This window comes from Streptomyces sp. TG1A-8 (genome assembly GCF_030499535.1).
GTDB lineage: Bacteria > Actinomycetota > Actinomycetes > Streptomycetales > Streptomycetaceae > Streptomyces.
On sequence record NZ_JASTLB010000001.1, the window covers coordinates 6,074,533 to 6,132,203 of the forward strand.

40 protein-coding genes and 7 pseudogenes (2 of these 47 only partly in view) are annotated in these 57,671 nt (G+C 73.7%); 23 read left to right on the forward strand and 24 right to left on the reverse strand.

All coding sequences use genetic code 11. From position 1 onward, the window contains the following. The 5 genes from QQY24_RS26845 to QQY24_RS26865 all read right to left on the reverse strand — a co-directional run. Positions 1-7,628: the 5' portion of a non-ribosomal peptide synthetase gene (locus QQY24_RS26845; RefSeq protein ID WP_301975288.1), read on the reverse strand. The gene continues 241 nt to the left of window position 1, outside the view; only the first 7,628 of its 7,869 coding nucleotides appear in the window; it begins with the start codon at positions 7,626-7,628; its stop codon lies off the left edge, out of view. A 55-nt stretch (positions 7,629-7,683) separates the two neighbouring features. Next, positions 7,684-14,430 (reverse strand): non-ribosomal peptide synthetase, encoded by a 6,747-nt coding sequence (locus QQY24_RS26850; protein ID WP_301975289.1) that lies wholly within the window; start codon positions 14,428-14,430, stop codon positions 7,684-7,686. 297 nt (positions 14,431-14,727) lie between these two features. Beyond that, positions 14,728-16,116 (reverse strand): MFS transporter, encoded by a 1,389-nt coding sequence (locus QQY24_RS26855; RefSeq protein WP_301975290.1) that lies wholly within the window; start codon positions 16,114-16,116, stop codon positions 14,728-14,730. Between the two features lie 5 nt (positions 16,117-16,121). Beyond that, on the reverse strand, positions 16,122-16,736 hold the full coding sequence (locus QQY24_RS26860; RefSeq protein ID WP_301975291.1) for a transcriptional regulator: 615 nt from the start codon (positions 16,734-16,736) through the stop codon (positions 16,122-16,124). Between the two features lie 196 nt (positions 16,737-16,932). After that, positions 16,933-18,291: a beta-1,3-glucanase family protein gene (locus tag QQY24_RS26865; RefSeq protein WP_301975292.1), complete on the reverse strand. Its 1,359-nt coding sequence runs from the start codon at positions 18,289-18,291 to the stop codon at positions 16,933-16,935. Positions 18,292-18,818: 527 nt separating this feature from the next. Between QQY24_RS26865 and QQY24_RS26870 the strand changes: the two genes are divergently transcribed. Beyond that, complete coding sequence (locus tag QQY24_RS26870) at positions 18,819-19,568, forward strand: SDR family oxidoreductase (protein WP_301975293.1); 750 nt, start codon at positions 18,819-18,821, stop codon at positions 19,566-19,568. Between the two features lie 88 nt (positions 19,569-19,656). Next, the gene (locus QQY24_RS26875; protein ID WP_301975294.1) at positions 19,657-20,121 is read left to right on the forward strand and encodes a MarR family winged helix-turn-helix transcriptional regulator; all 465 of its coding nucleotides are present in this window, start codon (positions 19,657-19,659) and stop codon (positions 20,119-20,121) included. Positions 20,122-20,180: 59 nt separating this feature from the next. Here QQY24_RS26875 and QQY24_RS26880 read toward each other — a convergent pair. Continuing rightward, positions 20,181-20,445: pseudogene (locus QQY24_RS26880) on the reverse strand (SDR family oxidoreductase); the annotation flags it as partial. Positions 20,446-20,628: 183 nt separating this feature from the next. Further along, positions 20,629-21,894, reverse strand: coding sequence for a helix-turn-helix domain-containing protein (locus QQY24_RS26885; protein WP_301975295.1), 1,266 nt, complete (start codon positions 21,892-21,894; stop codon positions 20,629-20,631). 357 nt (positions 21,895-22,251) lie between these two features. Between QQY24_RS26885 and QQY24_RS26890 the strand changes: the two genes are divergently transcribed. Then, a complete protein-coding gene (locus QQY24_RS26890) occupies positions 22,252-22,464 on the forward strand; it encodes a hypothetical protein (protein WP_301975296.1) in 213 nt (70 codons plus the stop codon). Positions 22,465-22,617: 153 nt separating this feature from the next. Next, entirely contained in the window at positions 22,618-24,177 is a 1,560-nt protein-coding gene (locus QQY24_RS26895) for an AfsR/SARP family transcriptional regulator (RefSeq protein WP_301975297.1), read from the forward strand. A gap of 112 nt (positions 24,178-24,289) precedes the next feature. Here the strand turns inward: QQY24_RS26895 and QQY24_RS26900 are convergent. After that, a pseudogene (locus tag QQY24_RS26900) lies at positions 24,290-24,815 on the reverse strand (NUDIX domain-containing protein). 247 nt (positions 24,816-25,062) lie between these two features. Here QQY24_RS26900 and QQY24_RS26905 point away from each other — a divergent pair. The 13 genes from QQY24_RS26905 (at position 25,063) to QQY24_RS26965 (ending at position 38,569) form a co-directional block, all read left to right on the forward strand. Continuing rightward, positions 25,063-26,286, forward strand: coding sequence for an MFS transporter (locus QQY24_RS26905; RefSeq protein ID WP_301975298.1), 1,224 nt, complete (start codon positions 25,063-25,065; stop codon positions 26,284-26,286). Between the two features lie 25 nt (positions 26,287-26,311). After that, positions 26,312-27,265: a TauD/TfdA family dioxygenase gene (locus QQY24_RS26910; RefSeq protein WP_301975299.1), complete on the forward strand. Its 954-nt coding sequence runs from the start codon at positions 26,312-26,314 to the stop codon at positions 27,263-27,265. Positions 27,266-27,314: 49 nt separating this feature from the next. Next, positions 27,315-28,886 carry a pyridoxal phosphate-dependent aminotransferase gene (locus QQY24_RS26915; RefSeq protein ID WP_301975300.1) on the forward strand — a complete coding sequence of 524 codons (1,572 nt, stop codon included), beginning with the start codon at positions 27,315-27,317 and terminating at the stop codon, positions 28,884-28,886. Positions 28,887-28,911: 25 nt separating this feature from the next. Further along, positions 28,912-29,718 carry a BtpA/SgcQ family protein gene (locus tag QQY24_RS26920; RefSeq protein WP_301975301.1) on the forward strand — a complete coding sequence of 269 codons (807 nt, stop codon included), beginning with the start codon at positions 28,912-28,914 and terminating at the stop codon, positions 29,716-29,718. Beyond that, positions 29,718-30,872 carry an SIS domain-containing protein gene (locus QQY24_RS26925; protein ID WP_301975302.1) on the forward strand — a complete coding sequence of 385 codons (1,155 nt, stop codon included), beginning with the start codon at positions 29,718-29,720 and terminating at the stop codon, positions 30,870-30,872. The genes QQY24_RS26920 and QQY24_RS26925 overlap by 1 nt, the downstream gene beginning before the upstream one ends. 100 nt (positions 30,873-30,972) lie before the next feature. Continuing rightward, positions 30,973-31,683, forward strand: coding sequence for a cupin domain-containing protein (locus QQY24_RS26930; RefSeq protein WP_301971585.1), 711 nt, complete (start codon positions 30,973-30,975; stop codon positions 31,681-31,683). Between the two features lie 6 nt (positions 31,684-31,689). Beyond that, positions 31,690-33,330: a class I adenylate-forming enzyme family protein gene (locus QQY24_RS26935; protein WP_301975303.1), complete on the forward strand. Its 1,641-nt coding sequence runs from the start codon at positions 31,690-31,692 to the stop codon at positions 33,328-33,330. 103 nt (positions 33,331-33,433) lie between these two features. Next, positions 33,434-34,798: an aldehyde dehydrogenase gene (locus tag QQY24_RS26940; protein WP_301975304.1), complete on the forward strand. Its 1,365-nt coding sequence runs from the start codon at positions 33,434-33,436 to the stop codon at positions 34,796-34,798. A 14-nt stretch (positions 34,799-34,812) separates the two neighbouring features. Further along, entirely contained in the window at positions 34,813-35,373 is a 561-nt protein-coding gene (locus QQY24_RS26945) for a hypothetical protein (RefSeq protein WP_301975305.1), read from the forward strand. A 5-nt stretch (positions 35,374-35,378) separates the two neighbouring features. Further along, the gene (locus QQY24_RS26950; protein ID WP_301975306.1) at positions 35,379-36,383 is read left to right on the forward strand and encodes an aldose epimerase family protein; all 1,005 of its coding nucleotides are present in this window, start codon (positions 35,379-35,381) and stop codon (positions 36,381-36,383) included. A 45-nt stretch (positions 36,384-36,428) separates the two neighbouring features. Further along, positions 36,429-36,713 carry a phosphopantetheine-binding protein gene (locus QQY24_RS26955; protein ID WP_301975307.1) on the forward strand — a complete coding sequence of 95 codons (285 nt, stop codon included), beginning with the start codon at positions 36,429-36,431 and terminating at the stop codon, positions 36,711-36,713. 27 nt (positions 36,714-36,740) lie between these two features. Further along, positions 36,741-37,706 carry a TIGR03560 family F420-dependent LLM class oxidoreductase gene (locus QQY24_RS26960; protein ID WP_301975308.1) on the forward strand — a complete coding sequence of 322 codons (966 nt, stop codon included), beginning with the start codon at positions 36,741-36,743 and terminating at the stop codon, positions 37,704-37,706. A gap of 83 nt (positions 37,707-37,789) precedes the next feature. After that, positions 37,790-38,569 (forward strand): class I SAM-dependent methyltransferase, encoded by a 780-nt coding sequence (locus QQY24_RS26965; RefSeq protein WP_301975309.1) that lies wholly within the window; start codon positions 37,790-37,792, stop codon positions 38,567-38,569. Between the two features lie 347 nt (positions 38,570-38,916). Here QQY24_RS26965 and QQY24_RS26970 read toward each other — a convergent pair. Then, a pseudogene (locus QQY24_RS26970) lies at positions 38,917-39,108 on the reverse strand (hypothetical protein); the annotation flags it as partial. Between the two features lie 149 nt (positions 39,109-39,257). On the opposite strand from QQY24_RS26970, the pseudogene QQY24_RS26975 reads away from it, so the two are divergent. Together QQY24_RS26975 and QQY24_RS26980 are read left to right on the forward strand one after the other, a co-directional pair. Then, positions 39,258-39,852 (forward strand): annotated as a pseudogene (locus QQY24_RS26975) (ArsR/SmtB family transcription factor). Then, the gene (locus tag QQY24_RS26980) at positions 39,849-41,162 is read left to right on the forward strand and encodes an MFS transporter (RefSeq protein ID WP_301975311.1); all 1,314 of its coding nucleotides are present in this window, start codon (positions 39,849-39,851) and stop codon (positions 41,160-41,162) included. The pseudogene QQY24_RS26975 and the gene QQY24_RS26980 overlap by 4 nt, the downstream one beginning before the upstream one ends. A 103-nt stretch (positions 41,163-41,265) precedes the next feature. Here the strand turns inward: QQY24_RS26980 and QQY24_RS26985 are convergent. Both QQY24_RS26985 and QQY24_RS26990 read right to left on the reverse strand, forming a co-directional pair. Continuing rightward, positions 41,266-42,490, reverse strand: a pseudogene (locus tag QQY24_RS26985) (IS3 family transposase). Between the two features lie 109 nt (positions 42,491-42,599). After that, a complete protein-coding gene (locus QQY24_RS26990) occupies positions 42,600-43,403 on the reverse strand; it encodes an SDR family oxidoreductase (protein ID WP_301975312.1) in 804 nt (267 codons plus the stop codon). Between the two features lie 82 nt (positions 43,404-43,485). Between QQY24_RS26990 and QQY24_RS26995 the strand changes: the two genes are divergently transcribed. Next, a complete protein-coding gene (locus tag QQY24_RS26995) occupies positions 43,486-44,070 on the forward strand; it encodes a TetR/AcrR family transcriptional regulator (protein ID WP_301975313.1) in 585 nt (194 codons plus the stop codon). Positions 44,071-44,271: 201 nt separating this feature from the next. Next, a pseudogene (locus tag QQY24_RS27000) lies at positions 44,272-45,154 on the forward strand (IS982 family transposase). Positions 45,155-45,198: 44 nt separating this feature from the next. Here QQY24_RS27000 and QQY24_RS27005 read toward each other — a convergent pair. Next, positions 45,199-45,441: pseudogene (locus QQY24_RS27005) on the reverse strand (transposase); the annotation flags it as partial. Between QQY24_RS27005 and QQY24_RS34845 the strand changes: the two are divergent. Further along, entirely contained in the window at positions 45,358-45,765 is a 408-nt protein-coding gene (locus QQY24_RS34845; RefSeq protein ID WP_367658061.1) for a hypothetical protein, read from the forward strand. The pseudogene QQY24_RS27005 and the gene QQY24_RS34845 overlap by 84 nt on opposite strands. Beyond that, complete coding sequence (locus tag QQY24_RS34850) at positions 45,729-46,040, forward strand: hypothetical protein (RefSeq protein ID WP_367658020.1); 312 nt, start codon at positions 45,729-45,731, stop codon at positions 46,038-46,040. The genes QQY24_RS34845 and QQY24_RS34850 overlap by 37 nt, the downstream gene beginning before the upstream one ends. Before the next feature lie 80 nt (positions 46,041-46,120). Here the strand turns inward: QQY24_RS34850 and QQY24_RS27015 are convergent, their stop codons facing one another. Further along, positions 46,121-46,843 carry a zinc ribbon domain-containing protein gene (locus QQY24_RS27015; RefSeq protein WP_301975314.1) on the reverse strand — a complete coding sequence of 241 codons (723 nt, stop codon included), beginning with the start codon at positions 46,841-46,843 and terminating at the stop codon, positions 46,121-46,123. A gap of 748 nt (positions 46,844-47,591) precedes the next feature. Beyond that, a complete protein-coding gene (locus QQY24_RS27020; RefSeq protein ID WP_301975315.1) occupies positions 47,592-48,155 on the reverse strand; it encodes a phage tail protein in 564 nt (187 codons plus the stop codon). Next, a complete protein-coding gene (locus QQY24_RS27025) occupies positions 48,152-50,110 on the reverse strand; it encodes a putative baseplate assembly protein (protein ID WP_301975316.1) in 1,959 nt (652 codons plus the stop codon). Before QQY24_RS27025 ends, QQY24_RS27020 begins: the two co-directional genes overlap by 4 nt. Further along, a complete protein-coding gene (locus tag QQY24_RS27030; RefSeq protein WP_301975317.1) occupies positions 50,110-50,532 on the reverse strand; it encodes a GPW/gp25 family protein in 423 nt (140 codons plus the stop codon). Before QQY24_RS27030 ends, QQY24_RS27025 begins: the two co-directional genes overlap by 1 nt. After that, on the reverse strand, positions 50,529-50,843 hold the full coding sequence (locus QQY24_RS27035) for a PAAR domain-containing protein (protein ID WP_301975318.1): 315 nt from the start codon (positions 50,841-50,843) through the stop codon (positions 50,529-50,531). Before QQY24_RS27035 ends, QQY24_RS27030 begins: the two co-directional genes overlap by 4 nt. A gap of 103 nt (positions 50,844-50,946) precedes the next feature. Further along, complete coding sequence (locus QQY24_RS27040) at positions 50,947-52,773, reverse strand: VgrG-related protein (protein WP_301975319.1); 1,827 nt, start codon at positions 52,771-52,773, stop codon at positions 50,947-50,949. Then, complete coding sequence (locus tag QQY24_RS27045; RefSeq protein WP_301975320.1) at positions 52,770-53,492, reverse strand: LysM peptidoglycan-binding domain-containing protein; 723 nt, start codon at positions 53,490-53,492, stop codon at positions 52,770-52,772. Before QQY24_RS27045 ends, QQY24_RS27040 begins: the two co-directional genes overlap by 4 nt. A 70-nt stretch (positions 53,493-53,562) precedes the next feature. Next, positions 53,563-53,988 carry a phage tail protein gene (locus QQY24_RS27050; RefSeq protein ID WP_301975321.1) on the reverse strand — a complete coding sequence of 142 codons (426 nt, stop codon included), beginning with the start codon at positions 53,986-53,988 and terminating at the stop codon, positions 53,563-53,565. 24 nt (positions 53,989-54,012) lie between these two features. Beyond that, positions 54,013-54,477, reverse strand: coding sequence for a hypothetical protein (locus tag QQY24_RS27055; protein ID WP_301975322.1), 465 nt, complete (start codon positions 54,475-54,477; stop codon positions 54,013-54,015). Between the two features lie 2,547 nt (positions 54,478-57,024). Next, complete coding sequence (locus QQY24_RS27060) at positions 57,025-57,183, reverse strand: DUF6760 family protein (protein ID WP_301975323.1); 159 nt, start codon at positions 57,181-57,183, stop codon at positions 57,025-57,027. Next, positions 57,180-57,671 (reverse strand): hypothetical protein, encoded by a 492-nt coding sequence (locus QQY24_RS27065; protein ID WP_301975324.1) that lies wholly within the window; start codon positions 57,669-57,671, stop codon positions 57,180-57,182. The genes QQY24_RS27060 and QQY24_RS27065 overlap by 4 nt, the downstream gene beginning before the upstream one ends. After that, a protein-coding gene (locus QQY24_RS27070) for a phage tail protein (protein ID WP_301975325.1) crosses the window boundary here: on the reverse strand, positions 57,668-57,671 show its 3' portion. Its footprint extends 437 nt past the window's final position; only the last 4 of its 441 coding nucleotides appear in the window; the start codon falls outside the window, past its right edge; it ends in the stop codon at positions 57,668-57,670. Before QQY24_RS27070 ends, QQY24_RS27065 begins: the two co-directional genes overlap by 4 nt.

Below are 57,671 nucleotides of genomic sequence, written 5' to 3' on the forward strand. Positions count from 1 at the left end.
ACGTTCCAGCGCATGCCGTCGGGGCTGATCGAGTGGCCCTTGGGCTCGCCGGGGGCGGCGTACCGTCCGATGCCCGGCAGGTCCCGGACGAACTGTCCCAGGTAGTTGAAGTTGACTTCGGGGGTGGGCTGTCCGCCGAGGACGGACGCCACGTCCGGGGTGCCGAGGTGACGCAGGATGCCGTAGCCGACGCCCTTGCTGGGGACCCGCGCCAGCTGTTCCCTGACGGAGCCGAGCGACTCCACGGGGCCGGCGCCCGGAGCCAGCCGCAGCGCGACGGGGAACACGGAGGTGAACCAGCCGACGGTCCGCGACAGGTCCACGTCGGGGAACAGGTCCTCGCGGCCGTGCCCCTCCAGACCGATCAGGGTCTCGTCGACACCCGTCCAGTCCCGCAGCGCGTGCGCCAGCGCGGTCAGCAGCGCGTCGTTGATCTGCGTGCTGAAGGCGCGCGGGACGTCCCGCAGCAGGGCGCGCGTCTCCTCCGCGGTGAGCGTCGCCATGACGCTGGACGCCGAACCCAGGTCGTTGCGTCCGTTCCGGTCGCGCGGCACCCGGCCGGCGGGCTTCGCCTCCGCCCAGTACGCGAACTCGGCGCGCGCCCCGTCCGACACGGCGAACCCGCGCAGCCGCTCCGCCCATGCCCTGAACGACGTCGTCTTCGCCGGCAGCCGCGGCGCCCGTCCCCCGGCACGCTGCTCGTAGCAACTGCCGAGGTCCTCCAGGAGGATCCGCCAGGACACCCCGTCGACCGCCAGGTGGTGCACGGCGATGAGCAGCCGCTGTCCCCGCGCCGCTCCCAGGTTCAGCAGGGCGCACCGCATCAGCGGGCCCTTGGCCAGGTCGAGGCTGCGCTGCGTCTCCTCCGCGATGCCCAGCGACACCGGGGCCAGGTCGTCGTCGGCGACACCGGACAGGTCGTGGACGTCGAGGACGCCGGTGTCCACGGTGTCGTCCAGGTACTGCCGCCATCCGTCGGCACCGTGGACGCACCGCAGCCGCAACGCGTCGTGGTGCTCGATCAGATCGGAGAGCGCCTGCCGCAGCACCTCCGGGTCGAGACCGTCGGTGGCGAGCAGTTCGGCCTGGTTGAAGTGGTCGAACGCCGGCAGGTCCTTCTCGAAGAACCAGTGCTGGATCGGTGTCAGGGGGACCTCGCCCACCACCCGTCCCTGCTCGGCGTCGACCAGCGTGGTCGCGCCGGCGTGCACCGCGATCTCGGCGATCGTCTGGTGCTTGAAGATCATGCGCGGCGTGAGGTGCACGCCGAACTTCTTGGCCTTCGCGATCATCTGGATGCTGATGATCGAGTCGCCGCCCAGCTCGAAGAAGTTGTCGTGGACGCCGACCGTGTCGATGCCCAGGATGTCCCCCCACACCGAGGCGAGGGTGCGTTCGGTGTCGGTGCGGGGTGCGGTGTAGGTGGTGTCGAGGTGGGGGCGGTGGTGGTCGGGTGCGGGCAGGGCCTTGGTGTCGATCTTGCCGTTGGGGGTCAGCGGCAGTCGGTCGAGGGTCACGAAGGCCGTCGGGACCATGTAGTCCGGCAGGTTCCGTTGCAGGTGGGCGCGGAGGGAGCCGGTGTCGACCGGAGCGTCGGTCACGAGGTATGCGGTGAGTCGTTTGTCGCCGGGGGTGTCTTCGCGTGCGGTGACGGTGGTGGTGTGGATGTGGGGGTGGGTGAGGAGGGCGGCTTCGATTTCGCCGAGTTCGATGCGGTAGCCGCGGAGTTTGATCTGGTTGTCGATGCGGCCGATGAATTCGAGGGTGCCGTCGGGGCGCCATTTGACGAGGTCGCCGGTGTGGTAGGTGCGGGGATCGGGGTGGGGTGGGGTGAGGGGGTTGGGGGTGAAGCGGGTGGTGGTGAGGTCGGGTCGGTGGTGGTAGCCGCGGGCGAGGCAGATGCCGCCGAGGAGGGCGTGTCCGGGGATGCCGATGGGGGCGGGTTGGTTGTGGTGGTCCAGGACGTAGGCGGTGGTGTTGGTGATGGGGCGGCCGAGGGTGGTGGTGTCGCCGTGGGGGTCGGGTGTGGTGGTGAGGCTCATGACGTTGGCGACGGAGCCTTCGGTGGCGCCGTATTCGTTGCTGATGGTGGTGTGGGTGGTGCTGTGGTTGAGGAGGCGGGTGACGAGGTGGGGGGTGAGGTTTTCGCCGCCGGCGACGATGGTGGTGATGTGGTGGTGGGTGTGGCGTGTTTCGAGGTGGGCGGCGAGGACTTCGAGGTGGGAGGGGGTGGCTTTGAGGAAGCTGATGGGGGTGTTGGTGCAGATGAGGTCGATGGCGGCGTCGAAGGCGCTCTGGCCGTCTTGGGGGTGGGGGATGGCGAGTTGTTGGCCTTGGATGAGGGGGAGGAAGAGGGCGGTGATGGTGAGGTCGAAGGTGACGGAGGAGTAGAGGATGGTGCCGATGCCGCCGGGGGTGTGGGCGGGGTAGTTCTGGTCGCACCAGTGGAGGTAGTTGACGACTCCGCGGTGTTCGAGGGCGACGCCTTTGGGCTTGCCGGTGGAGCCTGAGGTGTAGATGACGTAGGCGAGGTGGTCGGGTGTGGCCAGGGGGGTGGGGTTGTGGGTGGGTGTGTGGGGCCATTGGGTGTCGACGAGGAGGTGTGGGGTGTGGGTGGGGAGGCGGTTGCTGAGGTTGCTGTGGGTGATGGTGAGGGTGGCGCGGGAGTCTTCGACCATGTGGGTGATGCGGTCGGTGGGGTAGTCGGGGTCGAGGGGGACGAAGGCGGCGCCGGCTTTGAGGATGCCGAGGATGGTGGTGATCAGGTCGGGGGTGCGGTCGAGGCAGACGGCGATGAGGGTGTCGGGGGTGGTGCCGGTGGTGCGCAGGTGGTGGGCGAGTTGGTTGGCGCGGGCGTTGAGTTGTGCGTAGGTCCACTGCTGGGTGCCGTGGGTGAGGGCGATGGCGTCGGGGCTGGTGGTGACGCGGTCCTCGATGAGCTGGTGGATGGTGGCGGTGTCGGGGTAGGGGCCGGTGGTGCCGTTCCAGTCGACCAGGACCTGCCGCCGCTCCCGCTCGGTGAGCATGTTCAACTCGGAGAGGCGGGCTCGCGGAGTGGCCGCGGCGGAGGCGGCGAGGGTGGCGAAGTGACCGGCCATCCGCTCCACCGTCGCCCGCTCGAACAGATCCGTCCGGTACTCGAGCGCCGCCAGTAGCTCACCGTCCGCCTCCGCCGCTGTCAGCTGGAGGTCGAACTTGGCGTCCTGGCCCCGTACGCCGACCTGTTCGACCGCCAGGCCCGGCAGGCCCCAGGCGTCGCCGTCCGGCGTGTTCTGGAACACGAACAGGGTCTGGAACAGCGGGTTGCGGGACAGGTTGCGCTCGGGAGTCAGCTCGTCCACCAGGCGTTCGAAGGGCAGGTCCTGGTGGTCGTAGGCGCCCAGCGCGGTGTCCTTGACGCGGTCGAGGAGCTCGGTGAACGTCGGGTCGCCGGACAGGTCGGTGCGCATGACGAGGGTGTTGACGAAGAAGCCGATCAGGTCCTCGGTCTCGGCGCGGTTGCGGCCCGCGATCGGGCTGCCGACGGCGATGTCGTCCTGCCGGCAGTAACGGGCGAGGACGATCTGGAACAGGGACAACAACGCCATGAACATGCTCGCGCCGTGCCGGGCCGCCGTCGTACGCAGCCCGTCCGCCACCTCGGCCGGCACCGAGAAGTGCACGGTGTCGCCTTCGGCGCTCACGCGTTCGGCCGGGCGCCCGTGATCCGTGGGAAGCTCCAGGACCGGCACCCCCGTGAGGCGGTCGCGCCAGTACGCCAACTGACGCTCCAGGAAGTCACCGCTGAGCCGCTCGCGCTGCCAGACGGCGAAGTCGGCGTACTGCACCGGCAGTTCGGGCAGTGACGAGGTGCGCGCGTCGAGGGCCGCCGCGTACAGCTCGCGCAGCTCCCGCGCCAGGACGCCGGACGACCAGCCGTCCGACACGATGTGGTGAACCGTCAACAGCAGGTACTGGTCGTCGTCCGCCACGCGTATCACGTCCACGCGCAGCAACCGCCCCCCGTCCAGCGCGAACGGCCGGCGCGCCTCGGCCGCCATGATTTCCAGCGCGGCCCGCTCCCTGTCCTCGGCGTCGCAGACGGTGCGGACGTCGTGCACCGTGGGAGTGACCGACCACGCGGCCTCCACGAACTGCGCGGGCCGACCGGAGTCGTCGGTGACGAACCGCGTGCGCAGGATCTCGTGCCTGTCCACCAGGCCGGTGAAGGCCGCTCCCAGCGCGCCGAGGTCGAGTTCGCCCCGCAGCCGCAGGCCGAACGGCACCAGGTACTCGGCGCTGCCGGGCGTCAACTGGTCCAGGAACCAGAGGCGCTGCTGCGCGAACGACAGCGGCAGCGGGTCCCCGTCGCGGCCGACCGGCACCAGCGGGGCTTCTTGGGCGGTCTCCAGCTCGTGCACGGCCGCGGCCAGCGTGGCCGGGGTCGGCGAGGTGAACAGGCTGCGGACCGGGACGTCGACGCCGAGCCTCTGCCGCAGACGTGACGTCACCCGGGTCGCGAGCAGCGAATGCCCGCCGAGCGTGAAGAAGTTGTCGTGGACGCCTACGGTCTCGACGCCCAGGACATCGGCCCAGATGGCGGTGATGGTGCGTTCGGTGTCGGTGCGGGGTGCGGTGTAGGTGGTGTCGAGGTGGGGGCGGTGGTGGTCGGGTGCGGGCAGGGCCTTGGTGTCGATCTTGCCGTTGGGGGTCAGTGGCAGTCGGTCGAGGGTCACGAAGGCCGTCGGGACCATGTAGTCCGGCAGGTTCCGTTGCAGGTGGGCGCGGAGGGAGCCGGTGTCGACCGGAGCGTCGGTCACGAGGTATGCGGTGAGTCGTTTGTCGCCGGGGGTGTCTTCGCGTGCGGTGACGGTGGTGGTGTGGATGTGGGGGTGGGTGAGGAGGGCGGCTTCGATTTCGCCGAGTTCGATGCGGTAGCCGCGGAGTTTGATCTGGTTGTCGATGCGGCCGATGAATTCGAGGGTGCCGTCGGGGCGCCATTTGACGAGGTCGCCGGTGTGGTAGGTGCGGGGGTCGGGGTGGGGTGGGGTGAGGGGGTTGGGGGTGAAGCGGGTGGTGGTGAGGTCGGGTCGGTGGTGGTAGCCGCGGGCGAGGCAGATGCCGCCGAGGAGGGCGTGTCCGGGGATGCCGATGGGGGCGGGTTGGTTGTGGTGGTCCAGGACGTAGGCGGTGGTGTTGGTGATGGGGCGGCCGAGGGTGGTGGTGTCGCCGTGGGGGTCGGGTGTGGTGGTGAGGCTCATGACGTTGGCGACGGAGCCTTCGGTGGCGCCGTATTCGTTGCTGATGGTGGTGTGGGTGGTGCTGTGGTTGAGGAGGCGGGTGACGAGGTGGGGGGTGAGGTTTTCGCCGCCGGCGACGATGGTGGTGATGTGGTGGTGGGTGTGGCGTGTTTCGAGGTGGGCGGCGAGGACTTCGAGGTGGGAGGGGGTGGCTTTGAGGAAGCTGATGGGGGTGTTGGTGCAGATGAGGTCGATGGCGGCGTCGAAGGCGCTCTGGCCGTCTTGGGGGTGGGGGATGGCGAGTTGTTGGCCTTGGATGAGGGGGAGGAAGAGGGCGGTGATGGTGAGGTCGAAGGTGACGGAGGAGTAGAGGATGGTGCCGATGCCGCCGGGGGTGTGGGCGGGGTAGTTCTGGTCGCACCAGTGGAGGTAGTTGACGACTCCGCGGTGTTCGAGGGCGACGCCTTTGGGCTTGCCGGTGGAGCCTGAGGTGTAGATGACGTAGGCGAGGTGGTCGGGTGTGGCCAGGGGGGTGGGGTTGTGGGTGGGTGTGTGGGGCCATTGGGTGTCGACGAGGAGGTGTGGGGTGTGGGTGGGGAGGCGGTTGCTGAGGTTGCTGTGGGTGATGGTGAGGGTGGCGCGGGAGTCTTCGACCATGTGGGTGATGCGGTCGGTGGGGTAGTCGGGGTCGAGGGGGACGAAGGCGGCGCCGGCTTTGAGGATGCCGAGGATGGTGGTGATCAGGTCGGGGGTGCGGTCGAGGCAGACGGCGATGAGGGTGTCGGGGGTGGTGCCGGTGGTGCGCAGGTGGTGGGCGAGTTGGTTGGCGCGGGCGTTGAGTTGTGCGTAGGTCCACTGCTGGGTGCCGTGGGTGAGGGCGATGGCGTCGGGGCTGGTGGTGACGCGGTCCTCGATGAGCTGGTGGATGGTGGCGGTGTCGGGGTAGGGGCCGGTGGTGCCGTTCCAGTCGACCAGGACCTGCCGCCGCTCCCGCTCGGTGAGCATGTTCAACTCGGAGAGGCGGGCTCGCGGAGTGGCCGCGGCGGAGGCGGCGAGGGTGGCGAAGTGACCGGCCATCCGCTCCACCGTCGCCCGCTCGAACAGATCCGTCCGGTACTCGAGGACGGCACGCAGGCCGTCCGACGACTCGACCGCGGTCAGCGTCAGGTCGAACTTGGCCACTCCCCGCTCGATCTCGACCGGCTCGATGTCCGTTCCCGCCAGCTCCCACGCCTGTCCGTCCGCGCTCCCGGGAGCCTGGAGGACGAACATGGTCTGGAACAGCGGGTTGCGGGACGGGTCGCGGTCGGGGGCGAGCTCCTCGACGAGCCGTTCGAAGGGCAGGTCCTGGTGGTCGTAGGCGCCCAGCGCGGTGTCCTTGACGCGGTCGAGGAGCTCGGTGAACGTCGGGTCGCCGGACAGGTCGGTGCGCATGACGAGGGTGTTGACGAAGAAGCCGATCAGGTCCTCGGTCTCGGCGCGGTTGCGGCCCGCGATCGGGCTGCCGACGGCGATGTCGTCCTGCCGGCAGTAACGGGCGAGGACGATCTGGAACAGGGACAACAACGTCATGAACATGCTCGCACCGTGCCGGGCCGCCGTCGTACGCAGCCCGTCCGCCACCTCGGCCGGCACCGAGAAGGTGACCACGTCGCCACTGCCGCTCGGGCGGGCGGGACGCTGGTGGTCCGTGGGAAGTTCCAGCGGGGTGGTGCCGGCCAGGCGGTCACGCCAGTAGGCGAGTTGGCGCTCCAGCGCCGGACCGGTGAGCTGCTCGCGCTGCCAGAGGGCGAAGTCGGCGTACTGCACCGGCAGTTCGGGCAGTGACGAGGTGCGCGCGTCGAGGGCCGCCGCGTACAGCTCGCGCAGCTCCCGCGCCAGGACGCCGGACGACCAGCCGTCCGACACGATGTGGTGAACCGTCAGCAGCAGGTACTGGTCGTCGTCCGCGAGCCGTACCAGATCGGCCCGCAGGAGCCGTCCCGAACCGAGGTCGAACGGCCGGGTCGCCCCGGCCCGCAGCACCTCCCGGGCCCGCGCGTCGGCGTCCGGGACCCGGCGCAGGTCGTGCTCGGTGACGTCCACCGGCCACGGGGCCGTGACGACCTGCCGCGGCGTGCCGTCCTCGTCCGCCGGGAACGCCGTCCGCAGTACCTCGTGCCGGGCCACCAGGCCCGACAGGGCCGTGCCCAGCGCCGCCACGTCCAGCGCGCCGCGCACCCGCAGGGCCGTCGGCACCAGGTACTCGGCGCTGCCGGGGTTCAGGCGGTCCAGGAACCACAGCCGTTGCTGTGCGAACGACAGCGGCAACGCACCGGCGGCGTCCCTGTCGCCGGGTACGATCCGGGCCGCTTCCGCACGCCGTCGCATGCGGGCCAGCAGCCGCGCCTCAACCGAATTCTCGCCCATGATGTTCCGTCCTCTTCTCTTCGCGCTCAATTCGCGTGGGCACCGGGCCGCTGGTTCAGGAAGCCTGTTCCTGCGTGTCGAACAATTCGAGGAGCTGTCGCTTGATACCGGCGACCGTCGGCGCCTGGAAAAGCCGGCGCAGGCCGATACGGACTCCGGTCGCCGCCTCGATACGATTGACGAGCTGGATGGCGAGCAGGGAATGACCGCCGAGTTCGAAGAAACCGTCGTGGACGCCGACCCTTTCGGTGCCGAGCACGTCGGCCATCACGTGCGCGATCTCGGCCTCCACGTCGTCGCGCGGCGCGACGAATCCGGCGGTGGCGTCGCCGTCGCCCCCGGGTGCCGGCAGCGCCGCGTGGTCGACCTTGCCGTTCCGGTTGAGCGGGAGTTCCGGCAGGATCACGAACGCGGACGGCATCATGGCGCGCGGCAGCCGCTCGGCCGCCCAGCCGCGCAGCGCGCCGACGTCCACCGTGCCGCCGGGTGCGGGCACGCAGTAGGCGGCGAGCCGCTTGTCGCCGGGGGCGTCCTCGCGGACGACCACCGCGCACACGCCCACCGCGCCGTGCGTGAGCAGCACCGCCTCGACCTCGCCGAGTTCGACGCGGACGCCGCGCAGCTTCACCTGGCGGTCGATGCGGCCCAGCAGGTCGAGCTCACCGTCGGAGGTGAAACGGCCGAGGTCGCCGGTGCGGTACATGCGGCCGCCGGTGAACGGGTCGGGCACGAAGCGCTGTGCCGTCAGCTCGGGCCGCTCGTGGTAGCCGCGTCCGACGCTCGCGCCGCCCAGGTACACCTCGCCCAGCACGCCCGCGGGCACCGGACGGCGGTCCGGGTCGAGGACGTACACGGTCTGGTTCGCCATGGGCCGGCCCGCGAGGACCGGGCCCTGCGGGTCCGTGCGCGACGCCCGCCAGTACGTGGTGTCGACGGAGACCTCGGTCGCGCCGTACAGGTTGACCAGGTCGCCGGGGAAGCGGTCGACGTAGCGGCCCACCAGCGTCGGCTGCAGCGGCTCGCCGCTGGCGAAGGCGTAGCGCAGGTGGGCGCAGTCCTCCGGCCGCACCCGGGAGACGAACAGGTCCAGCAGACTGGGCACGAAGTGCAGGCCGACCACGCGGTGCGCCCGCATCAGGCGCGACACCCCGGCCATGTCCAGCCGGTCGGAACCGGGCACCAGGACGACGGTCGCGCCCTGCCACAGCGGCCAGAAGATCTCGTACGCCGACACGTCGAAGGACAGCGGCGTGGCCTGGAGGAAGCCCTCGCCCGGGGCGAGCGGGAAGGCGTGCTGCATGCCGGCGAGGTAGTTCACCACGCCGCGGTGTTCGACGCGGACGCCCTTCGGCCGGCCCGTCGACCCGCTGGTGTAGATCAGGTAGCACAGGTCACCGGGGCCCGCGACGGGCTCCGGGGCGGTGGCCGGCAGCGTGTCCGGCAGGTCCGCGGCCCGGTCGACGGCCAGCAGGTCCAGGCCCGCCGGCAGCAGAGCGGCGTGCGCGGTGTCGGTGACGACCAGCGGTGCGCCGGAGTCCTCCACCAGGTACGCCAGGCGCTCCGCCGGGTGCTCCGGGTCGAGCGGGACGTAGGCCGCACCGGCCTTCAGGATGCCCAGCAGTGTCCACACCATGGCGGGGGAGCGCTCCAGGCACACACCCACCGGCACGTCCGGTCCGATGCCCGGTACGGCGCGCAGCCGGTGGGCCAGCCGGTTGGCGTGCTCGTCCAGCTCCCGGAAGGTGAGCGTGTCCGTGCCGCAGACGACGGCGACCGCGTCCGGGTCCAGTGCCGCGCGCTCCTCGAAGAGCCGGTGCAGCGTGGCCGCCGCCGGGACCGGTGCCGCGGTGTCGTTCCACTCGGTCAGGATGCGGTGCCGTTCGTCCGCGCCCAGCATCTCCAGCTCGGACAGGGCGCTGTGCGGACGGGCCGTGGCCGCCGCCAGCAGGTTCTGGAAGTGGCCGGCCAGGCGGCGCGCGGTGGCCTCGGTGAACAGGTCGTCCGCGTAGACGACCGCGCCGTCCAGGGTGCCGTCGGCGGCCTCCGCGAGGTACAGCGACAGGTCGAACTTGGCGTCGCGGACGGGCATCTCGACGGGTTCCGCGGACAGGCCCGGCAGGTTCCAGGCGTCCGCGCCGGGCGTGTTCTGCAGCGTGAACAGGGTCTGGAACAGCGGGTTGCGCGACAGGTCGCGGTCGGGGGCGAGTTCCTCCACCAGGCGTTCGAAGGGGAGGTCCTGGTGGTCGTAGGCGCCCAGCGCGGTGTCCTTGACGCGGTCGAGGAGCTCGGTGAAGGCCGGGTCGCCGGACAGGTCGGTGCGCATGACGAGGGTGTTGACGAAGAAGCCGATCAGGTCCTCGGTCTCGGCGCGGTTGCGGCCCGCGATCGGGGTGCCCACCGCGATGTCCCGCTGTCCGCTGTAGCGGGCGAGCAGCAGCTGGAAGACCGACAGCAGCGTCATGAACAGGCTCACGCCGCTGTCGGCGGACACCGTCCTGGCGCGTGCGGCGATCGCGGCGGGCACCGAGAACCGGACGACCTCGCCCTTGCCGGTGCGCTCCGCCGGCCGTGGGTGGTCCGTCGGCAGTTCCAGTGGCTCCAGGGCGTCCAGCCGGTCCCGCCAGTAGGCCAGTTGGCGCTCCAGCGTCCCGCCCGACAGCCAGCCGCGCTGCCACAGCGCGTAGTCGGCGTACTGCACCGGCGGCGGCGCGAGGTCCGGTGCGGCGGGCCGCGCGCCGAGGGCCGCCGCGTACAGCGCGGACAGCTCGCGCACCAGCACGCCCACCGACCAGCCGTCGAAGGCGATGTGGTGCACGGTGACCGCCAGGACGTTCTCCTCCTCGGCCAGCCGCACCAGCAGCGCGCGCAGCACCGGGCCGGCACCGAGGTCCACCGGGCGCAGCCCGTCCTCGCGCAGGACCGCCGCGAGGGCGTCCTCGCGGGCCGCGGCGTCCCCGGCGGCACGCAGGTCCCGCACCGCCACCGTCACCGGCCCGGCCGGGTCGATCAGCTGGACCGGGGCGCCCGCGCCGTCCGTCCCGAACCGGGTGCGCAGCATCTCGTGCCGTGCCACCAGGGCGGTGAACGCGGTGTTCAGGGCGTCCACGTCCAGTTGGCCGCGGACGCGGAAGGCGAACGGCATCAGGTACTCGGCCCGGCCCGGCTCCAGCTGGTCGAGGAACCACAGCCGCTGCTGGGCGAAGCTCAGCGGCGGCGCGGTGCCGTCGCGCGGCACCGGCACGATCCGGGACGTCCCGGCGTCGTCCAGGTCCGCGACGGCCGCGGCCAGCAGCGCCGGCGTCGGCGCGCTGAACAGCGTCCGCACCGGCACGTCGACGCCCAGCCGCCGGCGCAGCCGCGACACGACCTGCGTGGCCAGCAGCGAGTGGCCGCCCAGTGCGAAGAAGTCGTCGTCCACGCCGACCGTGTCGATGCCCAGCACCTGCGACCAGACCGCGGCCACCGTCCGCTCGGTGTCCGTGCGCGGAGCGGTGTACGCGGCGCCCAGGTCGGGGCGGTCGGAGGCGGGCGCGGGCAGGGCGCGGCGGTCCGTCTTGCCGTTCGGGGTGAGCGGGATGCGGTCCAGGGGCACGAACGCCGCGGGCACCATGTAGTCCGGCAGGTCGCGCTGGAGGTGGGCGCGCAGCCCGCCCGCGTCGACGGGCGGGTCCGCCACCACGTACGCCACCAGCCGCGGCATGCCGGGCGTGTCCTCGCGCAGGACGACGGTGGCCCCGGTCACGCACGGGTGGCTCAGCAGGGCCGTCTCGATCTCGCCCGGCTCGATGCGGTAGCCGCGCAGCTTGACCTGGTTGTCGGCCCGGCCGACGAACTCCAGCCGCCCGTCCGCGTGCCACTTGGCGAGGTCGCCGGTGCGGTAGACGCGCCGCGGCGTCCCGTCCACGGTGACCACCGCGAACTTCTCCGCGGTCAGCTCCGGCCGGCCCAGGTAGCCGCGGGCCAGTCCGGGACAGGCGATCCACATCTCGCCCGGCACCCCCACCGGCACCGGCCGGCCGTGGCGGTCCACCACGAACACCTTCGCGCCGGCGACGGGGCGGCCGATCGGCACGTGGTCGCCGGGGCCGGTGATCCGGGCGGTCGTGGCCTCCTGCGCGGCCTCCGTCGGTCCGTAGCCGTTGACCAGGGGCACGGAGGTGTGCCGGAACCACTGCCGCACCTGTTCGCGCTGCAGCGCCTCGCCGCCGAGCCGGACCAGCCGCAGTTCCGGGCCCAGCGCGTCCGGCCCGTCGAGTTCGGCGGCGAGCGCGCCGAACGCCGACGGGGTCAGCCAGGCCACCGTCACCCCGTTGGTGCGCAGCGCCTGCGCGAGCCGGCCGGGGTCCCAGGCCTCGTCGCGCAGCACCAGGGACGCGCCTGAGGTGAGCGGTGCGAACAACTGCCCCACCGAGGAGTCGAAGGCGATCGACGCGAACTGCAGGACCCGGTCCTCGTGCGTGAGCCCCAGCTGCCGGCGCGTCTCCCGCATCCGCGCCCGCAGGGCGCCGTGGGTGATCTGCACGCCCTTGGGACGGCCAGTGGAACCGCTCGTGTAGATCACGTAGGCGAGGTCGTCCGGGCCGGGCCGCGGCACGCAGCCGCCGGGCGGGCCGGCGGGCAGGTCCGCCGGCCAGGAGCCCTCCAGCAGCAGGCACGGCGTGCCGGCGGGCAGCCGGCCGGTGTGCGCGGACTGCGTGACGATCAGCGGTGCGCCGCAGTCCCGCACCATGTGGGCGAGCCGGTCCGTGGGGTACGCCGGGTCCAGGGGGACGTAGGCGGCGCCCGACTTGAGGATGCCGAGCAGCGCGCTCACCATGTCGGTGCCGCGGTCCAGGCACACCGCCACCAGCGTCCCGGGACCGGCGCCGCGCTCGCGCAGCCGGCCGGCGATCCACTCGGCCCGCGCGTCCAGCTCCCGGTAGGTCAGGTGATCGGTGCCGCAGGTCACGGCGGGGGAGTCGGGGCGCTGCGCGGCCCGCTCCTCGAACAGCCGGTGCACGGTCAGCGCGTCCGGGGCGTCGGCGTCGGCGCCGTTCCAGTCGGCCAGGACCTCCTGGCGCTCGTCGGCGGTCAGCATCTCCAGCGCGGACAGCCGGGCCGTGGGGGTGCGGGCGGCGGAGGCGAGCAGGGTCTCGAAGTGCCCGGCCAGCCGCACCATCGTGGCCTCGTCGAACAGGTCGGTGGAGTAGACGATCGTGCCGTCCAGCGCCCCGTCGGCGGCCTCGGCGGCGTAGAAGGTGAAGTCGAACTTGGAGTCCTGCGCGACCACCTCCAGCTGCCGGACGCCGAGCCCGGGCAGGTCCCACGAGCGGCTGTCGGGCGTGTTCTGCAGCACGAACATGGTCTGGAACAGCGGGTTGCGGGACAGGTCCCGCCGGGGTGCCAGCTCCTCCACCAGGCGTTCGAAGGGCAGGTCCTGGTGGTCGTAGGCGCCCAGCGCGGTGTCCTTGACCCGGTCGAGGAGCTCGGTGAACGTCGGGTCGCCCGACAGGTCGGTGCGCATGACCAGCGTGTTCACGAAGAAGCCGATCATGTCCTCGATCTCGGCCCGGTTGCGGCCCGCGATCGGGGTGCCGACCGCGATGTCCTCCTGGCCGCTGTAGCGGGACAGCACGAGCTGGAACACCGCGAGCAGCGTCATGAACAGGCTCGCGCCGGTGTCGTGCGCCAGCCTGCGCGCGCCGTCGGCGGTCCCCGCGGGGATCCGGAACGTGAGCATGGCGCCGTTGCCGCTGCGCCGCGCCGGACGCCTGCGGTCGGTGGGCAGCTCCAGCGGCTCGGTGCCCGCCAGCCGCCCGCGCCAGTAGTCCAGCTGCCCGTCGAGCACGTCACCGGTGAACCACTCGCGCTGCCAGACGGCGAAGTCGGCGTACTGCAGGGGAGGTTCGGGCAGACCGTCGGCGGCTCCCGTGACGTGTCGCGTGTACAGCGCGGTCAGTTCCCGCGAGAGCACGCCCGCCGACCAGCCGTCGAAGGCGATGTGGTGGACCGTCAGCGACAGCAGGTGTTCCTCGTCGGCCAGCCGGATCAGCAGGGCGCGGACCACGGGGCCGGTGGCGAGGTCCATGGGCCGGAAGCCCTCGGTGTCCACCAGCGCGGTGGCCGCCTCCTCCCGGGCGGCGGCGTCCCCGACGCCGCGCAGGTCGTGGACGGCCAGCGGCAGCGGCCGGGGGGCGTCGACGACCTGGCCGGGGTCGCCGTCCCCGTCGGTGACGAAGCGGGTGCGCAGCACCTCGTGCCGTGCCACCAGCTCGGACAGCGACGCCTCCAGCGCCGGCACGTCGAGGGGGCCCTGGACGCGCAGTCCCATGGGGATGAGGTATTCGGCGCGGCCCGGCTCCAGCTGGTCCAGGAACCACAGCCGGCGCTGCGCGAACGACAGCGGCAGGGGACGCCCGTCCCGGACCGCGGCGCGGATGACGGGGACGTCGTCGGGGGCGCCGGCACCCGGCAGGCCGGCCACGGAATCCAGGTCCGGGAGATCCGCGTCGACGGACTCGAACAGCCGGCGGGCCCTGAGCAGGGCCTCCTCCGCGAGGAACGACGCCACGGCTGCGACCGTCAGCGGTGACGGTACCGTCCGGGCGCACAATTCCGAACCGAATTCCTCCGCGACCCGGCGGGCCATTTCCGCCGCCTGGTCCTCGGTGCCGCCCAGCCGGAAGAAATCGCAATCCGCTGTCGTCACCTCGGTGCCCAGCACGGAACCCCACACCGCGGCGATGCGGGCCTCGGCCGGGGAAAGGCCCGGTTGCGCCGTTTCCCGCCCGTGCGCCGGGGCCACCATCGGATTCGTAGTCATGCTCCACCAGTTCCTCGTCGTCGGCCGTAACGCAAGGCCCTCGGATACTCAGCCGAATTCGATGCTGGCAGAGCGGTCCTGACGAGATAACTGGTTACTTCTGCCCGCCGGACCTGGTCACTTCTACCCGTGGTCCGTGGTCCGTGGTCCGTGGCCGCGTGCGCCCGTGGAGGGCGCACGCCCCCGCCCGCGCGGGACGGCTGCCGGCGGTGCGCGACGGCCGTACGGGAAACGGGGGACCGGCGCGGGCCGGGCGGGTGGAGCGCCACGGCCTGCACCGGTCCCCCGTCGCGCCGGTCAGGCGGCGGCGGTCATCGAGGGCTCGCCGGGCACGGCCTGTCCGGGCGGGTGCGCCACCGCGCCCCCGGTGTCGTCGGCGCCGGACGCCGTCCGCTTGCGCATGCCGGCCCACTCCCGGCTCGTGCCGGGCACCACGATCGCGACGAGGTACAGCCCGCCCACGATCCACAGCGCCCCCGACGTACCGGTCACGGTCACCAGGGCCGCGCCCAGCAGTCCGCCGAACGGGATGCCCGCCCAGGTGACGGCCTGCGCCATCGTCTTGACCCGGCCCAGCAGCGGCGTCGGGATCAGCTCGTAGGTCACGGCCCCCACGATCGGGTTGACGAAGCCGGACCCCAGGCCGCCCACCGCGAGCACCGTCAGGACCAGCCACAGCGGTGCCCCCGCCGCCATCGCCGCGAAGCGCGGCACCCCGCCCAGGGTGAAGCCGATCAGGTAGACGGTGCGCCGCGGCAGCCGCTCGGCCACCCCGGCGGCCGCCAGCGCGGCGACGATCGACGTCGCGGCGAAGACGCTGACCACCAGGCCGACGGCCTCCGCGCCGTTGCCCGACTCCTTCGCCCACACCGGCAGCAGCACCGACATGAACGCCTGGTCGAGGAGGTTGGTCATCGCCAGCATGCCCACGATGGACCGCAGCAGCTTCGCGTCGCGCAGGAACGCGGCGCCCTGACGCAGCCGGGTGAGATAGCTGTCGGCCTCCTCGACCGGCGTCTCGTGGGGCTCCGGCACCGGATCGCTCAGGGTCGTGGAGACGACCAGCGCCGACACCGCGAACAGCGCGGCGGTGACCCACAGCGCGTACAGGCTGCCGAAGGCGGTGACGACCACGCCCGCGAGGGCCGGTCCGACGGTGGTCGCGGTCCGTTCGACCGCCGCCGACAGACCGGTGCCCCGCTCGATGGGCACGCGGGCCGCCCTGGTGGCCGACGGCACGAAGAGCCCCTTGGCGCCGTTGGCCGGCCCGTCGGCGGCGCCGACCACGGCCAGCAGCGCCAGCAGCAGTCCGAAGGACAGGTGCCCCGTCAGGTACAGCAGCGGTGCGGTGGCCATCGCGACGGTGGAGGCCAGGTCACCCGCCACGCTGATCCGCTTGGGGCCGAGCCGGTCGATGACCGGGCCCGCCAGTGCCTGCGCGATCACGTACGGCACGATCTGGCAGAAGGCCACCAGACCGGTCTTGCCGACGCTCCCGGTCGTGGTCAGGACGAACCAGGGCAGGGCGATCGACAGCACCCGGTTGGCCGACAGGGCCGCCGCGTTGGCCGAGAGCATGCCGACCAGGCCGCGCAGGACCCGCGGGCCGGTCTCCGGGGCGGCCGGGGAGGGCGCCGGTGCGCTGCTGTCCGCCGCCGTCGTGGCGGCCGTGTGCTCAGGGGGCATCTTTCTCACTCCGTGTCGGTGGGGTGGGTGACGTGCCGGTCCGTGCCGGTGGGGAACAACTGGAACTGGAACGCGACCCGCGCCGCGCCCTCCGGGAGCGGTGAACCGGCCGGCGGGGAGGCGGAGGTGCGCCGCCGGAGCAGTTCGTGGATCTCCGCCATCAACTCCTTGGCGCCGGCCGGGGTGAGTGACAGCGCGTAGTCGCCGAAGTCCTGGGCGTCGCGCCACTCGGGCGGGAGCGAGGGGGTCGTGTCGATGGCGGCCGTCATGGCCTCGGACCAGACCCGGCCGAGCGCCTGCAGGTAGACCACGCCGAGCCCGTCGCCCTCCTGCAGCGCCTCGTCGTCCGGCACGACGGTGTTGGCGTGCGCCGCCTGCCACCACCGCTCGCGGCGCCCGCCCCGGGAGGGGGCCTCCACGATGAAGCCGTACTCGGCGAGCTGGCGCAGGTGGTAGCTGGTCGCGCCGGTGTTGTGGTCCAGCCGCCGGGCCAGCGTGGTCGCCGTGGCCGGGCCCTCCGTCCGCAGGATCGTGAGGATCCGCACCCGCAGGGGGTGGGCGATCCCGCGCAGGTTGCGGGCGGTCAGGTGCACTTGGGACGGCTGCTCCGGAAGTTCCATGCCGTTCACGGTAGATGACACAGAAGTCTTTGCATAGAAGTCTGTGCACAGATTTCCGTGCAGTACGGATGTGCCACGGCGCGCCGCTCCCGCCCCGGGCGGGCCCACGGAAACGGGTCCGGGCCGGACGCGGTGGTACCGCGTCCGGCCCGGACCCGTGGAAGAGCGGTCGGGCGCCTGGGGCCGCCCGGGGCGTCTACCAGCCGACGGCCACCATCAGCCACTGCGGGTCGCCGTGGGAGACGAAGGACGATTGGCCCGCGACGTCGTCGTAGGGGAAGCCGTAGGCCAGGTGGCCGATGGCGTTGTCGTGCCAGAACTCGGCGTAGTAGTTGGCGGGTGCCGCCTTGTAGAACTGGGCCGGGTCGGCCTGTTGGGAGGACGGCAGCGTGGCCACGTGGCGGTTGAGGGCCGCGCACATGTCGGGGTTGCCGGCCAGGGCGGCGGCGCAGCCGAAGATGTCGGACGTGGCCGCGTTGACGCCGACGGACCGGGCGTAGGAGGTGAAGTAGTCGGCGTTGGCGCCGCCGGCGCGGAAGCTCGGGTCGCTGCCGGGCGCGATGATCCGGTACGGGGCCTGGGTCCGGGCCAGCACCTTGAACTGGTCCGGCACCGCGTCGATGAACCGCTGGAAGGTCGTGGCGCGGTCCTCGGCGAACGTCTGCCGGTTCTCGCCGACCTCGACGTCGTAGCCGTCCTTGGCGTGCAGCCGCATGGCCAGTTTGAGGCCGAAGGCGTCGACGCGGGTGGTGTTGCCGTTGAAGACGCCGTTGCCGACCGTGAACTCGATGAAGTCGTAGTAGGGGCTGTTGGGCGAGCCGAGGTAGAAGTACATCCGGCCCGCGGAGTTCGCCGGCATGTCCAGGTAGGGCTGTTCGGCGATGGAGTGGACCTGCCCGTTGAAGCTCCAGTACACCTGGCTGTCGGGGTACTTGCCGTTGGTGCGGTTCAGGATCTTCACTTCGACGGCGTTGCTCGCGGGGGGTATGTCGCTCGTGCTGCCCCAGAAGTCGTCCGGCGGAGTGGTGGTGCCGCCGGGGCCGTAGACCTGGAACTCCCACAGGGAGTACCCGTAGGCGGTGGCCCGTGCCGTCGCGTAGAGGCGCACGTAGCGGCCGCTGCCGGTCACGCCGAGGTTCTGGGTGCCACCGGTGGCGGTGGTGGTGGAGTACAGGGTGGTCCAGGTCCGCGCGTCGGTGGAGGTCTGGATCTGGTAGGCCTTCGCGTAGGCGGCCTCCCAGTTCAGGGTGAGGCGGGTGAACTGCTGGACGGAGCCGAGGTCCACCTGGAGCCACTGCGGGTCGGCGAAGGCGGAGGACCAGCGGGTGCCGGGGTCGCCGTCGACCGCCGCCGTCGCCGGGAAGGCCGCGCTCTCGCTCGAGGAGGCCGTGGCCGGCCGTCCCTGGGACAGCACCTGGTCGGCGGCGCGCGCGGATGACGGCGCCAGGGCGGCGAAACAGGCCGCGAGCAGGATGACGACCGCGCCCAGGGCCGTGCGGGAGCGGGCGCGGTGGGGCGATGGTCTGCGCACGAGTGCGCTGGGGGAAGTCTGCACGGGATCTCCGGAAGCCGGGTCGGCATACGTGGGGGATGGAGCGGAAGCACGCGTGAGAGCGCTCTCTCCGGGTTGTATCCCCATCTCTGTCCGGCGTCAACAACTGAAGCCGTATTCAGTGCGGTTGGTGTTCCGGGCGCGTTACGACGCTGGCAGTGCCGGCAGGGGGGCGCGCGGGGACCGGCGCCCCGTTCGGGTCCCGGCCGGCCGGTCGGGAGCGGGACGCCGCAAGCGTTCACTACTTGACGTGGGCCGGCGGCCGGCGTGGGGCGGACCCGGTCCGGTGGCGGCCGGCAGCGGTCGCGCCGCCACCGGGCGCCACGCGTTTCGGCGCGGAGTCGTGCCATCGTCCCATATGGTTGACTCATTATCTTTTCTCTGTCGGTCGAGGGTGTCCTTTCCGTCCTGGAGTGCTTGCTTGCACCTCCCCTCCCTTCGTAATGGTTGATGTGTCATGTAATTGCAGTTAAATTGGTTGAGCTTTGAACGAACTGCTTCGGGGCTCCGCGCGAGATCGGGAGAGCGTCATGGGACAGCTTGACGGTAAGACCGCCGTCGTCACGGGTGGCACCAGCGGTATCGGGCTCGCCGCGGCGCGCCGGTTCAGCGAGGAGGGCGCCCGCGTCTACGTCACCGGACGGCGCAAGGAGGCCCTGGACGAGGCCGCCGCGCTGATCGGCGGGGCGGTGACCGCCGTCCGGGCCGACAGTGCGGACCCGGCGGACCTGGACCGGCTCTACGCCGCCGCCGCCGAGCGGGGGCACCGCGTCGACGTCCTGTTCGCCAACGCCGGCGGAGGCGAGTTCGCCACCCTCGAACAGGTCACCGAGGAGCACTTCGACGCGACGTTCGACACCAACGTCAAGGGAGTGCTGTTCACGGTGCAGAAGGCACTGCCGCTGCTGAACGAGGGCGCCTCGGTGATCCTGACCGGATCCACCGCGGCGACCGTGGGCGATGAGGCGTTCGGCGTCTACGGGGCGTCGAAGGCGGCGGTACGGTCCTTCGCGCGCACCTGGGCCAACGAACTGAAGGGGCGCGGCATCCGCGTCAACACCCTCGTCCCCGGCCCGATCGAGACGCCCGGATTCAACGGGCTCGCCCCCGACGACCGGCAGGCCGCACAGCTGCGGGACCAGCTGGCGGGCACCGTGCCGCTGGGACGCATGGGCCGGCCGGAGGAGATCGCCTCCGCCGCCCTGTTCCTGGCGACCGCCGAGAGCAGTTTCATCGCCGGCGCCGAGATCCACGTCGACGGCGGCGCCAACCAGGTCTGACCCGACTCACGGCCGACCGGTCGCACGGGCGGCCCCACGCGCCGCGCCCGGCCGCGGGCGACGCGCCGGCCTTCCGTAGGGTGAAACCATGAGTGCCGAACCCCGCTGGCTGAGCGGGACCGAGGAACAGGCGTGGCGCGGGCTGCTGCGCATGCACGACCTGTTGGTCAGCCGCGCCGGCCGGTCCCTGCAGAGCCGGTTCGGACTGTCCGGCACCGATTACACGGTCCTCGCGGAGCTGACGCGCGCTGCGGACGGACGGCTGCGGATGTCCGAACTGGCGCAGGTCCTGGGGTGGGAGAAGAGCCGGTTGTCCCACCACCTCACCCGCATGGCCAAGCGCGACCTCGTCGCCCGCGAGGAGTGCGCCGACGACCGGCGCGGAGCGTTCGTGGTGGTCACCCCGCAGGGCCGGGCCGCCATCACCGCGGCCGCCCCCCACCACGTGGCGGACGTCCGGCGGTACTTCCTCGACCACCTCACCCCGGGTCAGATCGCGTTGCTGGGGGAGATCGCCGAGCTGGTCGTCCGGAAGAACGGCGCCGAGGACTGACGTCCCTTCGCCGGACGCCTCCGTCCCGGGGCGGGAGCGGGGGACCGTCCCGGCGGACGTCAGGCGATGCCGCCGTTGGCGTGGAGGACCTGGCCGTTGACCCAGCGCCCGGGACCGGCCAGGAAGGCGACGGCCGCGGCGACGTCGTCCGGGGGTGCCGAGGCGTTCGAGGGGGGCGGCGGCGATCCGTGCGACCAGTTCCTCGCCCTTGTCCTCCAGGAACAACGGCGTGGCCGTCGGGCCGGGCGCCACGGCGTTCACGGTGACGTCCCGCCCGCGCAGTTCCCGGGCGAGGATCAGCGTCATGGCCTCGACCGCCCCCTTGCCGATTCCTCGCGTCGCGGGCCCGCGGGACGGGGCGCGACGCCCGGACCGGGCGGCCGGTCCTGCGGACGCCGGGACGCCGGACCGGCCGCCCGGGCGTGACTCACAGCGGGCCGTCACCGCCGGCCGGCGCGGGTCCCGGCCGCCGCGCCGCGCTCCGCCCGGGGCGCCCCGGGCGAGGTGTCACTCGGCTGGGCGGGCCCCCGTCGCGGAGGGCGTACAGGTCGCGTTCTGGTGCACTTCGGCGAGCGTCGTCGCCAGGGAATGCCAGATCTGGGCGGCGAGGTCGAGGTTCTTGGACTCGGTGGCCTGCTGTCCGAGTCGCTGCAGCGTCGCGATGCCCTCGTCCGCCTGGCCCTCCAGGATCATCAGCCGGCCGGACAGCGCGCGAAGGCGCGTCCCGTCCCGGTAGGACAGGCGCGGTCCGTCGTCGCCGAGCAGTTGGTCGCACAGGCGCCTGGCGTCCCGCAGGCGGCCCTCGTGGAAGGCGAGGTGGGCCTGCAGCGAGCGGATCTCCTTGGCCTGCAGCGGCGTTCCGATCAGCTCGACGGCCGGCTCCGCCTCGCTCAACCAGCGGCGGGCGGAGTCGATGTGGGCCGGCATCATCTGCAGCGCCGCGGCGGTGGCCGCCGCCCTCAGCCGCATCCACAGGCCGAGGTTGTCCTTGCCCTCCACCAGCTCCAGGGCCCGTTCGAGCCGTGACTTGGCGGCCGGGAAATCACCCTGGCGGGTGCTGACCATCGCCGCGGTCCACAGCGCCTCGGCGGCCTGGGCCGGAACGGAGGCGGGCAGCCACTTCTCCTCCAGCTCCTGCACGTGGCGGACGGCGGAGTCCATCGCCCCGCTCTCGGCCTCGACGCTTATCAGCACCATGAGGGCGGCGACGCAGTCGCCGACGGACAGGTCCTGCGTGCGCGCGATGTCGAGGGCCTGCGTGGCCGCGGGCTCGGCGCTCTTCATGTCGCCGAGCGCCCGCAGGCAACGCGCGTAGCCCACGCGTGCCCTGACCCGCAGTTCCGGGCTCGTGAGCAGATCGCTCAGTTCGACGAGTTCCTTCAGCTGGTCCAGTTCGCGCTCGTGGTCGCCGTTGCGGTTGTTGATGCGGCTGAGCATCCACAGTGCCTGCCAGCGGGCCGCCGGATCGGTCCGCTCGTCGTCGTCGATGGCCTGCAGCAGGGCGGTGGTGCTGTCCACGGCGGCCGGCGCCGAGGCGGCGGCGGCGAGCGCCTCGCTGAGCGTGCTGCTGACGTGCCGGCTGAGCACCGTCACGTCGACACCGAGCCGCTGTGCCAGATGGGCCACCACCCGGTCGTTGGGCCGCCGCTCCCCGGACTCCAGCCGGGAGAGGTATCCGGTGGACATGCCGTCACCCGCGACCTGGACCTGACTCAGACCGCGCTCCAGCCTGAGCTTCCTCAGGCGGCGGCCGAAGTGCGGCTGCTCGAGCATTTTCCCACCTCTCGGATCATGGTGTCTGACCGTGGTAATCCTCCGTCCCCGAAGATGCCGAACGGGCGCGCGGACACGTTGCCAGGAACTCTACGGATTCCTGGCAACCCCAGGCAACCCTTTGCGTGCGCCCGAAGATCTTTTCATGGAGGGCTTGACAGTGCCCTGTCAGGGCGTTCGCCGAGGGGAAGGCTCGGAACGAGCGACTTCTTCGCGCCGTCAGAGATTCGCTTAATGCCTCCAGCGCTTCATAATTGGCAATGTCCTTAGGGTCGTCAGACAAACGCTTGTCAGCCAACTTGCCGATCTCCTACGCTCCTTGCGTCCAGTCCGGTCGACTCGTGAGAGGTGTCCGACGTGTCCTTTCTTCTCTGTCCCCCGCTGCAGCGGTCGCTGGCCGCCCGGTGGGCCGTCGCCGCCCTCGTCCTCACCGGTCTGGTGGTCGTGCCGCTGCTCGCCCGGTGGTTGCCCGGCCCGGGCATCGCCGACAGGCTATTGGCGAAGTCCGACACGGTCGTCGCGGCGCGCACCGTCCCCCCGGTGGGCGGCGAGGAGATCGAATGGCCATGACCCGGCCGTGACCCGACGAACGACGCCCGCAGCAGAGCACGCCCGGGCAGCCGCCCGGCCGAGAGCGCTCCTCCCGGCCCGGTGACCACCACCCGCACGGCCGTCCACCCGCCGAGGACGGGACGGGCAGAGCCGGCCCGAAAGTGAGGTTCAGTGGATTTCCGCTTACTGGGGCCCCTGCAGGCGAGCGTGGACGGCGCGACCGTACCGCTCGGCGGGGTGATCAAACGCAGACTGGTCGCCTATCTGCTCCTGAACGCCAACCGAGTCGTGGCCACGCGCAAGCTGCTCGACGTCCTGTGGCCGGACGAGACCCCGCGCACCGCACGCAAGATGCTCGGCAACGCCGTCCGTGACCTGCGCCGCGACCTGGCGCACGGGAACCCGGAGACCCGGGCGTCCCTGCTGACCCGTGCCCCCGGGTACCAACTGCGCATCGAGCCCGACACCGTGGACCTGTTCCGGTTCCGCCGGGCCGTGGAGCGCGGGCGCGCCGAGGCGGACGCCGGTGCCCACACCGCGGCCGCGCGCATGCTGCGCGAGGCGCTCGGCCTGTGGCGCGGAGCCGCGCTCGCCGACCTCGCGGAGGCCCGGCTGGGCTGGCCGGAGCTGGAGCGCCTGGAGAGCGAGCGGCTCAGCGCCCTCGAAGACCTCTTCGAGGCCGAACTGACGGCCGGCAACCACCACGCGCTCCTGGGCGAGTTGCAGACGGCCGTCGCCGCGGACCCGGTGCGCGAACGGCTGAGCGGTCAGCTGATGCTGGCGCTGTACCGGTGCGGCCGGCAGACCGACGCCCTCGCGGTGTTCCGGCGCATCCGGACCGAACTCGTGGAGCAGTACGGCCTGGAGCCGTCGCGCGAGCTGCGACGACTGGAACGTGCCATCCTCGATCACGCCCCCGACCTGGACCCGCCGGTGCGGCCGCTGGCGGAGCAGCACCGCGACCAGGGGCGGGTGCGGTCCCTGCTGGCCGCCCAGCAGCAGGCGGCCCGCCGGGTGGAGGCATCCGCCGCACCCGGCCCGTCCCCGGTGCGCGCGGCCCCGCGGCCGGCCCCCGACTGCGGGTGCGAGCGGCAGGTGGTGCCCGCCCTCGCCGAGGCCGGCGGCCGGTCACGGGCAGGGCGCCGGGCGGCTCCGCGGCGCAGACGGGTCAGCGTCGTCCTGGTCTGGGCGCGCCACGACCTGCCCGGCGACCGCGATCTGGACGACGTCCAGGACGCCATGCTGGACGTCGCGGCGGTCGTGCAGCAGGAGTGCACGCGCATGGGCGGCACGACCGGCCGGATGACGGCACCGGTGTTCTCCGCGCTGTTCGGTGTCGACGGCACCCGGCGGGACGACGCCGCGCGTGCGGTGCGCGCGGCCTTCGCCATCCGGGACCGGCTCGGCGGCCGCGCCGGGAACGCCACGTTGGGTGTCCGCCTGCACGTCGCCGTGGCCACCGGGGAGGCGTGCCTGTCGTTCCTGCCGGGGCAGGAGGACGTCCCGGCGGTGACGGGGGAGGTGTCCGACCGGTGCTTCCGCCTGCTGACGATGGCCCCCGAGGGACAGGTGCGGGTGTGCGAGGCCACCCGTCAGGCGACCGAGTCGGAGGTGTCCTACCACCTCGGCCCCGAACCCCCCGACGGCTGGAAGGCGGTCCGCATCCGGCCCGCGGTGGCCGGCGGTCCCTCGGTGCACCGGCACGAAATACCCTCGTCGGCAGCCATCTGAGCCCACCCGGCAGGCCGGCGGTGCGTGCGGCCGGCAGCGGTTGCGGACCCCCGCGTCACCGCTGCCGGCCGCGACCGCGTCACCGCTGCCGGCCGGGCCGGTGCGCGCCGGCTCACGGATCCAGCCGTGTGCGGCCGGCGAGGGCGGCGGCCAGTGCCCGCGTGTGCCCGGGAAAGGCGAGCTCCACCGCTTCGTCCAGCACACAGCGGCCCTCGGTCTCGGAGGTGCGCGCCGGCTCGGGCAACCCGGCCGCCGCACACGCCGGCAGCAGCCCGAACAGCTCCAGGGTGTCCCGGGTGCTGTGCGCGCCGAAGAGACGCACGTCCCGGGCGCGGGCGTGCAGACCCGTCTCCTCGTGCAGCTCGCGCACGGCCGCTTCCTGCCAGCTCTCCCCGACGTCCACGTATCCGCCGGGCAGCGCCAGCCGGCCGCGCCCGGGGGAGCGAGCGCCGGATCACGACGATCCCGCGGCGGCCGGCCCCGTCCGTCACCGGTTGCAGGACGACCGCGACGGGAAACGGGTTGCGCCACTGCGTCTCACCGCACGCCAGGCACTCCAGCGGCCAGTCGGTGCTGTCCGCGTAGCCGGAGCCGCAGTACGGGCAGTGCGTGATGCGGCGCCCGTGCGTGAATCCCATGCACGCCTCGTTTCCACTGGTGGCGGGGTCTCGTCGCCGGAACCCCGTCGAGGGCGCGGCCGGGGGACGACCCGGAAAGGTGCCGTCGTGCACCGGCGGTCCCAGGGGGCGGCGTCGGAGACCTGTGCGTGGCCCGCAATTTAACGACGGCCGGAGAATCCACGGGTAATCGGCCGGACACCGGGGCGGTCCACCGGGCTCCTCGCGATTCCCCGGCGATTCCGGCACCGCCCCTAGCGTGAACCACGTGCTGAGTCGAATACTCCCCGCCGCGGGACCGGGCCGCGTCCTCGCCGTCGCCACCTTGCTGATGACGGTGGGTCAGGGCGCGTTCATGACGTGCTCGGCCCTGTACTTCACCACCGTCGCGGGGCTGTCGGTCCCCCAGTGGGAACTGGGCCTGACCATCGCCGCGGCGGTCGGCCTGTTCGCCGGCATCCCCCTCGGACACCTGGCGGACCGCAGGGGGCCGCGCGGTACGACAGCCGTCCTGGTCGCCCTCAACGGCCTCGCGGCCGCCGCGTACCTCCTGGTGGGCTCCTTCGCCCAGTTCGTGCTGGTCGCCTGTGTCTTCGTCGTCATGGAACGCGGAAGCCGCTCGGCCCTGCAGGCGGCGGTCGCCGGCGCGCTGAAGGCCTACGACCTCGTGTCCACGCGGGCCTACCTCCGGTCCGTCACGAACGTGGGGGTGGCCCTCGGCGCCGCGCTCGCCGGTGTGGCCCTGAACCTGGGCTCCGCCACGGCCCTGCGCACCGTCCTGGTGATGGACGCCCTGGCCTTCCTGGCCTCGGCGGCGACGCTGACCGCGCTGCCGCCCCTGCCGGCGGCCTCGCCGGCGAAGGGCGAGCACCAGCTGGCGGTGCTGCGGGACCGGCCCTTCGCCCTGGTGACCGCCCTCAGCGCGGTGCTGTCCCTGCCCGCGCTGCTCCTGGAGATGGTGATCCCCCTGTGGATCGCCCACCACACGAGCGCCCCGCGCTGGATGGTGACCGTCCTGTTCCTGGTCAACTCGGCAGGCGTGATCGCCTTCCAGGTGCGCATCGCCAAGGGCGTTGCGGACCTGTCCCGCGCGGTGCGCGCGGCGAGGCTGGCCGGCGGGGTGCAGGCCGCGGCCTGCCTCCTCTTCGCCGCCTCCTCCACCCACGCCGCGCTGGTCTCGGTGACGTTCCTCGTCCTGGCCGCGGGAGTCCAGGTCTACGGGGAGATGGTCTTCGCGGCGGCGGCGTGGACCATCGGATTCGACCTCGCCCCGCCCCACCGGCAGGGCCAGTACCAGGGTTTCTTCTTCACCGGCTACGCCCTGGCCGTCATGGCCGCACCCACCTGTCTGACCGGCACGGTCGTCGGGGGCGGCACCCTCGGCTGGCTGGTGCCGGCGGTCCTCTTCGCCGCAGCCGGCCTCGCCCTCGGCCCGGCGGTCGGCTGGGCCGAACGCAACCGGCCCGCGGTCCTCGTGGCCTCCGGCGGCTGACTCGTCCCGAGCAAAGGAGCCAGGCATGGAACAACACGCCCCCGCAATCGCCGAAACGGGAGGTCCCACCGGAACCGAGGACGCGCCGCCCCTGCGCACGGCCTCCCGCACGGCGGGGCACGACGCCGTCCACGGAAGCTTCCGGGCATCGCCGTCCGACCCGCACGTCGCCCCGCGCGAGATGCTGCTGGGCAACGCGACGCACCCGCGCGGTCCGGCCGTACGGACCCTGGAGGGCCGGCCGGCCGACGCCGACCACCTGCACCGGGAGGTCACCGAACAGCTGTGGAGCCGCGGCATGGCCGTCGTCCAGCTCGACCAGCCGCTGCCGCACCACCGCTTCACCGCCCTCGGCGAGTTCCTGGGCACGGCGATACCGGAGACGGACCCCGCGGTGCAGCCCTACGTGCAGGAGGGGATCGTCCTCAACCTGCGCAGCGAGCACGCGCCCACGGCGAACGTGTCGCTGCAGCCCTTCGCGCGCAACTCGCTCAGCCTGCACTCCGAGAGCAGCGGTGCCGCCGTGGCGAAGCAGCCCCGGTACATCGTGCTGATGTGCGTCGCACCCGGCGACGACACCGACCACGCCCGGACCGTGCTGGTGCCGATGCGGGAGGTGGCGCGCCGGCTCCCGGCCGGCACGCTGGAGCTGCTCTCCCGCACCAGGTACCGCGACAGCCCCGAGGCGCCGCCCATCGCGCGCCGCGTCGACGGCCACTGGGTGTTCTCCTTCCGGGACTTCCTCGACCAGGAACTGCGGTGGACGCACGACCGGCCGGGCACCGACCCGGAGACGGTCAACGCGGCGCTGCGCGAACTGCTGGCCGCCATGTACGCGCCCGGAGAAGCGGTCGGGGTGCGCTGGCGCAGCGGACTGCTCGTCGTGATCGACAACACGTACCACTTCCACGGCCGGACCGCCGGTGCCGCGGCACCGCCGCGGCAGCAACGGCACCTGCAGCGCCTGCGCATCCGCTAGCGCCGGACCGAGTCCGGGCCCACCCCCCACCCCCCTACGCGAGAAGCCGATGACACTCTTCGACTCCGTCCTGGCCCCGCGCCCTCCGCACGCGTCGCCGGACGCCCTTGCGGCGGCGGGGCGCGCACCGCGCCCCGCCGGGACGTCCGACACCTTCGTCACCCGGGTCGACGAGCGGGTGCTCGACGTCTTCGCCCGGGCCCGCCGCCCCGACGACCCGCTCGAACTGCGCGACCTGTGGCTGGGCCGCGTGGAGCACGAACTGGGCGCCGACGCGCGGCATCCGGCGCTCGCCGAGCAGTGGCGGGGCAGCCGCCGCCTGCGCCCGGTGGAACCGGAGCAGGTGCTGAACTCCCGGGCCACCGTCCGCTTCGTCAAGGAACTGTTCAACTGGTTCTTCCGCGACGACCTGTACGGCGACCTCAGGGACAACGCGCGCTACATCCTCTCCGGCGGAGCGGTGGACGAGGAGCGCTGGGGGCTGCCGCAGAGCCTGAAGGACTGCATCCGCTACGCCCTGGACCGCGACTGGTACGGCTACTCCGACTCACGCGGGCGCTACCCGGCGCGCGAGGCGATCGCCGCCTACGAGAGCGCCCGGCTCGACGGCGTGCGCTACGGGGCGGAGCACGTCGCCATGACCATGGGCGGCACCTTCGCCGTGAGCACCCTCGCGGACTTCGTGCTGCACGGCCGCTCCCCGTCTGCCTCACCGGCGCTGTGCGCGGTGCCCAACTACCCGCCCCTGGTCGAAACGGTGGCCCGCCGGCACGGCGTCCAGCTGGTCCCGCTGGCCAGCGAGCACGGACGGACCTCGATCGAGCCGCTCATCGCGGCCCTCACCCCCGACACCCCCCTGGTGCTGCTGCAGACCGTGGGCAACCCCACCGGCGCGGCCGTCACGGAGGAGGGCCTCGCCCGGCTCGTCCGGGCCGCCTCCCCCTCCACGGTCATCGTGCTGGACGAGTGCCACGAGTGGCTGGGCGACTACGAGCAGCGCACCGCCGCGCGCGGCGCGCCCAACGTCGTGCGCGTCTCCAGCCTCTCCAAGACCTGGTTGGCCCCGGGGCTGAAGGCGGGCTGGTTCCTCGCCGACCCCGGCTTCATCGCCGACTACTACGAGTACGCCTCCTCGTCCTTCGGCGGGCCGCCCTCGTTCTTCTACACGGTGGTGGAAGTGCTGGCCCGCATGGAGCGCTGGCTGATCACCGGTGTGGACGAGCCCGGGCCCAACGAGCTGAAGGAGTTCGAGGCGTCGTACGGACTCGACCTGGAGCGGCTGCGGCACGCCTACCGCACCTACCGGACGGACCGGCTGCGACGGGCCGAGGAACTCACCACGCTGCGCGACGCGGCGACCGTCCGCCTGGCGGAGACCCCCGCGCGGGTGCTCGTGCCGCGCTTCTCCATCAACACCACCGTGGAGCTGCCCGGCTGGGACGACTCCTACCGGTGCTTCCGCGACGTCCTGCGGGAGACGGGGGTGTCCCTCTTCCCCGGCATCCTCACCTTCTGCTTCTCCGGCGCCGTCATGCGGATCACCACCGCCCGTCCCTGGGACCAGCTCGCCCCCGCCCTGGACCGGCTGGGATCCCACCTCGCGACCACGACCGCCCGGTGACGGCCCCCCACGGAGGACGAGACACATGAGCACCTGGACCCCACCCGGCGGCGGACACAAGCTGATCCTCGGCATGGTGCACCTGGCGCCCCTGCCCGGCACCCCCTTCCACCGGCCCGGCACCTTCTCCGACATCCTCGACACGGCGGTGGCGTCCGCGCGGGCCCTGTACGAGGGCGGGGCGGACGGCTGCCTCATCCAGACGGTCGACCGCGTCTACAGCGTCGCCGACGAGTCCGACCCGGCGCGCACCGCCGCCATGGGCCTGATCGTGCGCGCGGTCGTCGAGGCGACCGGTGCGCCCTTCCGCGTCGGCGTCCAGATGATGCGCAACGCCACCAGGGCCTCCCTCGGCGTCGCCCGGGTGGCCGGCGGCGACTACGTCCGGGCCGGCGCCCTGGTGGGACAGACCCTGACCGCCCACGGCATGGTGCGGCCCGATCCGCTGGAGGTGATGGGCTACCGCCGCTCGATCGACGCGGAGGCCGTCGGCATCGTGGCGGACATCGACTCCATGCACTTCAAGTGGTTCGGGGGGGAGAAGACCACCGCGGAGGTGGCACGCGCGGCCCGCACCGTCGGCGCGGACGCGGTGTCGCTGTCGCACCCGGACGAACGCACCGTCCTGGAGATGATCGCCTCCGTCCGCGACGCCGTCCCCGGCCTGCCCGTCATCCTGGCCGGGCACACCGACCACGGCAACGCCGCCCGGCTGCTGGCCGCCGCCGACGGCGCCTTCGTGGGCACGTGCCTGGAGAGCGGCGGCTGGGGCGGCAGGATCGACGTCGACCGCGTGCGCCGCTACGTCGACCTCGTCCGGGAGGCCGGCTGATGGCGCCCGCCACCACCGGCCCGGCCCCCGTCCCGGCCGGAGCACCGGTCATCGCCCCCGAGGTGATGCTCCGTCAGGCACACCGTCTCGCCGACGACCTGCGGACCCGCACGGACGACTTCGACGAGCAGGTGCGGGCACTGCCGGACGCCGTGCGCCTGGCCGCCACCGAGTCGGTGGTCATCGTCGGCGACGGGGACAGCGACCACGCCGCCCGGGCCGTCGAGATGGCGTTCCGGTCCCTCGCGGGCGTCGACTGCCGCCCGGTGAGCGCGCTGCCCCACACCCACTACGGGGTGCCGTCCGCCGTCCCCGGCCGCGTCCTCACCCTCGCCGTCTCCGCCTCCGGCCGCACCCCGCTCGTCGTACGGGCGGCCGAGCAGGCGCGGGCGGACGGCGGGACGGCCGTCGCCCTCACCGGGGACGCGGCGAGCCCGCTGGCCCGGTCCGCCGACGCCACCGTCCAGCTCGAACTGCCCGACCGCGAACCGTCCCCGGGCGTACGCACCTACCAGGCCAGCCTGCTCGGCGCCCTGCTGCTGGCGATCCGGCTCGGGCAGGCGCGCGGGCGCCTCGGACGCGGGGACGCCGACGCCCTGCGCGACGAACTCCCCGGCCTCGCCGGCGCGGTGGAGGCCACCGTGGACGAGATGACCGGGCGGACCCGGCAACTCGCCGACCGCATCGCCGACGCGCCGGTGCTGACCGTGCTCGGCAGCGGACCGTCCCACGGCACCGCCCTGTACGGCGCGGCGAAGGTGATCGAGACCTCCGCGGTCTTCGCCACCGGCCAGGACCTCGAGGAGTGGTGCCACGTCGAACGGTTCGCCCGGCCCACCGACCTGCCGACCTTCGTCGTGGCACCGCCCGGCCGGTCCGCCCGGCACGCCCGCCACGTCGCGCAGCGCGCCACCGCGCTGGGCCGACGGCTCGTCGCCGTCGCCCCCGCGGACGACCTCCCGGACTTCGCGGCCTGGGCGCACCTGCCCGTCCACGGGCAGGTGCGCGAGGAGTTCTCCCCGCTGCTCTACCACCTGTTCGCCGCCCCCCTGGCCTGCCACCTCGCCCAGCGCCTGGACCGGACGCCGTTCGCCGCCGGCCGGCCGGAACCGGCGGCCGGAGGGCAGGACAGGGCGCACGGCGCAAGCCCCTGACCGCCCCGGGACACCCCCTCCAGCCGCCGGGCCGCGCCCCGCGCGGCACCGGCCCGCCCCGTCGGCGCACACCGACGACCGACACGATCGAAGGAATGCCTTGACCGAGACAATGAACGGCCTGCCCACCGAACAGGTCATCGACGTCCTGACCGAGGAACTGCACAACCTCGCCCCGGCCGAACGGGAGGCCAAGGCGGTGCAGCTGCTGTCGGTCCTGGGCCGGTCCAAGGCCGCCGCGGCCTCCGCGGCCCGGCCCCCCGCCGAGCCCGGCGACACCCGCAGGGCCCCCCTGCTCATCTGCGACTGGGCCACCGACCTCGGCCTGGACGGCACCACCCAGCAGCTCGGCATCGACGTCGCCCCCGGCCCCACCCGGGTGTCGAAGACCGCCGACGCCACCGGCCACTCCCTGCTCTCCAGCGGCCACGTCGGCGCCGACATCCTGCACGTGCCCGCCGGCAGCGGCTTCGCCCCGCACACCCACCCCGGCGACCACCTGCTGTTCGTCCTGGCCGGCACCGGCACCATCGCCGTCGCCGGCGAGATCGTGGAAACCCGCCCCGGACAGGTCTACATGGTGGAAGGCGCCATCACCCACGCGGTGGGCGCGGTGACCGACCACATGATCCTCTCCGTGGGCGCACCCCACCGCCACCTGGACAGCCCCGAACGCCAGGAACTCACCGCCTACACCGCCCTGCTGGGCGACCTGGGCCACATCACCTGCCGCCTCTGCGACATCCAGGCCTCCAGCGGCGAGGAACTGGCCGCCAAGGGCTGCCCCCACTCCCCGCACCGGTTCGGGTGAACCACGATGGCGCCGTCCCCCACCGATTTCGACCGCGCGCACACCTACCTCGGCAAGCCGCTCGCGGAGCGGCTGACGCCCTGGCCGACGGTGCTGTCCCGCCTCGACCACCACGCCCGGGTCCGGCCCGGCGCGCCGTTCCTGACCACCCCGACGCCCACGGGCGACACCGTGACGCTGTCCTACGGGGAGGCCGACGCGCTGAGCCGGCGACTGGCGGCATGGCTGCGCCGTGACCGGGCCGTCCGGCCCGGGTCGACCGTGGCCCTCGCCCCGGTCAACGACGCCGCCTCGGTACTGACCGTCCTGGCGGTGCTGCGCGCCGGCTGCTCACTGCTGATGCTCAGCCCGCAGGACCCCGCCGCCCGCCGCCGGGAGCTGACCGGGGCCGCCGGCGCCGAACTGGTGCTGCGGCCCGCCACGCTCGCGGCGCAGGCACTGCCGGAAGCGGTGGCCGTGCCCGACGCGCACACCCTGGACGCGCAGGCGGAGCTGCCGTCCGACCCGGCGGCCGACCCGTCGGCCGGCGCCTTCTGCTTCGCCACCTCCGGCTCGACCGCGGCGGGCAAACTGGTCGTCCAGTCCCACTACGCGGCGGCGGTCAACGCCGAGGCGCTGCGCCGCCACCACGGTCTGCGCCCGGGGGACCGGGTGCTGGGGTGCCTGCCCATCCAGCACGTCAACGGGCTGCACTTCACCGTGCTCGGCGTCCTGGCCGCCGGCGCCCACGTCCTGCTGGCGCCCGGATTCGACCCGCTGCGCTACCCGGGGCTCCTGGAACGCTTCCGGCCCCGCATCGCCAGCGTCGTCCCGAGCATCCTCGAAGCCCTCACGGAGACCTGGCGGCAGCCCGAACTGCCGTCCGACTTCCACTACTTCGTGTCCGCCGCGGCACCGCTGAGCGCGCGTACCGCGCGCGCGGTCGGGCAGCGCACGGGCGCCCGCGTCCTACAGGGGTACGGCCTCACGGAGACGGTGAACTTCTCCACCACCCTGCCCGCCGACCTGTCCGAGGACGCCTACCGCAGGCTGATGCTGGACACCGACATCCCCACCATCGGCACGGCCCTGTACGGCAACGAGGTCGCGGTGCTCACCTCCGGCGGCGAACGGGCGGCACCGGGGGAGGAGGGGGAGATCTGCATGCGCGGGCACAACGTCATGACCCGCTACCAGGGCAACGAGCAGGCCACGGCCGAGGCCTTCGCCGGAGGCTGGTTCCACTCCCAGGACCTGGGCACGCAGATCACCGACCCGGAGTCCGGCAGGACGTTCGTCGTCGTCACCGGCCGGCGCAAGAACATCGCCAAGGTGGGGGGCGAGGCCGTCTCCCTGGACGAGGTGGACCGCGTGCTGCGGGCGGTGCCGCACCTGCGGGACGCGGCGAGCGTGGCGCTGCCGCACCGGTTCCTCGGCGAGGAGGTCGTGGCGGCCGTCGTGCCCGCGCCGGGCGCCGACGCGGTGGCGCAGGCGCGCACCGCACTGGCGCGGTCCTTCCGGCCCACCTGCCGGCCCGGCCGGATCGTCGTCCTGGAGGCCATCCCGCGGACCGCCACGGGAAAGGTGCTGCGCCGCGACCTCGCCGCCACGATCGCCCGGGTGGCGCCGTCCCCCGAATCCCTTCCGTCTCCCCGGAGCGCCACGTGAACGGGCCCGACCGGGCCCGGCCCGCCCGACCCGCGCCCGGGGCGCCGGGCGCGACGACGGCCCGCCCCGTTCCGACCGAGACCACCCAGCCGGAGAGCTGACGATGCCACAGACCCTCCCCGCCCCGTCCCTGACCGACCCGCGCACCGGCCGGCCGCGGCCGGCCGTCGCCGTCGGCCGCGAGACCGACGTCCGCGCCACCGTGGCCGCGGCCCGCTCCGCGCAGCCCGCCTGGGCCGGCCTCACCCCCCGGGACCGCGCACGGCGCCTGCTGCGGTTCGCGGACCTCATCGAGGAACGCTCCGCCGAGTACGTGCAGGCCGAGCAGGCCGGCACCGGAAAGCCCGCCGCCGAGGCGCACGGCGAGGTCGAGAACTGCGCGGACCTGCTGCGCTTCTACGCCGGCGCCGTGCGCGCCGACACCGCGCCCGCGGCCGGCCGGCACATGCACGACCGCGAGAGCTGGGTGCGGTGGGAGCCCGTGGGCGTCGTCGCCGCGATCGTGCCCTGGAACTACCCGCTGATGATGGCCGCCTGGCGCATCGGCCCGGCGCTCGCCGCCGGCAACACGGTCGTGCTCAAACCCGCCCTGACCACCCCGGACACCGCTGTGCTGCTCGCCCGGGACGCCGCCGCCACCCTCGGCTCCGACGTGCTGCTGACCGTCACCGGCGACCGCGACACCGGCCGCCTGCTGGTCGCCGGGGACGTCGACGCGGTGGCCTTCACCGGCAGCGAGGCGGGCGGCCGGGACGTCGCCGCCCGCGCGGGCCTGCGCCGGATCAGCCTCGAACTGGGCGGCAACTGCCCCGCCCTGGTCCTCCCGGACGCCCCCGAGGACACCTGCGAGGCGCTGGTGCGGGCCGTCACCTACAACGCCGGACAGAGCTGCGCCGCCCCGGCCCGGGTGATCACCCTGCGGGAGAACCACGACCGGGTGGTCGACGAGCTGGCCAAGGCGATGAGCGCCCGGCGCGCCGGGGCCGACTTCGGGCCGCTCAACAACCCCGACCAGGTCGCGCGCCACGACCGCATCCTCGCGAGCAGCGCGGCGGGCGTCCAGCACGTCGCCGACGTCGCGCCGGGGCCGGGGCAGGAGGGTGGCTACTGGCGGCCCGGACGCGTCCTGGCCGGCCTGGCACCCGACGACCCGGCCGTGGTCGAGGAGGTGTTCGGCCCCGTGCTGACGGTGCAGGCGGCGGACGGCGTCGAGGAGGCGCTGGCACTGGCCAACTCCGTGCGGCAGGCCCTCGCCGCGAGCGTGTGGGGCTCCGACACGGCCACCGTGCTCGGTGTGGCCGGCGCGCTGAACGCCGGGGAGGTCTGGGTCAACTGCCACCTGGACCAGAGCGCCGAGCTGCCCCACGGCGGCCGCGGCAGCTCGGGGCACGGCACGGACATGAGCGTGCTCGCGCTCACCGAGTACCAGCGTCCCAAGACCGTCACCGTGCGCCTCGGCGAGCGCTGAGGAGAGGAGACACCATGCACCCACCCGACGCGCCCGGCACCGAACCCTGCGACTGGAGCTGGGAGACGGCGGCCGACCCCGACGAGGTGCACGCGCTGCTGACCGCGTGCGACGCCCACCAGGCGACGGCCTCCGGCACCCCCGCCCCGCGGCGGCGCCCGGAGACGACGCGGTGGCTGGTCGAATCCGGTTCCGTGCACCTGCTGCGCCACACCACCGGACCGGCCGGCATGTTCACCCTCACCGCGCGCCCGCCCTCCGGCACGGACGAGTCCGTCTTCCCGCCCGCCGAACACCCGCTGTACCTGTCCCGACTGGCGGTGGCCCCCGCGTGGCTGGCCGGCGGCGCCCTGGTGGGGCTGCGGTGCGTGCGCCAGGCCGTGGAGACGGCGGCCGGCCTGGGCGGCGACACCCTGCGCGCGCAGGTCAACCCCGACCTGCGCGACACCTGCTCCCTGCTGGACCTGCTGGGCTTCACCCCGTGCGGACCGGCGTCCGCCGACGAGACGGGCCGGCGCCACGCCCACCTGCACAGACCGCTGACCGCCCCGGCGGCCGACCGGAGAGGGGACTGACGCGCATGGCGGCGACCATACGACGCGAGAGCGTCGGCACCACGGCCGGCCACGCGGGCCAGGAACCCACCCCGGTGGACGCCTACACCCTCGACACCGGCGACGGCCTCGCCGTCACCGTGTGGACGTACGGAGCCGGCCTCGTCGAGGTGCTGGTGCCCGACCGCCGCGGACACACGGCGAACGTGGTGGTGCGCCTGCCGGACCTCGCCTCCTACGAGGACCGCGCCCGCAACCCCTACGTCGGCTCGACCGTCGGCCGGTACTGCCGGTGCGTGTCGCACGCCCGCCTGCGGCTCGACGGCGACGAGTACCTGCTCGACCGCAACGACGGGCGGCACCACGTCCACGGCGGCACCCTCGGCTTCGACCGCTACGTGTGGCGGGCGCACCCCGAGCTGCACGGGGACCGGGCCGTGCTCCGCCTGCGCCTGGACAGCCCGGACGGCGACCAGGGGTACCCCGGCACCCTGTCCGCCGAAGTCGCCTACGAGGTGGCGCCCGGCGGCCGGCTCACCCTCGACTACCGGGCCACCACCACGGCGAGCACCGTGGTCGGCCTGACCAACCACGCCTACTGGAACCTGGCCGGGACCGGCCGCGTCGACGGTCACACCCTGGCCGTCAACTCCACGCGGACCACCGTCTTCGACGACGAGCTCCTGCCCCTGCCCGGCCCGCCCGCCGACATCACCGGCACCCGGCTCGACCTCACGCGGCCCAGGTCCCTCGACGGGCAGGCGCTGGACAACTGCTTCGTCCTGGACGATCCGGCGTGGGCCGCCCACCTGCACGACCCGGCCTCCGGCCGCACCATGCGCGTGGTCACCGACCAGCCCGCCGTCGGCGTCTACACCGCCGACCACTTCACCGGGCGGCGGCGGTCGGGCATCTGCCTGGAGACCGGCGCCCTGCCCGACGCCCCCAACCGCGACGACTACCCCCCGGTCCGGCTCGATCCCGGCCAGGTGTACCGCCATCGCACCGTGCACCACTTCTCCGCCGGCTGACCGGACGGCCCGCCCCAGCGGCATCCCAGCGAAAAGGACACATCCATGGACTCCCTCATGACCTCGGTCGCCCGGGCGGTGCGGCACCGCGCCGGATCCGACACCCCGGCGGCGGACCTGGACCCGGACACCGAGCTGTCGGCACTCGGACTGACCTCCCTCGGCGTCGCCGGACTCCTCGTCGACCTGGAGGCCGCCTTCGACGTGCGGTTCCCCGCGGACGCCGTCACCCCGGAGGTCTTCCGCACCCTGGCGACCCTCACGGAGACGGTCCGCGCCCTGCGCGCCGCCTCGGAGGAGCGGCCCGGCACGCCGTCGGCGCAGCGGTGACGGCCGCGGGCGAACGGAGGGGAACCGATGCAGATCCACGCTGACACCGTCCGGGTCGGCATCCACTCGGGCCAGCAGTACCGCACCTTCGAGGAGGCGCTCGGCCTGTGGCAGCGGGCCGAGCGGCTCGGCTTCGACTGGGTGTCCCTCTTCGACCACTTCCGGCCGCCGCTCGGCGGCCCGGCCGGCCCCTGCCTCGACGGGCTGTCCCTGCTCTCCGCCCTGGCGGCGCGCACCACGCGCATCCGCTGCGCCGTGCTCGTCTCGGCGGTGACGTGGCGCCACCCCGCCCTCGCCGCCGCAGCGGCGGCGACCGTCGACCACGTCTCGGGCGGCCGGCTGGAGTTCGGCATCGGCGCCGCCGGCCCCGACCTGGCCTACGAGCAGTACGGCATTCCCTTCCCGTCCGCCGGGACCCGGCTGGACATGCTGGACGAGGCCTGCCACGTCCTGCGCGGCCTGTGGAGCGCCCCGTCGACCAGCTTCGAGGGCAAGCACTTCCGGCTCACCGACGCCCACCTGGAACCCAAGCCGGTCCAGCGGCACCTGCCGCTGGTGATCGGCGGCGAGGGCGAGCGGCGGATGCTGCGCATCGTCGCCGAACACGCCGACATCTGGAACACCCTCGCCGGCACGCCCGATCACTACCAGCGCAAACTGACGAGCCTGCGCCGCCACTGCGCCGAGGTGGGACGCGACCCCGACGACATCCGCAAGTCGGTGACCTTCCGGGCGGTCCTCGGCAGCAGCCCGCAGGAGGCCGAACAGCGCGCCCGGGAACTGCGCCACCGCATCGGCGCCGACTCGCCGGTGTGGTCCGAGTACGTCGTGATCGGCACGCCGGAGCAGTGCGTCGAACGCCTGCGGCCCTACCTCGACCTCGGCGTCCGCGACTTCCTGCTCGGTGCCCGGCCACCGGTCGACTGGCACACGTGCGAGCTGTTCGCCCGGCACGTGGCCCCCGCACTGCGGGCCTACGCCCCGGCCGGCTGACGCCGCCGGTCCCTCCTCCGGCGTCCCCGGGCCGGCGCCCGGCACCCGAGCAGACACTCATTCCCACACACACGGAAGGCGACATGGGCAGCTACTACTACGAGGACGGCTTCGCCCGTTTCTTCGACGGCCAGTACACCGGGTGGACCCACACGTTCTCGCCCCGGCTCGCCGATCACCTGGACCGGCAGCAACTCCCCGCGCGCACGGTCATCGACCTGTGCTGCGGCACGGGAGTGACCGCAGCGATCCTGAGCGCCTCCGGCTGGCGGGTCACCGGCGTCGACGGTTCCGCCGCCATGCTCGACATCGCGCGCAAGAAGCTCGCCGCCGAACTCGACAGCGGCGCGGTCACCCTGCTGGAGGGGGACGCCCGCGACTTCCGCGTACCCGAGCGGGCGGCCGCCTGCGTCAGCCTGGACGGCGCCCTCAACCACTTGGAGTCCCCGGCCGAACTGGTCCGGTGCTTCACCGCGGTGCGCGAAGCCCTCGTCGAGGGCGGCGAGTTCGTCTTCGACCTGTTCACCGCCTCCCACTTCCGCCACTGGAACAACGCCACGCTGACGGACGATCCCGACGCCGTCGTCGTCAAGCGCGGCGTGTGGGACGACCGGGCGCGCACGGGCATGCTGCGCGTCTCCGGCGTCGTCGGCACGGGCCCCGCCGCGGTGCGCGTGGACCAGACCCTGCGCAGCTGGGAGTACGACGCGCAGCAGGTGTCCCAGGCACTGACCGAGGCCGGACTGGTACCCGTCGACCACGACTTCGAGTCCGCCTACGTCAACTGCGAGTCCGGTTCGTGCTCGCGCACCAGCGTGCCCTGCCGCACCCTGCACCGCGCTCGCAAGCCCGTGGCCGGATGAGCGACGGCCCCCGGTGCGCCGCCCGGCCGGGCCGCGCACCGGGGGTCGGCACCGCGGCCCACCGGCTCGGCGTCACCTCCGCCGGCGCCTCCGGGAGGGGACGCCCGGTGACGGCGGCGCGGCACCCCGCGCACGCACCGGGTGCCGGCGGTCCGGGGCGGACCGTCTCCTGACACGGCCGGCGGCACCCTGCTCCCCCTGCCCGGGCGGGCGCCGCCGGACCCCGGTGGGCGCGGGGCCCGTCCGGGCGCGGGCCTGGAGGCCGCCCGCGCCGGTAGCGGCCGCTTCGTGCGGTGCCGGCCGCGGCCCCCGGCCGATGGTGGTGACCGGCCCGCTCCCCACCGGCCCTAACCCGCGGTGTCCTCGGGCGGGAGCGGCACGGGGTAGGGCTCGCCGAAGTCGGCCGAGCGGCTGACCTCCGCCCGGGCGGTCGCCTCGGCGAGTTGGCGGCGGGAGTGCTCCAGCGCCATGGATTGCCCCGGAGTCCTGGCCCAGACACCAGGGAGCAAGTAACCCGCCGGTAGTTTTAAGCGGTTCAGATCCGCCGTTATTTATGAGCAACACCGTCCGTCACTCCTGGGGCCACACGGCTACTCGGTCGTCCCGTCTCACCCGCCGCGCTGACAGCGACGCCTTGCAGTGGCAGAATTTCCTCTGCAGAGGGGACTCAGCAACCTACGCTGCTGGCATGTCCGACCGACCCGAACGCACATCACAGCCCGTCAAGCCCACCCGGCGCCTTGATGCGCGCAGCCTGCGAGGGCTGGCCCACCCGCTGCGGATGAACATCTTCGAGCTGCTCAGCCTGGACGGCCCCGCTACCGCCACCAGGCTCGCCGAACGCCTCGGGGAGAACACCGGCACCATCAGTTGGCACCTGCGCCACCTCGCCGAACACGGCTTCATCGTGGAGGAAACCGGACGGGGCACGAAACGCGAGCGCTGGTGGAGAAGGGCCGACGTCCCCAATGAGCTGAACACCGCCGATTTCCGCGACGATCCCGACACCGAGGGCGCGCTGTCGGTCTACTTGCACGAACTGCTGCAGCAGCACTTCAGCCGGGTCGTGAACTACATCGGCGAGGACTGGGACGACACGTGGCGGAGCGCCGGCACTGTCTCGGACTGGAGTGACCTGCGGATGACCCCGAAGCAGTTGGAGGCGCTCAACGCGGAGCTGATGGCTGTCATCGCCCGCCATACCCCTGCGCCGGCCACCGAGCCCGCTCCCCGTCGTCGTGCAGCTCCAATCGTTCCCCCGCAAGGAGCATGACTCCGCATGAGCTACGGCATACACGGTCGCCTCCTGCGTCGCCACCGTGATTTCCGCCTGCTGTGGTACGGCGAGACCGCCGGCAAGTTCGGCGCGTCCGTCACCGGGGTGGCGATGCCGCTGGTCGCCGTCTCCACCTTGCACGCCAGCACGTTCGAGGTCGGCCTGCTGAGCGCCGCAGCCTGGGCCCCTTGGCTGATCATCGGTCTCCCGGTCGGTGTCTGGGTGGACCGGCTGCGCCGCAGACCGATCATGTTGGCCGCCGCCGCGGTCTCCCTCGTGCTCTTCGCCAGCGTCCCGGTCACCGCATGGTCCGGCCTGCTGGGTATCGGACCACTACTGGCCGTCGCCCTGCTGACAGGCACGGCAGCGGTGTTCTTCCAAACCGCCTACACCGCCTATCTCCCCACCATTCTGGAACCCGATGACCAGCCCGAGGGCAACGCCAAACTGCACGGCAGTGCATCCGCCGCGCAGATTGCCGGGCTCGGCTCCGGCGGCCTGATCGCGCAGTTGGCAGGCGCGGTGAACGGGATGTTCGCCAATGCCGCGACATTCCTCGTCTCCCTTCTGTGCCTCGCAGGCATCCGGCATCGCGAGCCACGCATCACCAGAACCGAACACCGCCCCACTTCACTGGTCAGTGAAGTCCGCGAAGGCCTGCGGCTGATCGCCTATGACCCCTGGTTCCGCACGTTCACACTCTTCGGAGCCGCCTCCAATCTGGCCCTTATGGGATACCAGTCAATCCAGGTGGTCTTCCTGGTCCGAAGCGTCGGCCTGACCCCGGGAACGGTCGGCGTACTCATCGCGGCGACCAGCGCCGGAGGTGTAGCCGGGGCATTCGCCGCACGCCGGGTCGCTCACCGGATCGGCACGGGCCGCGCGACACTGCTGTTCGAACTGGGACTTCCCACACTCGGTCTGCTCATCCCGCTGACCGCCGGCGGAGCCGGGATCCTGCTCTTTGTGACAGGTGGCTTCAGCGTCTCCGCAGGTGTCGTCGCCGGCAACATCATCAAGGCGAGCTTCCAGCAACGCTACTGCCCGCCGGATCTCCTCGGCCGTCTCACCGCAAGCACAGCATTCCTCAGCTACGGAGCGATCCCCATCGGCGCATTGCTCGGCGGCGTGCTCGGAACCGCACTCGGCCTCCGCACCGCCATGGCCATCACGACGGCGGGGATCCCGCTCGCCGCACTGATCCTGCTCTTCTCCCCGATCCGGCGTTCCCGGGACCTGCCGACGTCCCGCCAGACGACGAGTAATCCCCAACTTCCGCTCGCCTCTGATGACGAACCGGCCCTACCTCTTCACTGATCACCATCGCACCGGACAATTCCCTCACCTCCCGTCGGCCATCAAGTCGCAGGCTCCCAGGCAGCGGGCGTTGTCCCCGAGGGGTGGACACCTGTTCGTGTCGTTATGCGGCAAGTGTCAGGGTAGCTGACTGCTGTTCGTAGACGATCGGTGCCTGCTGTCCGTTCGCCGAATGCCGGCGGCGGGTGTTGTAGCGCGTGGTCCAGCGGAAGACCGCCAGGCGGCAGGCGCGGGCCCCGTCGAAGCGGCGGGCGCCACGGAGCGTCTCGCGTTTGAGGGCGGCGTTGAACGACTCGGCGAGTGCGTTGTCCGCACTCGTGCCGACCGCGCCCATGGACTGCCGCACCCCCAGCTCAGCCCAGACAGCGGCGAATTGGCGGGAGGTGTACTGGGCTGCGTGATCGCTGTGGAAGACGGCTCCGGCCAGGCTGCCGCGGGTCGCGGCGGCTGCCCTGAGCGCGTCGGTGACCAGCGAGGTGCGCATGTGGTCGGCGATCGACCAGCCCACCAGACGGCGCGGGAAGCAGTCGATCACCGTCGCCGGATACAGGAACTCGCCGTCACCCACCGGCAGGTAGGTGATGGTGCCGACGTACTTGGTGTTCGGCGCGCTGGCGGTGAAGTCGCGCCCCAGCAGGTCCGGCACCGGTGTGGCGGACGGTTCGGGCACGGTGGTGACCTGGCGCTTGCGCAGCCGCAGCCCGGTGATGCCGAACTTCCGCGTGAGCTCTCCGACGCGCTGGTGATTCACGCGTTCACCGTCCTCGCGCAGCTCGGCGGTGATGCGAGGACGACCGTAGGTGCCGTCCCACTCGGCATGCACGGCCCTGATCCGCTCGGCAAGTGCCGCGTCCGCCCGCTCACGCGCGGCGCGGGTCGCGCGGCCGGACCGCCATTTGTAGAAGCTGGACCGGGCGACCTCCAGCACGGCACACAACCGCTTCACGCCCCAGGCGCGGTGTGGTCCTCAATGAACTGGCAGCGGTTCACCAGGTCATCTCCTGTGCGGAAAACTTCGTCGCCTTGCGCAGGACGTCCCGTTCGGTGGCCAGTTTCCGGTTCTCCTTGCGCACGGCCTTCAGCTCCGTGCGCAGGGCCGCGATCTCGGCCTCCAGTTCCTGCCTCGTGGCCTCGCTCACCGGGACGTCCTTCGTGTTCGTGTTTGTGGTGCCGCTCTCACCGCGGCGGGCCCGCTCGGCCCGCACCCGGTTGCGCAGCGTCTCCCGGCTGATCCCCAGGTCCTTGCCGATGCCCTCGAAGGTGTGGCTCGGGTCCGACAGGTACAGCGCGACGGCGTCCGCCTCGAACTCGGGCGAGTAGACCTTCATCACCGTAAGAGATTCCTCTTCCCCGGCCCCTGGCGGGGCCGGGCTCAGAGGTGTCCACTCCTCGGGGACAGGTCCCCTCTGCCCAGGACGACGGCTTTACCACCCATCGTCATGCCCCCTCGGCGGTGAGCCGGCCGATGGCCCGGATGACCTGCCGCCGGGTGGCCAAGCGGCGGGCGAGGAAGGCCATCACCCGGTTCATGCGGCCTGCGATGACGCTGGGCGGCGGGTTCCTGCGGTCCAGGGCGGTCAGCGCGGTGCGGACGACGTCGACGGGCGAGGCGAGCCTGGACTTTCCGGCGGCCTGCGTGGTGCCCACGACGTCGAAGAACTCGGTCCGGGTCGCGCCGGGGGACAGGGCCAGCACCCGCAGACCGGTACCGCGTGACTCCTCCCACAGAGCCTCGGTGAGGCTGAGCACGAACGCCTTGGTCGCCCCGTAGAGCGCCATACGCGGGTTGGGCTGGTAGGCCGCCATACTCGCCACGTTGACCAGCACTCCGCGCCCCTCCGTGCGCAGTTGCTCGATGAAGGCCCGGCTGACGTCGGCCACGGCGGTCACGTCGACGGCGACCTCCCGGCGCAGCCGTTCCGGATCTGCTTGGTGGAAGGGGCCGAAGGTGGCGAACCCGGCGTTGTTGATCAGGCTCGTGACGTGTAGGCCGAGCTGGTCCATCCGCGTGGCCAGCGCCTGCCCGGGGTTGTCCGTGGCCAGGTCCATCTCCACCACGTGCACCTGGATGTGGTGGTGTGCGCGCAACTCGGCGGCCAGCTCCTCCAGGCGTTCCTTGCGGCGGGCGACCAGCACCAGGTCGGAGTCGCGGGCGGCGAGCTGGCGGGCGAACTCGGCGCCGAGGCCCGCGCTGGCCCCGGTGATCAGTGTGGTCTGTCCGCGGTAGTCGACGGCTGTCACGGTCGCCTTCTTTCAGTCGCTGCCTTTCTGGCAGTTAATGCCACCTAGGCGGCTGCTGTCCAGAGGCGATAGCCTGACGCCCATGACGACTTTGTGGGATCGCTCGCGACAGGTCGCCGCCCAGGCGATCCTGGATACGGCGGTTCGCCTGTTCGCCGAGCAGGGCTACGAGCAGACGACGATCGCGCAGATCGCCCGGGAGGCAGGGATCTCGCAGCGTTCCTTGTTCCGCTACTTCGGCACCAAAGAGGATCTGGTCTGCGGGGATCAGGATGCGCTGGGGGAACTGCTGAAACAGACCGTCGAACAGCAGTCGGCCGAGGTCTCCGCATGGGACGCCCTGCGCGCCGGCTTCGAGGTTCTCCTGACCGCCAACCACACTCCTGAGCGGGCGTTGGAACTTTCCCGTCTCATCTTCGACACCCCCGCCCTGCACGCCCGGTACATCGAGAAACGACTGCGCTGGCAGGCCGCACTCGTCCCGGTCATCCAGGCACGGCTGGGCACCGCCCCCGGCCCGACCCCCAACCCGCGTGCTAAGGCGATCGTCGCGACGGTCTTCGCCTGCGCCGACACGGCAACCGAGCTCTGGGCCAGACACGACGGACGACTCGACCTGGTAGACCTCTACGACCAATGCCTCGCGGCGGTGCGGGGCCGCAGCTGAGGGGCGGATCCCAGCACTGCGCAACCGATCGCTTTGCCGGTCGCCCCGGGCGTCAGCGGCACGGCCCACTCGCGCCGTACAGGCGCAGGTCCATACGGTCTCCACGGTGGTTCGCGCGGTCTGGTCGGCCGGGGCCCTAGATGAATGGGCCCGATGTTCGTGCTGGTCGCGACCAGGCGAAGGGCGCCCGTTGGCCAGTGTGTGAAGACAAACCCGGACGCCCTTCCGGCGGCACTGTACGTGTTCATCGACGACCGTGTGGCTCCTTGTCGCCGGATCGGGCGGCCCCCGAAACTGACGGACGCCGAGCTGTTGTGCCCGGCCGTCGCCCAGTTCCTGCTGGGCTTTCCCTCAGCCCGCCACTGGATCCGCTTCGCCCACGCCCGGCTGGGGCACCTGTTCCGCTACCTGCCCCAGCAGTCCGCCTACAACAAACGGCTCAACGCGGCCGGGCCACTGATCAGCCGCGTGATCGAGGCCTTGGCCCGGCAGGTGCCGACCTGGAACGACGACCTGCGGCTGATCGACTCCACCCCGCTGCCCGGCGCGGCCTCCCGGGAGACCGTCAAACGCTCCGATCTCGCCGGGCACCGCGGTTACGGATACTGCCGCAGCCGCTCCCGCTTCTTCTGGGGCTTTCGGCTCTACCTCGTCACCACCGCGGAGGGCATGCCGTCACCTGGTGCCTGGCCAACCCGAAGACCGGCGAGCGGGAGGTGACGGCCGTGCTGCTCGAACGCGACCACCACCTCGTTCGCGCCGGGCAGGTGATCCTCGCCGACAAGGGCTTCGCCGGGAAGGAGTTCGAGACTTTCGTCAGCGAGCGCCTCGGCGCCCACCTCGTGCGGCCGGACCGCAAGGACGAACCGGTCCGGCACGGGAAGATCGCCCGGGGCCGCCAGTGGATCGAGGCTGTCATCGACACCCTCAAAGGCCAGCTCAGCCTCGAACAGCACGGCGGCAGAACTCCGGCCGGAGTCTTCGCCCGCACCGGCCAACGCCTCCTCGCCCTCGCCGCCGGCATCTGGCACAACTGGACCACCGAAGCCACAGTCAAAGCTCACTGATCGCCTATGACCACTGAAGACATCGGACTCATTCATCTAGCAGGGCGGCGTGCGGGCGGGGCCAGACGCCGGCCTCGGTCCACTCCCGCAGCCGACGCCAGGCCGTGACTCCGGAGCAGCCCACGGTCCCGGCCGGAACGTCGCGCCAGGCAACGCCGGTCCGCAGGACGTCCACGATGCCCGCGAGAGCCGCCCGGTCCGGAACGCGAAGCCGCCCGGGATGCCGGCGGCACCGGTCGGGAGGTGGTGGCAGCAGCGGGGCCACCCGCTCCCACAGGTCGTCAGGAACAAGATCAGCACGCACCCGGACACCCTGCCGACCAAGATCGGCGAGTGCAAGGCCCGCAGCCCAACCCATTCTGAAACGATCAGTAAGCCGGCCCTGCTGCGCTACTTCGAGACGAGGGAGCAGATCTTCCTCAGGCTCACGGCGGAGGGCCGGCGGCAGTGGTCCGCCGACCTGCGCGGCGATCCCGGACGCCGGGCCCACTCCACCGCGGCGGAGGTCGCCGGGGTCGTCACCGTCACGCTGGCGGCGCGGCCGGTGTTCTGCGACCTGCTGGCCCAGGCGTCGATGAACCCGAGCGCAACGTGTCGATCGACGCGGTGCGCGCCTTCAAACTCATGACCCACGAGGAGATCACGCTGATCGGCGGGGAACTGCGACGGCTGCTCGGCCTGACCGAGCTGCAGACCGTCGGCCTGGTCGCCACGGCGACCGGCATGGCCGGGGCGCTGTGGCAGATGGCCACCCCCGGCCCGCGCCTGCGGGAGCCCTACGAGTCCGGCCCCCGGCTCGGCCACGCCGCCGTCGAGGTCGAACCCCGCCCGTGCCGCGTCCTGACCGCCTTCCTCGCCGGCCTCGGCGCGCAGCCCGCGGCGGCCCCGGGGGACACGCCGTAGCCGGTCGGCCGGTCGGCCGGTCGGCTACGCCCGGTGCGGCCCGCGCCGCGGCGGGAGACCGCGGCCCGCGTCGCCGGCCGTCAGCCCCGCCGGAAGAACTCCACCTCCGCGACCGCGACGTGACGACCGGGCGTGAGCTTCACGACCGACCGCAGCACCAGGCGCACGGTCACCACGTCGTTGATCCCGCTGGGGAAGGTCTGCGGTCCCGGCTTGTCGTCGAGGACGAGTTCCCCGTGGCGCACCGTGCCGTCCGCCGACGTGATCCACGCGTCCATCCGGAGCGCCCGGGCCTCGCGGGCGTACTGCTCGGGCACCGTGGACGCGCCGTTCGTGACGATGAGGTCGACCAGCCGGAACGGCTTGCCGAAGGTGTACGTCACCGAGGCCCCCGGCCCGGGCGCGCCCCAGTAGCGGTTGCTGAGGCCGTCCGTGGTGCCGGCCGCCGGGTGCGCGGGCACCTGGGCGCTGGCCGTGACCCCCGCGGGGGTGACGGCCCTGGCGCCACCGAGCTTGTCCCGGGTGTCCTCGATCAGGGCGCGTCCGGCGGGCAGCAGGAGGAACCCGGCCGCGCACAGGGCCACGACCACGGCCAGGACCACCAGCAGGCGCACCGCCCGCCCGGAGCCGGCCCGCACCCCGCGGCGGCGGAACGGCCAGACGGTCCGCCACCACGGCAGCGCGGCGGACGCCGCCGCCGGCTTCAGCGGGGCGGCGCACCGGCGGCAGAACCGGCGGTCCGGTGCGTTGGGCGTGCCGCACCTGGGGCACGGCAGCCCCGCCCCCTCCTGCGGCGCCACCACGGGGCGCACCACGGGACGCGGCGCGACCGGCTTCGCGGGCCGCACGGGCAGCACCGGCTCGGACCGCGGCGCGGCCCGCTCCGGCGCGGCCGGGGGCCGGGCACCGGGAACGTCCGGTGCGGGGCCGCCCCCGGGAGCCCGGCCGCCGCCCGCTCCCCGCGCGCGCGGGGGCGGCGGTGCCGCGTCCGGTGCCGGGACCGCCGGCGTCGCGTCAGCCCCCCTCGGGGCCGGTCCCGTCGTTGCCGGCCCCGGCTCCGAGCCCGGCCCCCCCGGCCGGGAGCCGTCCTCGCGGGAGCCCGCCGGTTCCGGGACGGCGGGTACGCCCGGCGCCCCCGCCGCGGGCGTCCCCGGCCCCTCGGGGCGGTGTGCCCCGGGCCGCGTGCCGGTGTCCTCCGCGTCCCGGCGGACGCGGCCCGCCAGCCGGGTCCGGAAGGACGGCGTACCCGACGGCGCGGGGCGGGAGGCGGTGGGCCCGCCGGACGGCGGGGCGGGCTCCGCGCCGGGCCCGCCGTCCGGTGACGCGGACCCCGCGCCGGACCCGCCGGCCGGTGCGGCGGGCTCCGTCGCGGACCCGTGCGCCGGCGGGGCGCCGGACGGCCCGGCCACCGGGTCCGGCGGCTCTGGGGCGGCGGCGCGCGCGGACCGGCCGCGCGCGCCGTCGGACCAGCCCAGGTACGAACCGCAGTTGCCGCAGAAGTCGTCCTCGGGACCGTTGGACGCCCCGCACACGGGACAGGCGCGCACGGCGTCACCTCCCTTCGTCGGCGGGCGGGCCGGGCAGGACCTCCACCCGGCACGAAACGTGGACGGGGCACAGGTCCCGGACGGCCTCCCGGACCCGGGCCCCGTCCACCTCCGGACCCCGGCCCGGCCACACCCGGACCACCACCTCGCCGGACGGCTCGGGCGGCAGGCCGGCGCCCGCGGTGGAGGACCACACCGCCCCGCCGTCGCCGACGACGTCGGCGTGCACGCCCAGCGTGAGCCAAAGCCGTTCGACCAGGCCGCGCCGGGTGCCGCGCCGGCGGTGCAGCTCCACCGCGCGCACCACCGCCTCGCGGCGCAGCTCCGCGGGCCACCGCGGGTCGTCGGCGGCGCCCACCCACGACGCCAGCCAGGCGACGAAGTCGAGCGGAGCCACCCGCGCGTCGAGATAGGCGGGCAGGCTGTCGAGGGTCGCGAACACCGGGGCGAGGACGGTGTCCAGTCCGGCGGTGAACCGCTGGGCGAAGTCGTCGTCCGCGTAGAGCGCGGGCAGCAGCCCGCCGATCGGGTGCCGGCTCGGCAGACCGGGGACGGTGGCGCGGCTCATGCCCGGGCCTCCGGCTCGATCGGCTGCACGACGACCTGGTGGCGGTACGAGAACACCAGCGCGCCCGGGGCCACGTCGACGCGGTCCACCGGCGCGCCGCGCCGCCCGGTGACCGGATCGGCGGCGAACAGCCGGATGTCCTCCACCAGCGCGTTGCCGGTGGCGCGTTGCAGCACGGCGAACACCTCCCCGTACTGCACCGGCCGCCCGAAGGGCCACCCGGTGCCGTCCGGCCCGCCGTGCAGCGGATCGAGGTGCCGGAACAGCGCGGTGAGCGCCGCCTCCCGCACCCGGTCGGTGTCGCCGGGCGCCACCGCGAGCCGGGCGACCACGGTGACGCCCTGGTAGACCGGCGGCTCCACCACCAGCCGGGTCCCGATCAGCCGCCGCTCGTCCAGGCTCGCAGTGATCGCGGCGAGCACCTGGTCCGACGGGATCAGCTGCTCGAACCGGAGCCGGTCACCGTCGTCGGCCACCGCGTCGGGCACCACCAGCACCCGCACCGCGCCCGCCTCGTCCGCGGCGGGCAGGCAGCGCACGCGCCGCACCGAGGGGGCCGCCTGCCGGCTGATGGTCTCGTAGTCCTCGGCGGTCACCGCCCGCTCCTGCATCCGCAGCGCGTCCGGGGCCCGCAGCTTGGCGTTGGCGACGGTCTCCCCGTCCACCCCGCCGCGCGCCGCCTCCCGGTTGGTGACCCGCGCGACGTACGGAACGGAGCTGCGCAGCACCGAGATCGCGCCGCGGGCGACGTTGCCGGCCGGGCCGCCGCCGGTGCGGTAGCGGGACACCCGCACCTGGGCGCCCTTCTCCGGCACCGCGCCGCACAGCCGCAGGGTGCCGTCCGGTTCGCGCAGTGCCGGGGGGAACGTGAACTCACCGGTGGTGGCGTCCACCCGGACGTGCCGGTCGGCGGGGCCCGACCGGCCGAAGTGCTCCACCACCTCCCAGCGCAGCCAGCCGTCGGCCGAGGAGACCTCCACCACCGGCGGCTCGCCGTCCAGCAGCACGGGCGGCCGGCCGAGCCGGAACGTCTGGCCCGCGACCCCCTCCGAGGTGCCGAGCGGGACGTCGGTGACGGTCTCGGCGTGCTCCACGCGGGTGGTGCCGCCGACGGTGAACACCGTCGCCTCGCGCACCGTCGGGGACTCCGAGTAGAACGGCTGGCCCGGCTCCGCCTCGGTGACCCGGCAGCGCAGCCAGCCCGCCCGGACCCCGCCGATCACGGACGCCGCGTGCCCGGGCGGCACGTACACGATCACCTCGCCCGGCCGGTTCAGGCCACCGGTGGTGTCCGGGCCGGTCTCGCACGACCGCCAGCGGCCGCCGTCCCACGCCTCCCACACCAGCGGCGGCTGGCGCGGGTCCACGCCCACGCCCTCCACCCGGCTGTCCAGGCGTACCGCGACCACGCAGCGCGGCACCGCCGCGGGCAGCCCGAACAGCAGCGCGTCACCCGGCTCGGGGGCGGACCCGAAGCACGGCACGTCGCGGCCCTCGGCGAGCGCGCCGGTCCGGTCGGTCTGCTCACCGCTGCGCGGGGCGGTCACCAGCCGGATCAACTCGCTCGGTACGATGCGCAGTTCGTCCGTGGTCGCGAACACCACGGGATCCTCCGTCTCGCCGTCGGCGGTGGTCACCTCGGTGCCGGCGGGCAGCGTCACCGTGTCCGGCTGCGGCGCCGACAGCCAGAAGTCGACCTCGGCGCCCGCCGCCGCCGGAGGGAACAGGCGGATGCCCAGGAGGTCGAGGAAAGCGGTGTAGTTCTTGTCCGGCACCCGGTTCAGGCGGTACAGCAACTGGTCCACGAGGTACGCGAACGTCTCGATCAGGGTGACGCCCGGGTCGGAGACGTTGTGGTCGGTCCACTCCGGGGCGCGCTGCTGCACGTACCGCTTCGCCTCGTCGACGAGTTGCTGGAACCGCCGGTCGTCCAGGTTGGGGGAGGGCAGGGCCATCAGTCCGCGACCGCTTCCTCGGTCCCCTCCTCGGAGGGGATCGTGTAGAAGGGAAACACCAGGTTGCGCCGGTCGTTGGTGGACCGCACCGTGTAGCGCACGTCGATGTAGAGGGTGCCGGCGTCCACCGCGTCGAAGGCCACCACCACGTCCTCCACCCCGATCCGCGGCTCCCACCGCTCCAGCGCCTCGCGCACCCGCTGGGCGATCCGCCCCGCGGTGGCGCCGTCGCCGGGCGCGAAGACGTAGTCGTGGATGCCGCAGCCGAATTCCGGCCGCATCGGCCGCTCGCCGGGCGCGGTGCCCAGGACCAGCCGGATCGCCTCCTCGATCTCCCGTTCCCGCTCCACCATGGCGATCCCGCCGGTCGGCCCGACCCGCAACGGGAACGCCCAGCCCCGCCCGATGAACCGCTCGCTCACAGCGCGCCTCCGATCTGCACGTTCACGGCGCCCAGGGCCACTTTTCCGGTGCACGCCGTGGTGTCGCCCATCCGTGCGGCCGGTATCCCGCCGATCAGTACGGCGCCGGCCGCGAGCGCCGTCGGGTTGGGCAGGATCACGTTGGCGGGGCCGAGTTCGGGGTGCGCGGGGCACACGTGGAGGCTCCCCTGGACCGCGGCGGGACGCCCGCCGACCAGTACCCGCGCGACCGCGGCGGCGGCCGCGGGCGGCGGAGCGGTGATCACCCCCCCGTGACTGGTGGGGTCACCGATACGGACTGCGGCGGGCATGCCGGGCTCCTCCGGAGGGGTCGTGGCCCGCGAGGGCCCTGGAACGCGTACGGGTCGTCACCGGGGTGCGGCCGGGGAACGCTCCGGCCGCACCGACGGGGCGTCAGTTGATGCGGATCAGATCCGCCTTCAGCACTCCCAGCAGGCCGCCGTCGAGCGTGAGGTCCGCCTGCCCGGCGACGTTCACGGACCGGCCGCCGATCCGGACCGCGGTGGTGCCGTCGATCTCCACGCTGCCGCCCTTCACCCGCACCCTGCCGCTCCGTGCGTCGAGCGTGATGCCCTGTTCGTCCAGCCGCAGCGAGGACAGCGGGCGCCGGCCGCCGGCCGCGGACACCGTCACCTCGATCCTGTGGTCGCGGTCGTGCAGCAGCACCTCCAGCCGCCCGTCCGCGGTGCGCAGCCGCACCCCGGACGGACCCGGCGCCGGAGCGTCGAGCAGTTCCACCCGGTGACCCGAACGCGACACCACCGAACGGCGGTTGACCTTCCCGCTGGTCGAGTCCACCAGCGGCACGTCGTGCGGGGAGGCCCGGTCCACGCCGTTGTAGAGGCCGCCGATGACATAGGGGCTGTCCAGCAGGCCCTGCTCGAAGCCGACCAGCACCTCGTCGTTGACCTCGGGGCTCACCACACCGCCGCCGCCCTTGCCGCCCCACTGCACGGTGCGCACCCAGTCGGTCACGTACGTGTCGTCCAGCCAGGGGAACTTGAGCCGGACCCCGCCGTTCTGCGCGCCGCCCGGCTCGCGCACGTCCGTCACCACGCCGATCGCCAGCCCCGGCAGGCGCGGGCCGCGGCCGGGCGCGTTCGCCCCGGTCACCAGTCCGGCCAGGGACCGGTCCGCACTGGCGCTGACCCACACCGTCGTCCGGTAGCCGCCGTGCGGGTCCAGGCCGTGCTGCACCGCCGTCGCCGTGTACCGGCCGGAGAACGCCTGCCCCACGTTGCCGAGCGCGACCGGACTGCCCGCCCGCAGCCGCGGATTGCCCTCGACCACCGCCTCCAGCTCGCCGAAACCGGCGCTGACCCGAGCGGCCGTCGCACTGGCGACCGCCGTCGTCTCGGCCTGCGTGCGGTACGGGGTGTCCGTCACCGTCAGCTTCGCCGAGGCCCCGAAGCGGGCGGCCAGCGCCGGACTGAGCCCCGGCAGCACCGTGTCGCTGGTCACGGACGGGTGCCTGGCCACCAGCGGGGTCTTGGTGGTGGCGTCCCAGCCCCGCACCTCGACCGAGCCCGCGCCGTCCGCACCCGAGAGCGAGGCCCGCAGCGCCAGCAGGTTCCGCCCGTACTCCAGCACCATCGGGCTCTGCGTGGCCGGGGTGGACGGCGCGGGCGCACCGGCCGCCCTGCGGGGCCGGGTGAACTGCAGCACCCCCTTGTCGTCGACCCGCACCTGCGCACCGCTCTCGCCCGCCAGGTACTGCAGGAAGTCCCAGTCGGAGACGTTCGCCTGCGACAGTTGTCGGTAGGTGACCGGCGCGGCCTCCACCTTCCCGCAGGCCAGACCCGCCCCGGCGGCCACCTTGCGGACGATGGCGGCGGCCGTCATGTTCCGGTACGCCACCACCTTCCGGCCGCGCTGCAGCCGGTGCGCGGTGGAGTAGGCGCGCACCACCGTGAACGACCCGGTGCCGTCCCGGTCGATCTCCACCGCCGTGACCTCGCCGTTGAACAACCGCTCGCGCGCCTGCCCCGCGACCGTCACCACCGACACCCGCAGCGGCGTGCCGAGGGTGATGCCGGTCGACTTCAGGAACTCGTGGTCGGGGTCGCGGTAGGTGAGCACCGCGGCGTCCGGCAGGCCCACGTTCTCGTCCACCAGACAGCTCACCAGTTGCGCCGCCCAGATCGGCGGCAGCTCGTCGGGCGCCTCCACGACGGGGTCCGCCGCGAACGACCGGCCGCCCCGGGCCTCGGGTGTGCTCACCGCTCCTCCTCACCGTCCGCGCCCACCGGCCCCGGCACCACCAGTTCGGTGCCGGGCACCAGGGCCATCGGGTCGTCGATCCCGTTCGCCTCCGCGATGACCCGCCAGGCCGTCGCGTCGCCGTACTCCCGCCAGGCCAGCAGCGCCAGGCTGTCCCCGGCCACCACGGTGTGCGTGCTGCGGGCCGTGCGCGCGCCGGAGGTGGGGTTCTGCCCCGGGGGGTCGACGCTCGCCTCCTCGACCGACAGCGCGCACGTGGCCCGCAGCGGCTTGCCGTCCACGTCGAAGAGGGTGTACGTCACCGACAGGCTCGACAGCACCCCGTCGAACGAGGTCGTCCGGGCGGTGCCCCACTCGAAGCGCACCCACGGACTGGCCGGCTTCTTCCGCGCGAGGCTCGACGGTGTCGGCACGCATGCCTTCATCAGTTTCTCCACCGCCTGCTCGACGGAGTTGTCGTGCGTCGAGGTCGCGTCGAGGAAGACCTCCAGGCTCAGTTCCCGGGGCCCGCTGCCGACGAACTCGGGCAGCGCCGACTGCCCGGCCATCCGCGACGGGCTGCGCCGCCACTCGGTGGTCTTGCTCAGCCGGAGCGTGGTCGGGTTGAACTGCAGGTCCAGCCGCGCGATCGTCCCGCCGGGCTTGGCACCGACCGCCGCCGGCGGTTCCTTCAGGGTCAGCTGGGCCCTGGCCCGGCTGGTACGGACCGCAGAGGACATACCGGGAACTCCTTCCGTACGGATGGGGCGCGGGTGGCGGGGCGTGTGCCGGACTACGCGCGGCGGGCCGTCACGAGGGCCGCAGCCCCTCGTGCGCGATCTCCAGCGTCTCGACGGCCGGCTGCGAGGAGGACGGGTCGAAGGACGGCCCCTGCCAGCGCACCGGCACGATGCCGAGCACCTGCCAGCTGATGATCCGGGTCAGGTCCGGTTTCAGCGCCACGATCTCGCCGTCCTTGGGCTCCACCCGCCGCAGCGTCTGGTCGAGCCAGCGTCCGATCTTCGCCGTGTCGGCCGTGACCGGCCGGGTGAGCGTGATGTTCGACCAGGTGACGCGGCCGGGCAACTGCCAGGTGAAGCCGTTGTTGCCGCCCTCGGCGTAGCTCTCCATCTCCACCTGCGCCCCCATGCCCGAGCAGGTGTGGAAGGCCCCCAGGTCGTTGCCGCCGATCGCGAGCCGGAAGAACACGCTCGTCGCGAAGATGTTGTCCGTCATCCCTTGGCCATCCGTTCGGTCTCCTCAGCGGCGTCCGTCGTGGGGGCGGCCCGCGCGTTCCCGGCCGCGCCGCAGGTCGGCGCGGAGCAGCCGGGACACCGGGTCCAGGAGGCGCCGTGCCAGGTCGTCCAGGTCGATGCCGGGCTCCCCGGACGCGCCCCTCGGCCGGCCCGTGCCCCCTTCGGGGGTCCCTCCGGAGGGCTTCGCGGCGGTCCTCGCGGCGGGCGGCGGCGCGGAGGCCGACCGCTGCCTCCCGTGCGCGGACACCTCCCGCTGGACCACCGGCACCTCCGCCCCACCGGTACGCCCCGGTGCCGTCGCCGGCGCACGCGCGGCGCGGACCACGGGCACGGCCGGGCCGGACGCCGCGCGCGGCGACGGGCGGTCCTGGAGCGGGGACGGGTGCGGACCGGGCAACGGCAGCCCGTGCGGGCGCATCAGCGCGTCCCCGCCGGGCACGGCCCGCTGGACGGGCGGATTCGGCCGCACGACCGGAACGGGCCGGTGAGGCGCCGGGTGACCGGCATCGGACGCCCGCGAGTCGTACGGGCCCGGCGGCGCCGGGAGGGAGGGGGCGGTCCGCCGCGCCCGTGGCGCCCCGGGCCCCCCGGACACACCAGCAGCCGGTCCCCCCGGCCCGCCCACCGCCGGGGTGCGGGGCGCGCGCGGCGACGGGTCCGGTTCGCGGCGCCAGGACGCGGCCACGACGGGACGCCCGGCGGTGCGGGTGCCGGAGGGCGGTGCGACGCCTTCCGGGACCCGGGTGCGGACGGTGAGCGGACGCGCGGCGAGCAGCGAGAGGGCGCGGGGCGCCGGCGGCCGCCGTGGGGCGTGCGGGCGCCGGCCGCCGGCGCCGGACGTCCGCACGCCGTCACGGACCGGCACCCCACCGGGCACGGGGACGGTCCGGGCGAGGACGACCGGTCCGGGTACGCCGTGGCCGCCCGCGACGGGTCCGCCGGCGCCCGTGCCGGCCGCTGCCGTCGGCCCGCCGGGTGCCGTACGGGGGCGCGACGGGCCCGCGGAGGACTGCCCGGCGGTCTCGTCGGGCGGGGCCGCCGGGAGATCCGGCGGGGCCGCGCGCCGCACGGGGGCGGGCACGGCTGCGGCCGAAGGGGCCGGCCGCGGGGTCCCCGGCATCACCGGCGGCGTGGCGGGCACCGTCCGCCCGGACTCCGGGGAGCCGCTCACCAGGTTGTGCCGTGCGGTGTCCGCCGTGCCCAGCAGGGGTGCGGTACCGGCGCGGGTGCCGGAGGCCCGCCCCGGTGCACCCGTGGCGCCGGCGTCCGGGCGCGCCGGGGCGCGCTGGACGTCCTGGACGTCCCGGGCGGCCGGACGGCCACCCGGACCGGCCGGGCGGGGCACGTCGGCGGTCGGCGGCATCGCGGGCAGCGGTGCCCCCAGACCGGTGCGGGTCCGGGCCCCGGGCGGGCCGGGCCGGGCGGCCCGGCGGGCGGGCACGGCCCCGTCGCCCGGGGACGCCGCGGGGCCCCCGCCGCGGGGGCCCGGTGCGGGAGCCGGGGCGTCCGCCGGGCGCCGTACGACCGGCAGCGTCGGTCCGCCCGCCGGGTGCGCGTCGGCACCGGGGCGGGACGTCTGCGGCTCCTCGGCGGTCAGCGGCCTTGCCGTGGCGGGCAGGCCGTTCACGGGTGCGCCCAGGGGCGACCGGCCGCCCGGTCGCCCCTGGGTGGTGGCGCGCTGTGCGGGCGGTGCGGCACCGGTAGTCCCGTCGGTGGCGGCCGCGGGACCCGCCTCCGGCCTCACGCCCGGGGGAGCACCCGGAGTCCCGGCCGGGGGGACGCCGGGCCGCAGCACCACGATCCGGCGCACCGGTGCGGACGTCCACCGGGCAACGGTCGACGGGGGCCCCAGTGGCCGGGTGCGCACGGCCCGCGCGTTCCCGCCGCGGGCGCCCTCGGAGTCCGGTCCACCCCCTGCCGGAGCGCGCCGGGTCACGGCGTCGGACGGCGTGCGCCCCCTCCGTCCGGCGTCCGGCCGCGCACCGCCTCCGGCCCGTGGCGGTGCGGGCGGGGGAGCTGGGACCCCACCCGGTCCGTCCGGGGAGGTCCGGTCCGCCCGTCCGCCGCCCGAGGTGCCCGGCACCGCGGTGATGCGCCGGACCACCGGCATCCCCGGTCCCTCCGGCGGGCGGCCGGGGCCGGCGGGACGGACCGCCTGTTCGCCGGCCCCGGGAGCGGCCCGCCGGCCGGACGCCTCCGGTGAGGCGGGGGGCACGAGGCCACCGGCAGGCGCGGGCGCGCGGCCGGGCCGAGGTCCGGCGGAGCGCTGGAGCGGGGGGAGCGGAGGGGATGGGGGGACGGCGGTGGTGTCGGCCCGCCCGGGCGTGCGGGAGGGCGCCGTGGCCCTCGTGCCCGGGGACGTGGCGGGTGCGCCGGTGCCAGGGGTTCCCGGACTCCCCTGCGCGGGACGGGGGTCCGCCGTCGCGGCCGGTGACGGGGCGCGGGATCCGTCCGCCCGCCGGGCGGACCCGGAGCCGCCCCCGGCCCCTGTGTCCCGGGCCGGCGCGGTCCGGGCCGGCGGCCCCGGTGGCGTCCTGCGCGGCACCCGGGGCGGGTGCGGGGCGGACGGCCGCGCCGTGCCGGCCGCGGGCCCGGCCCCGGCGGGCCCCGGGCCGTCCGGGTGCGGCGCCCGCAACAGCAGCGGGCCGCCGTCGCCGTGCGCGGTGGCGCGGGGCGCGGCCGGACGGGTGACCCCGTGGATCAGACCGGCCGGGGCGGAGGGCAGCAGCGCGTGCCCGAGGCCCGCGTCGAAGGACGGGTTCCCCCAGGACGCGAGGCCCGAGCGGAAGGCGAGGCCGTCGCTGACGGCGAGCCGGGTGCGGGCCACGGTCAGCGCCGGCGGCGGGGCGGCGCGCCAGCCGCCGTCCCAGTCACCGGGCACGGAGGGACCCGCGGACCCGCTGTCGGCCGGAGGGCGGCCCTCGCCGGCCGTCCCGGCCGCCGCCTGGGGGACCGGCCGCCCGGCCGCGTCCGCCGCCGAGGCCCGGCGGCGCAGTCCGTCCCGCCATGCCATGAGTCAACCACTCTCGTTCATACGGGTGTTGATGCGAGCGATCTCGCTCACCCACTGCCGGCGCTCGGCGTGGGTGAGGCCGAGGATCTCCTCGCGCTGCCAGTGGAAGTGGTAGGCGACGTACGCGACTTCCTCCCGGAGCCGGGGGAGCGCGTACGTCACGATTCCCCCAGGCGCCCACCCGAGAGATCCACCTCGAAGGCTCCCTCGCAGTGCGGGCAGGTCACCGCCGCGCGCGTGTGCCCCTCGCTGTTCACGCGGCGGTAGAAGTCCTGGAGGAACGCCACGTCGGTGGCGTACATCCGCTCCACGATCCCCGCGTGCACGTCGGTGAGCGCCCCGAGGCGGGTGATCACCTGGCTCAGCAGCACCACGCTCAGGTAGGCCGGGTTCTCCTTGACCCGCAGGTCGATCTGGGGGCGCAGCTCGTCCCGGGCGGTGGCCAGGCGCATCGCACCGTACCGGTGCACCGTGCCCGCCTCGTCCACGTACCCGCGCGGCAGCTCGAACTCGAACTCGGTGCGCAGTCCGTGCTCCTGGGGTGTCGCGGGGCGGGGGGCCGGGGCCTGCGACGGCTCGGGTGCCGGGACGGGCGCCGTCGCCTCCAGGATCTCCTCCAGGCTGCCCGCCGTGACCGTACGGCGCCTCAT

What these genes read in the sequence shown, in the direction of transcription:
- QQY24_RS26850 (WP_301975289.1), bottom strand. Translation starts at nt 14,430, where the DNA reads ATGACTACGAATCCGATGGTGGCCCCGGCGCACGGGCGGGAAACGGCG.
- QQY24_RS26855 (WP_301975290.1), bottom strand. Translation starts at nt 16,116, where the DNA reads ATGCCCCCTGAGCACACGGCCGCCACGACGGCGGCGGACAGCAGCGCA.
- QQY24_RS26860 (WP_301975291.1), bottom strand. Translation starts at nt 16,736, where the DNA reads ATGGAACTTCCGGAGCAGCCGTCCCAAGTGCACCTGACCGCCCGCAAC.
- QQY24_RS26870 (WP_301975293.1), top strand. Translation starts at nt 18,819, where the DNA reads ATGGGACAGCTTGACGGTAAGACCGCCGTCGTCACGGGTGGCACCAGC.
- QQY24_RS26875 (WP_301975294.1), top strand. Translation starts at nt 19,657, where the DNA reads ATGAGTGCCGAACCCCGCTGGCTGAGCGGGACCGAGGAACAGGCGTGG.
- QQY24_RS26885 (WP_301975295.1), bottom strand. Translation starts at nt 21,894, where the DNA reads ATGCTCGAGCAGCCGCACTTCGGCCGCCGCCTGAGGAAGCTCAGGCTG.
- QQY24_RS26910 (WP_301975299.1), top strand. Translation starts at nt 26,312, where the DNA reads ATGGAACAACACGCCCCCGCAATCGCCGAAACGGGAGGTCCCACCGGA.
- QQY24_RS26915 (WP_301975300.1), top strand. Translation starts at nt 27,315, where the DNA reads ATGACACTCTTCGACTCCGTCCTGGCCCCGCGCCCTCCGCACGCGTCG.
- QQY24_RS26920 (WP_301975301.1), top strand. Translation starts at nt 28,912, where the DNA reads ATGAGCACCTGGACCCCACCCGGCGGCGGACACAAGCTGATCCTCGGC.
- QQY24_RS26925 (WP_301975302.1), top strand. Translation starts at nt 29,718, where the DNA reads ATGGCGCCCGCCACCACCGGCCCGGCCCCCGTCCCGGCCGGAGCACCG.
- QQY24_RS26935 (WP_301975303.1), top strand. Translation starts at nt 31,690, where the DNA reads ATGGCGCCGTCCCCCACCGATTTCGACCGCGCGCACACCTACCTCGGC.
- QQY24_RS26940 (WP_301975304.1), top strand. Translation starts at nt 33,434, where the DNA reads ATGCCACAGACCCTCCCCGCCCCGTCCCTGACCGACCCGCGCACCGGC.
- QQY24_RS26945 (WP_301975305.1), top strand. Translation starts at nt 34,813, where the DNA reads ATGCACCCACCCGACGCGCCCGGCACCGAACCCTGCGACTGGAGCTGG.
- QQY24_RS26950 (WP_301975306.1), top strand. Translation starts at nt 35,379, where the DNA reads ATGGCGGCGACCATACGACGCGAGAGCGTCGGCACCACGGCCGGCCAC.
- QQY24_RS26955 (WP_301975307.1), top strand. Translation starts at nt 36,429, where the DNA reads ATGGACTCCCTCATGACCTCGGTCGCCCGGGCGGTGCGGCACCGCGCC.
- QQY24_RS26960 (WP_301975308.1), top strand. Translation starts at nt 36,741, where the DNA reads ATGCAGATCCACGCTGACACCGTCCGGGTCGGCATCCACTCGGGCCAG.
- QQY24_RS26965 (WP_301975309.1), top strand. Translation starts at nt 37,790, where the DNA reads ATGGGCAGCTACTACTACGAGGACGGCTTCGCCCGTTTCTTCGACGGC.
- QQY24_RS26980 (WP_301975311.1), top strand. Translation starts at nt 39,849, where the DNA reads ATGAGCTACGGCATACACGGTCGCCTCCTGCGTCGCCACCGTGATTTC.
- QQY24_RS26995 (WP_301975313.1), top strand. Translation starts at nt 43,486, where the DNA reads ATGACGACTTTGTGGGATCGCTCGCGACAGGTCGCCGCCCAGGCGATC.
- QQY24_RS34845 (WP_367658061.1), top strand. Translation starts at nt 45,358, where the DNA reads ATGCCGGCGGCACCGGTCGGGAGGTGGTGGCAGCAGCGGGGCCACCCG.
- QQY24_RS27020 (WP_301975315.1), bottom strand. Translation starts at nt 48,155, where the DNA reads ATGAGCCGCGCCACCGTCCCCGGTCTGCCGAGCCGGCACCCGATCGGC.
- QQY24_RS27025 (WP_301975316.1), bottom strand. Translation starts at nt 50,110, where the DNA reads ATGGCCCTGCCCTCCCCCAACCTGGACGACCGGCGGTTCCAGCAACTC.
- QQY24_RS27035 (WP_301975318.1), bottom strand. Translation starts at nt 50,843, where the DNA reads ATGCCCGCCGCAGTCCGTATCGGTGACCCCACCAGTCACGGGGGGGTG.
- QQY24_RS27045 (WP_301975320.1), bottom strand. Translation starts at nt 53,492, where the DNA reads ATGTCCTCTGCGGTCCGTACCAGCCGGGCCAGGGCCCAGCTGACCCTG.
- QQY24_RS27050 (WP_301975321.1), bottom strand. Translation starts at nt 53,988, where the DNA reads ATGACGGACAACATCTTCGCGACGAGCGTGTTCTTCCGGCTCGCGATC.
- QQY24_RS27065 (WP_301975324.1), bottom strand. Translation starts at nt 57,671, where the DNA reads ATGAGGCGCCGTACGGTCACGGCGGGCAGCCTGGAGGAGATCCTGGAG.